This window comes from Moraxella sp. FZLJ2109, from assembly GCF_024296965.1.
Taxonomy (GTDB): Bacteria; Pseudomonadota; Gammaproteobacteria; order Pseudomonadales; family Moraxellaceae; genus Moraxella.
Genome location: NZ_CP101112.1, coordinates 114,742 through 172,412, shown reverse-complemented (window position 1 = coordinate 172,412; position 57,671 = coordinate 114,742). Strand labels below are relative to the sequence as shown.

Annotated in this window: 51 protein-coding genes and 1 tRNA gene (1 of these 52 running past the window's edge); 38 read left to right on the top strand and 14 right to left on the bottom strand. The window is 46.1% G+C overall.

Going from position 1 to position 57,671, the window contains the following annotated elements:
* On the top strand, positions 1-1,431 hold the 3' portion of the coding sequence (locus tag NKU06_RS00860; protein WP_254731629.1) for a translocation/assembly module TamB domain-containing protein. Its footprint begins 3,612 nt before the window's first position; only the last 1,431 of its 5,043 coding nucleotides appear in the window; the start codon falls outside the window, past its left edge; the stop codon is at positions 1,429-1,431.
* 96 nt (positions 1,432-1,527) lie between these two features.
* On the opposite strand, the gene hemP is transcribed toward NKU06_RS00860, so the two are convergent.
* Entirely contained in the window at positions 1,528-1,695 is a 168-nt protein-coding gene (gene hemP / locus NKU06_RS00855) for a hemin uptake protein HemP (RefSeq protein ID WP_253223941.1), read from the bottom strand.
* Positions 1,696-1,925: 230 nt separating this feature from the next.
* On the opposite strand from hemP, the gene NKU06_RS00850 reads away from it, so the two are divergent.
* From NKU06_RS00850 to hemE, 7 genes are all read left to right on the top strand, one after another.
* Entirely contained in the window at positions 1,926-2,957 is a 1,032-nt protein-coding gene (locus NKU06_RS00850; protein WP_254731627.1) for an NUDIX domain-containing protein, read from the top strand.
* A 250-nt stretch (positions 2,958-3,207) separates the two neighbouring features.
* Entirely contained in the window at positions 3,208-4,560 is a 1,353-nt protein-coding gene (locus NKU06_RS00845; RefSeq protein WP_254731625.1) for a glyceraldehyde-3-phosphate dehydrogenase, read from the top strand.
* A 201-nt stretch (positions 4,561-4,761) separates the two neighbouring features.
* Positions 4,762-5,073, top strand: a complete 312-nt coding sequence (locus NKU06_RS00840; RefSeq protein WP_254731623.1) for a type II toxin-antitoxin system RelE/ParE family toxin — start codon at positions 4,762-4,764, stop codon at positions 5,071-5,073.
* 5 nt (positions 5,074-5,078) lie between these two features.
* Positions 5,079-5,411 (top strand): DNA-binding transcriptional regulator, encoded by a 333-nt coding sequence (locus tag NKU06_RS00835; protein WP_254731621.1) that lies wholly within the window; start codon positions 5,079-5,081, stop codon positions 5,409-5,411.
* Positions 5,412-5,633: 222 nt separating this feature from the next.
* Positions 5,634-6,848 (top strand): Obg family GTPase CgtA, encoded by a 1,215-nt coding sequence (gene cgtA, locus NKU06_RS00830; RefSeq protein WP_103033889.1) that lies wholly within the window; start codon positions 5,634-5,636, stop codon positions 6,846-6,848.
* A gap of 9 nt (positions 6,849-6,857) precedes the next feature.
* Positions 6,858-7,988: a glutamate 5-kinase gene (gene proB / locus NKU06_RS00825; RefSeq protein WP_254732092.1), complete on the top strand. Its 1,131-nt coding sequence runs from the start codon at positions 6,858-6,860 to the stop codon at positions 7,986-7,988.
* A 72-nt stretch (positions 7,989-8,060) separates the two neighbouring features.
* Complete coding sequence (gene hemE / locus NKU06_RS00820) at positions 8,061-9,131, top strand: uroporphyrinogen decarboxylase (RefSeq protein WP_254731619.1); 1,071 nt, start codon at positions 8,061-8,063, stop codon at positions 9,129-9,131.
* A gap of 63 nt (positions 9,132-9,194) precedes the next feature.
* On the opposite strand, the gene NKU06_RS00815 is transcribed toward hemE, so the two are convergent.
* On the bottom strand, positions 9,195-10,481 hold the full coding sequence (locus NKU06_RS00815) for an acetyl-CoA C-acetyltransferase (protein WP_254731617.1): 1,287 nt from the start codon (positions 10,479-10,481) through the stop codon (positions 9,195-9,197).
* Positions 10,482-10,757: 276 nt separating this feature from the next.
* On the opposite strand from NKU06_RS00815, the gene NKU06_RS00810 reads away from it, so the two are divergent.
* The 5 genes from NKU06_RS00810 to folD all read left to right on the top strand — a co-directional run bounded on the left by NKU06_RS00810 (position 10,758) and on the right by folD (position 16,004).
* Positions 10,758-12,128, top strand: a complete 1,371-nt coding sequence (locus tag NKU06_RS00810) for a 3-oxoacyl-ACP reductase (RefSeq protein ID WP_254731615.1) — start codon at positions 10,758-10,760, stop codon at positions 12,126-12,128.
* An 82-nt stretch (positions 12,129-12,210) separates the two neighbouring features.
* Positions 12,211-13,104 (top strand): MaoC/PaaZ C-terminal domain-containing protein, encoded by an 894-nt coding sequence (locus tag NKU06_RS00805; protein ID WP_254731613.1) that lies wholly within the window; start codon positions 12,211-12,213, stop codon positions 13,102-13,104.
* 31 nt (positions 13,105-13,135) lie between these two features.
* Positions 13,136-14,398, top strand: coding sequence for a serine hydrolase (locus tag NKU06_RS00800; protein WP_254731611.1), 1,263 nt, complete (start codon positions 13,136-13,138; stop codon positions 14,396-14,398).
* Positions 14,399-14,470: 72 nt separating this feature from the next.
* Complete coding sequence (gene hpt / locus NKU06_RS00795; RefSeq protein ID WP_254731609.1) at positions 14,471-15,007, top strand: hypoxanthine phosphoribosyltransferase; 537 nt, start codon at positions 14,471-14,473, stop codon at positions 15,005-15,007.
* 142 nt (positions 15,008-15,149) lie between these two features.
* On the top strand, positions 15,150-16,004 hold the full coding sequence (gene folD / locus NKU06_RS00790) for a bifunctional methylenetetrahydrofolate dehydrogenase/methenyltetrahydrofolate cyclohydrolase FolD (RefSeq protein WP_254731607.1): 855 nt from the start codon (positions 15,150-15,152) through the stop codon (positions 16,002-16,004).
* 195 nt (positions 16,005-16,199) lie between these two features.
* Here the strand turns inward: folD and NKU06_RS00785 are convergent, their stop codons facing one another.
* The 5 genes from NKU06_RS00785 to NKU06_RS00765 all read right to left on the bottom strand — a co-directional run bounded on the left by NKU06_RS00785 (position 16,200) and on the right by NKU06_RS00765 (position 22,597).
* Entirely contained in the window at positions 16,200-17,972 is a 1,773-nt protein-coding gene (locus tag NKU06_RS00785) for a sodium:solute symporter family protein (RefSeq protein ID WP_254731605.1), read from the bottom strand.
* Between the two features lie 3 nt (positions 17,973-17,975).
* Positions 17,976-18,233: a DUF4212 domain-containing protein gene (locus NKU06_RS00780; RefSeq protein ID WP_254731603.1), complete on the bottom strand. Its 258-nt coding sequence runs from the start codon at positions 18,231-18,233 to the stop codon at positions 17,976-17,978.
* Between the two features lie 545 nt (positions 18,234-18,778).
* Positions 18,779-19,771: an IS110 family transposase gene (locus NKU06_RS00775; RefSeq protein ID WP_254729516.1), complete on the bottom strand. Its 993-nt coding sequence runs from the start codon at positions 19,769-19,771 to the stop codon at positions 18,779-18,781.
* Between the two features lie 387 nt (positions 19,772-20,158).
* The gene (locus tag NKU06_RS00770) at positions 20,159-20,773 is read right to left on the bottom strand and encodes a 3'-5' exonuclease (RefSeq protein WP_253223920.1); all 615 of its coding nucleotides are present in this window, start codon (positions 20,771-20,773) and stop codon (positions 20,159-20,161) included.
* 12 nt (positions 20,774-20,785) lie between these two features.
* Positions 20,786-22,597, bottom strand: coding sequence for a DUF294 nucleotidyltransferase-like domain-containing protein (locus NKU06_RS00765; RefSeq protein ID WP_254731601.1), 1,812 nt, complete (start codon positions 22,595-22,597; stop codon positions 20,786-20,788).
* A gap of 260 nt (positions 22,598-22,857) precedes the next feature.
* On the opposite strand from NKU06_RS00765, the gene dcd reads away from it, so the two are divergent.
* From dcd to NKU06_RS00745, 4 genes are all read left to right on the top strand, one after another.
* Positions 22,858-23,433: a dCTP deaminase gene (gene dcd, locus NKU06_RS00760; RefSeq protein ID WP_253223918.1), complete on the top strand. Its 576-nt coding sequence runs from the start codon at positions 22,858-22,860 to the stop codon at positions 23,431-23,433.
* A gap of 151 nt (positions 23,434-23,584) precedes the next feature.
* Positions 23,585-23,881, top strand: coding sequence for a polyhydroxyalkanoic acid system family protein (locus NKU06_RS00755; protein ID WP_254731598.1), 297 nt, complete (start codon positions 23,585-23,587; stop codon positions 23,879-23,881).
* A 2-nt stretch (positions 23,882-23,883) separates the two neighbouring features.
* Positions 23,884-25,362, top strand: a complete 1,479-nt coding sequence (dacB, locus tag NKU06_RS00750) for a D-alanyl-D-alanine carboxypeptidase/D-alanyl-D-alanine-endopeptidase (protein ID WP_254731596.1) — start codon at positions 23,884-23,886, stop codon at positions 25,360-25,362.
* Positions 25,359-25,928 (top strand): DUF4126 domain-containing protein, encoded by a 570-nt coding sequence (locus NKU06_RS00745; RefSeq protein WP_254731594.1) that lies wholly within the window; start codon positions 25,359-25,361, stop codon positions 25,926-25,928. Before dacB ends, NKU06_RS00745 begins: the two co-directional genes overlap by 4 nt.
* A gap of 60 nt (positions 25,929-25,988) precedes the next feature.
* On the opposite strand, the gene NKU06_RS00740 is transcribed toward NKU06_RS00745, so the two are convergent.
* On the bottom strand, positions 25,989-27,041 hold the full coding sequence (locus NKU06_RS00740) for a sulfate ABC transporter substrate-binding protein (protein WP_254731592.1): 1,053 nt from the start codon (positions 27,039-27,041) through the stop codon (positions 25,989-25,991).
* Positions 27,042-27,223: 182 nt separating this feature from the next.
* Positions 27,224-28,270, bottom strand: coding sequence for a sulfate ABC transporter substrate-binding protein (locus NKU06_RS00735; RefSeq protein WP_254731590.1), 1,047 nt, complete (start codon positions 28,268-28,270; stop codon positions 27,224-27,226).
* A 331-nt stretch (positions 28,271-28,601) separates the two neighbouring features.
* Between NKU06_RS00735 and NKU06_RS00730 the strand changes: the two genes are divergently transcribed.
* Entirely contained in the window at positions 28,602-29,852 is a 1,251-nt protein-coding gene (locus NKU06_RS00730; protein ID WP_254731588.1) for an O-succinylhomoserine sulfhydrylase, read from the top strand.
* A 71-nt stretch (positions 29,853-29,923) separates the two neighbouring features.
* Here NKU06_RS00730 and NKU06_RS00725 read toward each other — a convergent pair whose 3' ends face one another.
* Positions 29,924-30,343 carry an adhesin gene (locus tag NKU06_RS00725; RefSeq protein ID WP_254731586.1) on the bottom strand — a complete coding sequence of 140 codons (420 nt, stop codon included), beginning with the start codon at positions 30,341-30,343 and terminating at the stop codon, positions 29,924-29,926.
* A 249-nt stretch (positions 30,344-30,592) separates the two neighbouring features.
* On the opposite strand from NKU06_RS00725, the gene nrdB reads away from it, so the two are divergent.
* The 10 genes from nrdB to der all read left to right on the top strand — a co-directional run bounded on the left by nrdB (position 30,593) and on the right by der (position 41,091).
* On the top strand, positions 30,593-31,723 hold the full coding sequence (gene nrdB, locus NKU06_RS00720) for a class Ia ribonucleoside-diphosphate reductase subunit beta (protein WP_254731584.1): 1,131 nt from the start codon (positions 30,593-30,595) through the stop codon (positions 31,721-31,723).
* An 84-nt stretch (positions 31,724-31,807) separates the two neighbouring features.
* Positions 31,808-32,134: a 2Fe-2S iron-sulfur cluster-binding protein gene (locus tag NKU06_RS00715; RefSeq protein WP_254731582.1), complete on the top strand. Its 327-nt coding sequence runs from the start codon at positions 31,808-31,810 to the stop codon at positions 32,132-32,134.
* A 2-nt stretch (positions 32,135-32,136) separates the two neighbouring features.
* The gene (locus NKU06_RS00710; protein ID WP_254731580.1) at positions 32,137-32,880 is read left to right on the top strand and encodes a hypothetical protein; all 744 of its coding nucleotides are present in this window, start codon (positions 32,137-32,139) and stop codon (positions 32,878-32,880) included.
* A 266-nt stretch (positions 32,881-33,146) separates the two neighbouring features.
* Positions 33,147-33,233, top strand: a tRNA-Leu gene (locus NKU06_RS00705).
* 428 nt (positions 33,234-33,661) lie between these two features.
* Positions 33,662-34,852, top strand: a complete 1,191-nt coding sequence (rlmN, locus tag NKU06_RS00700; RefSeq protein WP_254731578.1) for a 23S rRNA (adenine(2503)-C(2))-methyltransferase RlmN — start codon at positions 33,662-33,664, stop codon at positions 34,850-34,852.
* Between the two features lie 61 nt (positions 34,853-34,913).
* Positions 34,914-36,032, top strand: a complete 1,119-nt coding sequence (ispG, locus tag NKU06_RS00695) for a flavodoxin-dependent (E)-4-hydroxy-3-methylbut-2-enyl-diphosphate synthase (protein WP_253223889.1) — start codon at positions 34,914-34,916, stop codon at positions 36,030-36,032.
* Positions 36,033-36,093: 61 nt separating this feature from the next.
* Positions 36,094-37,353 (top strand): histidine--tRNA ligase, encoded by a 1,260-nt coding sequence (gene hisS / locus NKU06_RS00690; protein ID WP_254731576.1) that lies wholly within the window; start codon positions 36,094-36,096, stop codon positions 37,351-37,353.
* Between the two features lie 59 nt (positions 37,354-37,412).
* Positions 37,413-38,258 carry a tetratricopeptide repeat protein gene (locus NKU06_RS00685; protein WP_254731574.1) on the top strand — a complete coding sequence of 282 codons (846 nt, stop codon included), beginning with the start codon at positions 37,413-37,415 and terminating at the stop codon, positions 38,256-38,258.
* Between the two features lie 63 nt (positions 38,259-38,321).
* Positions 38,322-39,497: an outer membrane protein assembly factor BamB gene (bamB, locus tag NKU06_RS00680; protein ID WP_254731572.1), complete on the top strand. Its 1,176-nt coding sequence runs from the start codon at positions 38,322-38,324 to the stop codon at positions 39,495-39,497.
* Positions 39,498-39,669: 172 nt separating this feature from the next.
* Complete coding sequence (gene der / locus NKU06_RS00675; RefSeq protein WP_254731570.1) at positions 39,670-41,091, top strand: ribosome biogenesis GTPase Der; 1,422 nt, start codon at positions 39,670-39,672, stop codon at positions 41,089-41,091.
* Between the two features lie 70 nt (positions 41,092-41,161).
* Here the strand turns inward: der and NKU06_RS00670 are convergent, their stop codons facing one another.
* The 3 genes from NKU06_RS00670 to lpxB all read right to left on the bottom strand — a co-directional run bounded on the left by NKU06_RS00670 (position 41,162) and on the right by lpxB (position 43,993).
* Positions 41,162-41,815, bottom strand: a complete 654-nt coding sequence (locus tag NKU06_RS00670) for an IS1595 family transposase (RefSeq protein ID WP_254728721.1) — start codon at positions 41,813-41,815, stop codon at positions 41,162-41,164.
* Positions 41,816-41,889: 74 nt separating this feature from the next.
* A complete protein-coding gene (locus NKU06_RS00665; RefSeq protein ID WP_254731568.1) occupies positions 41,890-42,639 on the bottom strand; it encodes a ribonuclease HII in 750 nt (249 codons plus the stop codon).
* 118 nt (positions 42,640-42,757) lie between these two features.
* Positions 42,758-43,993, bottom strand: a complete 1,236-nt coding sequence (lpxB, locus tag NKU06_RS00660) for a lipid-A-disaccharide synthase (protein WP_254731566.1) — start codon at positions 43,991-43,993, stop codon at positions 42,758-42,760.
* 410 nt (positions 43,994-44,403) lie between these two features.
* On the opposite strand from lpxB, the gene NKU06_RS00655 reads away from it, so the two are divergent.
* From NKU06_RS00655 to NKU06_RS00645, 3 genes are all read left to right on the top strand, one after another.
* Positions 44,404-44,742, top strand: coding sequence for a P-II family nitrogen regulator (locus NKU06_RS00655; RefSeq protein WP_254731564.1), 339 nt, complete (start codon positions 44,404-44,406; stop codon positions 44,740-44,742).
* Positions 44,743-44,799: 57 nt separating this feature from the next.
* Positions 44,800-46,086 (top strand): ammonium transporter, encoded by a 1,287-nt coding sequence (locus NKU06_RS00650; RefSeq protein WP_305884399.1) that lies wholly within the window; start codon positions 44,800-44,802, stop codon positions 46,084-46,086.
* A 415-nt stretch (positions 46,087-46,501) separates the two neighbouring features.
* Positions 46,502-47,818 (top strand): NCS2 family permease, encoded by a 1,317-nt coding sequence (locus NKU06_RS00645; protein ID WP_254731562.1) that lies wholly within the window; start codon positions 46,502-46,504, stop codon positions 47,816-47,818.
* Between the two features lie 98 nt (positions 47,819-47,916).
* Here NKU06_RS00645 and msrB read toward each other — a convergent pair whose 3' ends face one another.
* Complete coding sequence (gene msrB, locus NKU06_RS00640; protein WP_254731560.1) at positions 47,917-48,333, bottom strand: peptide-methionine (R)-S-oxide reductase MsrB; 417 nt, start codon at positions 48,331-48,333, stop codon at positions 47,917-47,919.
* Positions 48,334-48,590: 257 nt separating this feature from the next.
* Between msrB and NKU06_RS00635 the strand changes: the two genes are divergently transcribed.
* The 7 genes from NKU06_RS00635 to clpA all read left to right on the top strand — a co-directional run bounded on the left by NKU06_RS00635 (position 48,591) and on the right by clpA (position 57,564).
* Complete coding sequence (locus NKU06_RS00635; protein WP_254731558.1) at positions 48,591-50,171, top strand: aminotransferase class I/II-fold pyridoxal phosphate-dependent enzyme; 1,581 nt, start codon at positions 48,591-48,593, stop codon at positions 50,169-50,171.
* 216 nt (positions 50,172-50,387) lie between these two features.
* On the top strand, positions 50,388-52,064 hold the full coding sequence (locus NKU06_RS00630) for a nitrite/sulfite reductase (protein ID WP_254731555.1): 1,677 nt from the start codon (positions 50,388-50,390) through the stop codon (positions 52,062-52,064).
* A 29-nt stretch (positions 52,065-52,093) separates the two neighbouring features.
* On the top strand, positions 52,094-52,483 hold the full coding sequence (locus NKU06_RS00625; protein WP_253223877.1) for a DUF934 domain-containing protein: 390 nt from the start codon (positions 52,094-52,096) through the stop codon (positions 52,481-52,483).
* A 37-nt stretch (positions 52,484-52,520) separates the two neighbouring features.
* Positions 52,521-53,870 carry a siroheme synthase CysG gene (gene cysG / locus NKU06_RS00620; protein ID WP_254731553.1) on the top strand — a complete coding sequence of 450 codons (1,350 nt, stop codon included), beginning with the start codon at positions 52,521-52,523 and terminating at the stop codon, positions 53,868-53,870.
* A 217-nt stretch (positions 53,871-54,087) separates the two neighbouring features.
* Positions 54,088-54,846 (top strand): hypothetical protein, encoded by a 759-nt coding sequence (locus NKU06_RS00615; protein WP_253223875.1) that lies wholly within the window; start codon positions 54,088-54,090, stop codon positions 54,844-54,846.
* Between the two features lie 108 nt (positions 54,847-54,954).
* The gene (locus tag NKU06_RS00610) at positions 54,955-55,284 is read left to right on the top strand and encodes an ATP-dependent Clp protease adaptor ClpS (RefSeq protein ID WP_254731551.1); all 330 of its coding nucleotides are present in this window, start codon (positions 54,955-54,957) and stop codon (positions 55,282-55,284) included.
* A gap of 27 nt (positions 55,285-55,311) precedes the next feature.
* Complete coding sequence (gene clpA, locus NKU06_RS00605) at positions 55,312-57,564, top strand: ATP-dependent Clp protease ATP-binding subunit ClpA (RefSeq protein WP_254731549.1); 2,253 nt, start codon at positions 55,312-55,314, stop codon at positions 57,562-57,564.
* Positions 57,565-57,671: the final 107 nt, after the last annotated feature.

Genomic DNA, 57,671 nt, shown 5'->3' with positions numbered 1-57,671 from the left:
TATAAACGCTTCTCGATCATCGCCCAAAGCGTCGCAAAAGGGCTAAAAATCCGCACCGATGTCACAGGCACAGCAGGTAAGGGCTATGCCGATATCGTGATCAATCCTTATCAAGAGAATAAGCCGATCTCTGGCGCACTGGTGATGGATGATTTAAACCTTGCGGTATTGCGACCATTTTTCCCAAGTATTCAGACCTTGACAGGTAAAGTGGCACTCGCTGGCGGTCTGGGCGGTACTTTGTCCAAGCCATTATTCTTTGGTAATGCCAATTTAGACAATGGCGCGCTTAGCATCGCAGGCGTGCCACTGCCACTGACTGACATCAATGCGGTGATGAATATTCGCGGCACTAATGCGACTTTAGAAGGCAGCTTTAAAGGTGGTGATGGCACGGGCAAGCTTGATGGTGCGCTGGATTGGGCGGATGAGGTACAAGCCAAACTGGGCATCTCTGGCGAGAAATTATCCATCGCACAGCCGCCATTGGTGGTGGCACAGATCGATCCTGATCTTGAGATCATCGTCAAGCCATTGTCCAAATATGTCGATGTACAAGGGGTGATCAGTATCCCTGTAGCGACATTGAGACCGCCTGAGACCACAGCCGACATCGTCAGCGAATCGCCTGATGTGACCGTGCTTGACCGTCGTATCACGGGCAATGTCGAGCAGATTTTGTCAGTGGTTGAGCCGTGGAATATTAATGCCAATATCGGTGTCGATCTGGGCAGTCAAGTGGAGTTTCGCGGACTTGGCGCGACGCTACCTTTGGCGGGTGCGCTGCATTTGACGCAGTCAGGACAAGGTGCGATGCAGGCACTGGGCGTGGTGCAAGTGTCCAAGCGAACCAAAATTGATGGCATTGGGCAAAACCTTGAGCTCAACTACGCACAGATTCGCTTTAATGGCGATATGCTCAATCCGTATCTGTCGATCGAAGGTGAAAAAGAAATCGAAGGGCAGACCATTGGTGTGCGTATCCGTGGCACGGCGAATGAGCCTGATATTACGGTGTTTAATGACGCAGGTTTGACCGAACAGCAAGCGATGAATGCACTGGTGACAGGGCGGATTAACGAAACCACCGACTCACAAATCACCGAGCAGGGTTTCCGCTCACAAGTCACCAATCAGCTCGCGGCAGCAGGCTTAAGCTTGGGTCTGTCTGGCACGCGCAATCTAACCAATCAAATCGGTCAAGCGCTTGGCTTACAAAGCCTGACCGTCGATGCATCAGGCAGCGCAAGCGATACCAATGTCAATGTCACAGGCTATATCACGCCTGATCTGTACATCCGCTATGGCGTTGGCGTGTTCAATGCCGAATCCAGTCTATCGATGCGCTACCAGCTGACGCGCCGCGTATATATCGAAGCGACCAGTGCTGCTGAAAATATGGTGGATGTGATTTATCGTTGGAAGTTTTAACCCAAAAATTCATTTCTCCAAAACCCAAAACTTAAAAAGCACCGCCCATGCAAGCAGTGCTTTTTAAGTTGGAGAAAGTTTATATAAATCAAATGGTTATTTGGTCAAGATCAAGCGATTGTTGCGCGTCAAACGCAAGCGATATTCTTCACCCTGATGTTCGATACGCACTTCCTTGGTCATGGCGAACAGATTCTGTGAATATAGCGTCGGCAAATGGCTGTGCGTGCGATTGCTAAAATAACGCGCGATAGAGATAGTCATGGCAAATTTCCTTGTGTACGGGGATTGGGTATTTTCCCAAGCCGAAAAGCTAAACTAAAACTGCTGCTGATTAAGCAGATTCTTGCGATTGTTCATGATAAATCTTATCAAACAATAATAATTATCATTTGTGTTTATGATAGCAGATTTTTGATAAATTGCAAATCCAAATTGCCATTATTGGGAAAATTTATCAAAAAAGTCTATAACTCATTGAATTTAAAGTATTTATGAAATTACAAAATCCCCAAACTAACCCAATCATCCGTGTCGCTGTGGCAGTCATTCGCTATAAGGATGAGTTTTTGCTCGCGATGCGCAAGGCTCATCAGCACCAAGGCGGTAAGCTTGAATTTGTCGGTGGCAAGATAGAGCAGGGCGAATCGGCTGAATCTGCACTGATTCGAGAAGTAGGCGAAGAGATTGGGTTACAGTTACAAACCGACCAGTTGGTTCGTTTTGGTGTGATAGCTCATGACTATACGGATAAGTCAGTTGAGCTGCATATTTATCAATCACATCTTAATAATATTCAGTACCAAGAGTTTCGCCATTGCACACATGGCACAGAAGGGCAAAGTTTGCATTGGCTTGGATTATCAGAATTATTAGCAAGTGCTGATAGGCTGCCTAAGGCAAATGTTCGGATTATAGATTGGTTATCCATACCATCACAGATCATCATTTCACACGCATTATCGCACTTTGCAGGTATTGATGAATTTATTAATTATTATGTAGATAAGCTACCAAATCATACATGGTTTTATCTGCGACCACAGGCTGATCTTGTGACCACCATTCAGATTTATCGCGCGATGAGAAGTAAGCGCGCTGATGTGCAGATGATTGTCGGTGATAGGCTGTACCGCGCTTATCAAGATGAGATGGCAGGTGTGGTGGTGAAAATATCTGCTCAGACTTTGGCGCAATGTGAAGATGTGGCGTTTGGCTTAACACAAGATATGCCACAAGACATACCACAAGATGTGCGATTGCTGCTGGGTGTGCATGATGAAGTAGAAGTGCAGCGCGCCAATCGCTTGGCGGTTCACGCGCGCGTACTGGCTGGCTTAGTCTCGCCTGTGCTGCCGACCTTAAGCCATCCTGATGCGCCTGCACTGAGTTGGGATGGTTTTGAAAAATTGGCAAGTCAATTAAGTATGCCTGCGATCGCCTTAGGTGGGTTATCCTTGTGTGATAATATCACCGCAAAACAGCACGGCGCGATCGCCATCAGCGGTATTCGTGGCTTTTTATAAATTATTTTAAATTCGGCGAAAATATTATCTAAATAAAAGCAGAAATTTTGCATAAATTTCAAGCAAATCAATACTTTATCACATAGTTTATATAAATACTGCCATTTTATAAATAAATTAAAATTGCGAAAACGGTTATTTTGTTTTACAATCATCTAGATTTGGAAATTTCGCGGTCGATTTTTGTATATTTTGGAATTATATAACAAAATCGGTGATTTTAACTATATTTTTACAACAAGGTGGTCGTATGTCTGCTAATCTGTACCAATCTCATTTGGCAACTCGCCAAGCCCAAGAAGCAACCGCAGCCAAGCTTATTGCAGCGTTAAGCTTGTTGGCAGCAAAAGATGTAACCGTATCGTTCTTTGGTGAGCGTGTGGCATTGTCTGTTGCCAAGGTGTTGGCACTGCATGATCAGCACGGCATGGATGTGGCTGCATCATTGGCTCTAGCAGAAAGCTTGGTTGCACAGGGTGCTGCGACTGCTCGTATTGACCTAGGTCAAGCCATCAAAGTAGGCAAATCAGCAGCAGACTTCGCTCAAGGCACAGCGGCAGCGACAGATGTCGTACTGTATGGCTTTGGCCGTATCGGTCGTATCCTAGCACGCCTATTGATGAGCCGTCCTGCATCATCAGCAGGCTTGCAGCTAAAAGCCATCGTCGTGCGTCCAGCGGGTGAGGGTGACCTTGCCAAGCGTGCAAGCCTACTAGAGCGTGACTCAGTACATGGTTGGTTTGATGGTAGCGTGAGCATCGATGAAGCCAATAACGGCATCATCGCCAATGGCCGCTTTATCCAAGTCATCTATGCAGCTGACCCAAGCGAAATCGACTACACCGCTTATGGTATTGATAACGCACTTGTCATCGACAATACAGGTAAATGGAAAGATGAAGCAGGTCTAGGCAAGCACCTAGCATCAAAAGGCGTAGCAAAAGTACTGCTAACCGCACCTGCCAAAGGCGACATCAAAAATGTGGTCTATGGTGTGAACCATGCCACCATCGGCGATGACAAAATCGTCTCAGCAGCCAGCTGCACCACCAACGCCATCACCCCAACACTAAAAGTACTACACGATGCCTTTGGTGTGGTCAATGGTCATATGGAAACGGTTCACGCCTTCACCAATGACCAAAACCTAGTGGACAACCACCACAAAGCTGACCGCCGTGGCCGTGCTGCACCGCTGAACATGGTGATGACTTCTACAGGTGCGGCATCTGCTGTCTCAAAAGCCATCCCAGAGCTAAAAGGCAAGCTATCAGGCAATGCCATCCGTGTACCGACACCAAATGTCTCATTGGCAATCTTGAACCTAAACTTCGAAAAAGAAGTCGGCACCGCTGATGATCTCAATGCCTTTATGAAAGCTGTCGCCCAAAGCGAACAATGGCAAGAGCAAATCAACTACTCAGATTCACCAGAAGCAGTCTCAACGGACTTCGTCGGTTCTGAAAAAGTGGCGATTTTTGATGCCAAAGCAACCATCGCCAATGGCAACCGTGCGACTATGTACATCTGGTACGATAACGAAATGGGCTATAGCACCCAGGTTATCCGTGTCGCCGAAGAAATGGCAGGCGTGCGTTACTAATCGCTTAATTGCTGAGTAATTAAACCACCAAGCAGTGATGTTTGGTGGTTTTTTCATGACTGATAATTAAAATTAATGGCAATCCTTTGCTAATTTATCCAAATATAACCCAATCTTTAAAGACTGGATTATATTTGGATAAATTGACTTGCTTTTTATAATACAATGTATTATAGTACATTGTATTCAATATGAGATTAAATGATGTACACCATTGCTGAGACTGACCAATTTATCCGCCAAGTTGATGACATTTGGACAGATGATGAACGCCTTGAATTTTTTGAGTATTTGGCAAACAATCCCTTAAAAGGTGATGTTATTCCTGCACTGAATGGACTGCGAAAAATTCGTTATGCTGCCAAAGGGCATGGCAAGCGTGGCGGTGCTCGCATCATCTACTATAATATGCTTGATGATGGTTTGATTATTGCTGTTGCTATTTATCCAAAAAATGAACAGGAAAACCTAAGTCAAGCCAAGCTAAAACAACTTGCCAAAGATAAGGAGTAAGCCAAATGAAAACCTTACCTAATTTTGACATTAACGAAGTCATGCAAGCCATCATTGCCGATGAGCCAGATCTTATCGAACATCAAGACAGTTTGCACAGTGCTTTAACACAACTAAAAAATGGTGAATTTGCTCGCACAACCGTCATTAGTCAGCCTGCTCAAATTCGCCACAAGGCAAACCTATCCCAAAGTCAGTTTGCCCGTGCCATTGGCATTTCGGTAAATACGCTCAAATCATGGGAACAAGGGCAGCGCCAGCCGAGTGGATCAGCGCGCGTCTTGCTTGACTTGCTTGCCCGTCGTCCTGAGCTGATTGGTGAGCTTGCCACTATTTAGACGCCCAAAAGCCCAAGCTAATAAACCGCACCCCAAAAGTCAGATATCAAGCTTTGGGGTGTGTTCGCTTGCGTATTCGACGGTTTTTCTTGGCTCAATAATCCCCCAAAACCTGTCAAACTATGCTAAAATACATGACTATGCCCAAATTTTGTGCGGTGGGTGGTCGCATGGGCGAAAGATTTTTTTATTTTAGTCAGAATTTAGTCAGTTGGAAAAGATATGCGTTTTATTGATGAAGCTGTGATCAGCGTCAAAGCAGGTGATGGCGGTAATGGGATTGTGAGTTTTCGCCGTGAGAAATTTGTCCCAAAAGGTGGGCCAGATGGCGGTGATGGTGGCAAAGGCGGTGATGTCTATGCTATCGCTGATGATAATACCAATACTTTGGTGGATTATCGTTATACCCGTAAATTCGAAGCTCGCCGCGGCGAAAATGGCGGTAGCAAAAACTGCTCAGGCAAAGGGGCGGATGATATTTATTTGGCGGTGCCGATTGGTACGACGATTATTGATACCGATTTGGATTTGGTGATTGGTGATTTAACCGAAAAAGGACAAAAAATTCTCATCGCCAAAGGGGGTGATGGCGGATTTGGTAATACCCGCTTTAAATCCAGTACCAACCAAGCACCGCGTAAAGCCACACCAGGCTTCCCAGGTCAAGCCAAAAACATCAAGCTTGAGCTAAAAGTTGTCGCTGATGTTGGCTTGATTGGCCTGCCAAATGCTGGCAAATCAACTTTTATCCGTCAAGTGTCGGCAGCTCGCCCAAAAGTGGCAGATTATCCATTTACCACGCTTGTGCCAAATCTTGGCGTGGTCGATGTTGGCACGCACCAGTCCTTTGTGATGGCGGATATTCCAGGTCTGATTGAAGGTGCGTCTGATGGTGCAGGGCTTGGTATTCGTTTTCTTAAGCACGTAGCGCGTACTCGTCGCCTGCTCCACATCGTCGATGTACAGCCGATTGATGGCTCAGATCCTGTAGCGAACGCTGAGATTATTCTAAATGAACTTGAGAAATTCTCGCATGAGCTGTCACAGCTACCGCAGATTTTGGTATTGAATAAAATTGACCAAATCCCTGAAGAAGAACAAAATGCAGTCTGCACCGACATCGTCGCTCGTCTAGGCTGGACGGGTATGGTGTTTCGCACATCAACCCTGACTGGTGATGGCGTGGATGCAGTGAAGTTTCATCTGATGAACGCCATCGAAGAAGAGCGTGAGCGTGAAATCGAAGACCCAATCTTTGCCGAAGAGCAGGCCGAACGCTTCCGTCGTCTCGAGGAAGAAGTGCGTCACAACACCGAAATCCAAAAAGAAGCCTATCGTGCGATGCGTAAAGCACAGCGTGAAGGCATCAGTGATGATGACGATGATGATTTTAATGAAGATGATTATGATGTCAAAGTCGAGTACGCACCGTACTGATTGGGCTTGATGGATGGCATGATGGATAAGCGCATGAACACCAAACGCATCGTCGTAAAAATCGGCTCATCACTTCTGACCAACAATGGTCGTGGGCTAGATCGCACGGCGATTTATGAATGGGCAAGACAAATCGCCGAGCTACAAAACAGCGGTCATGAAGTGCTGCTGGTCTCAAGTGGTGCGGTGGCCGAAGGGGTGGTGCGGATGAATCTGCCTGAGCGGCCCAAAAAGCTAGAAGCTCTGCAGGCGTGTGCATCCATCGGGCAGATGGGGCTGATTGAGACTTGGTGGCAAGCATTGATCCAAAAAGGTGTGCAGTCGTCACAAGTACTGCTGACCCATGATGATTTATCACATCGTTCTCGTTATCTGAATATCTCACAGACCATCGCTCAGCTGATGGAGTGGCGTGTCGTGCCAGTGATTAACGAAAACGACACCATCAGCTATGATGAGATTAAGTTTGGGGATAATGACAGTCTTGGGGCGATGGCAGCGGCGATGATTCATGCCGATTTGTACATCATTTTGACTGACCAAGATGGCGTATTTACCGACAATCCCCGCACCAATCCTGATGCTAAGCTGATCGAGCAAGAGCGCGCGATGGCAGATTATCTATTCGATGTCGCAGGTGATGGCGGTAAATGGGGTAGTGGCGGTATGCTGACCAAAATCCGTGCCGCACGCCTAGCTGCGATGAGTCAATGCCAAACCGTGATTACCAGTGGCAAGGTGGATGATGTGATTATCCGCTTGGCTCGTGGCGAGCGTATCGGTACGCTACTGACGACTGATAGCACGGATAAGCTGATTGCCAAAAAACAATGGCTGGCTGCACATATCCGTATGGCAGGCACGCTGATTATCGATGATGGGGCAAAAACCGCCATCACGACCAATCACAAGAGCCTGTTGCCAATCGGCGTAATCGAAGTGCAGGGTGATTTTGATGCAGGCAGTGTGGTGCAGATCGTCGATACCAGCAAAACTCGCATTGCTGTCGGTCAAGTCGGCTTTTCATCCGAGGATGCCAAATTAATCATCCAAAAAAACTCCGCCCAAATCAAGGCCATTTTACCGCATATCGATGAAAAATCCGTGATGGTGCATCGAGATGAGATGGCGATTTTATAACGATTGAGTTGCGAAATTTTAAAATTAACACTTGCTAATGATTACCAATTATTTGCTAATTTAGGATAAGCTATGACCGAATTTGCTCCACTAAAAAATGACCGCCTACTGCGTGCCATTCGCTTTGAGTCTGTGGATACGACACCTGTGTGGATGATGCGTCAAGCAGGGCGTTATTTGCCAGAGTACAAAGAAGTCCGCGCGCAGGCTGGGGATTTTTTGAGTCTATGTAAAGACACTGATAAGGCAACCGAAGTGACTTTGCAGCCGCTGCGTCGTTTTGAGTTGGATGCGGCAATTTTATTCAGTGATATTTTGACGATTCCTGATGCCTTTGATTTGGGTCTATATTTTGCCGAAGGTGAAGGCCCTAAGCTTAAAAAGACCGTCCGCACCGAAGCGGACATCGCCGCCTTGCCAAAGATTGATATGAATTCATCGCTGGATTATGTGATGAAAGCAGTAACAAGCATTCGCACAGCATTGAATGGTCAAGTGCCGTTATTTGGTTTCTCGGGCAGTCCGTGGACATTGGCGACTTATATGGTCGAGGGTGGTTCTAGCCGTGAGTTTCGTCATACTAAGCAGATGATGTATGCCACACCTGAGCTACTGCACGCACTGCTAGCCAAGATTGCTGATGCGGTGGTGGATTATCTGGATGCCCAAATCCGTGCAGGAGCGCAGATTGTGCAAATTTTTGATAGCTGGGGTGGAGCGCTTGGTCATCGCCAATTTACCGAATTTAGCCATCGCTACAACAAAGATATCGTCAAGCGTCTAAAAGCCATCCATCCTGAAGTGCCTGTGGTACTATTCACCAAAGGCGGTGGGCTGTGGCTAGATATCCAAGCTGATAGCCAAGCCGATGCACTGGGACTGGACTGGACGATGCCACTGGATAAGGCACGCCATACACTATCAGCACTGAACGCCAAAAAAGCCCTACAAGGCAACCTAGACCCTGCGACCATCTACGGCACACCTGATGCCATCCGAGCTGAAGTCAAGCGTATGCTGGATGATGCTTATGTGCTGGATAAGACAGGTTATGTGGCGAACTTCGGGCATGGCATCACTCAGTGGTCAAATCCTGATCATGCCAAAGCCTTTATCGATGCGGTGCATGACTATCAGATTTAAACAGCGTCGGACTAAAAAAGACTTGGTATGTGCCAAGTCTTTTTTTATTGTGGGTTAAATATCTTAACGCTCCAAAATACAAGTCACGCCTTGACCACCAGCTGCACAGATAGAAATCAATGCACGACCCGAGCCTTTTTGGGCAAGTAGCTTGGCAGCAGTTGCCAAAATGCGACCGCCAGTCGCTGCAAATGGATGTCCTGCAGCTAGGCTTGAGCCATTGACATTCAGCTTACTGCGGTCAATCGCCCCTAGCGGTGCATCCAATCCTAGACGAGTTTTGCAAAAATTCTCATCTTCCCAAGCTTCCAGTGTGGATAGTACTTGTGACGCAAAAGCTTCATGAATTTCATAAAAATCAAAGTCTTGGAGTGTCAGACCCGCCTTGGCAAGCATCTGCGGTACGGCATAGGCAGGTGCCATGAGTAGACCTTCGGTAAGACCATTTTTACCAATAAAATCCACTGCAGCTGTCTGTTGATGGGTGATATATGCCAGTGGTTCATAGCCATGCTCCGCCGCCCATGCTTCGCTAGATAGCAGTACACAAGAGGCACCGTCGGTCAGCGGTGTGGAGTTACCTGCGGTCATGGTTGGATTGGCATTCTTTTTGCCAAAAGCAGGTTTTAGCGTACCAAGCTTTTCTAGCGTGGTATCGGCACGCAAGTTATTGTCTTGAGTCAGTCCTTTATATGGCGTAATCAAATCATCAAAAAACCCTTCTTGATAAGCACGCGCCAAATTTTGATGGCTATTAAAGGCAAGCTTATCTTGATCGGCACGGCTGATATCCCATTCTAGTGCTGTGATGGCTTGGTGCTCACCCATGGATAGCTGTGTGCGAGACTCACCATTTTGTGGAAAGGCAATTAAGTCTTTTGGATTGATACTGGCAAGTGCCGTCAAGCGATCTTTGGCAGTTTTGGCATTGCCAAGGCGGATCAAGGCTTTGCGCAGTCCATCACCGAGTGCAATCGGTGCGTCCGATGTGGTGTCTGTACCGCCTGCGATGCCGCTGTCAATGATGCCAAGCGCGATTTTATTCGCGACAGCAAAGGCAGACTGCAGCCCTGTGCCACAAGCTTGTGAGATGTCATAAGTGGGTGTGGTGGCAGGCAGACGCGTGTTCAGCACCGCTTCACGCGTCAAGTTCAGATCATTGCTATGCTTAAGTACAGTACCTGCAACCACTTCACCGATTGGCTTATCAGCCAAATCAAATCGCTCAATCAAGCCATCCAAGGCAGCGGTGAGCATATCGATATTGCTTGCGTCAGCGTACGCGCCATTACTGCGCGCAAAAGGGATGCGATTACCGCCGATGATGGCGACTTTTTTGATTTGGCTCATGAGATTCTTCCTTAAAAAATGATTGAATATCCTAAGCATACCACCTTTACTGCTTAAATGCGAAAAGTTTTCGCCTATTATAATAAATAGTTATGAAAAATTGAGTTTTATAAACCAAATTTTTATAGGTATGAATTTTGGCTGTACATCGTCAAGATTTTTGTAATAATAGGGCTTAACTGTGATAAAATAAACAGTTATTATTTGTAATTTATCAAGAATAAACATCGATCAGCCTTGGCGGTAAAGGGCGATTTAATAACAAAGGAGCAAAATATGAGCGATCGTTATGGTGAATTGGTACAGTCATCAATCGGCAGAAAAGTAGCCAAAAATCTGGGCTTGCCGATGCCGATTAAGCTTGACCGCTATGAGCTGGGACAGCCTGTGGTGCGCGGCGAAGTGGCGTTGGGATTGTCACTTGGTGATGACAGCAGTGTGCGCGATGAGTTGGCGCGTATTTTGGCAGGGCATGATGCCAAGGTGTCTTGTAATCAGGCTGATATTTTCACCGCTAAGGCAGGTAGTTTAAGCGAGCGATTGACGGATGAGAACGCGCGCTTTAAAGTGGCGATTTTTGATGCGACCAATATCCGCACGGCAGCCGAGCTTAAGCAGGCTTATGAATTTTTCCACGCGATCGCCCGTTCGATCAAATCATCAGGCAGAGTGATTGTCATTGCGCGTCCCGAGTGCTGCACAGGTACAGACATTGGCTTTGCGATGGCTCAGCGCGCACTGCTTGGCTTTGTCAAATCGATCGGCAAAGAGTTCAAAAAAGGCATCACCGCCCAAGTGCTGTATGTCCAAAAAGGCGCGGAATCTGAGCTTGCGCATACGCTGAATTTCTTCATGTCAGCCAAATCTGCCTATGTCTCAGGTCAAGCGGTGGTGATCAAAAAATCTGCCCAAGCCACAAGTGATACTTTGGCAGGCAAAAAGGTGCTAGTCACAGGCGCAAGTCGCGGTATCGGCAAAGCAATCGCCCAAGTGCTGGCGCGTGATGGCGCGAAGGTGTATTGTCTAGATGTGCCACAAGCTTTGGCAGATTTGCAAGCGGTGGCAGGCGAGATTGGCGGTTTTGCATTGCCGCTTGACATCACCGATCCAGATGCAGGTAGCCAAATCATCAGAGCGTGCGGCGTGCTGGATGGCGTCGTGCATAATGCAGGCGTGACGCGCGATAAAACTTTGGCGAAGATGAGTGATGAACAGTGGGATCTGGTGATGAATATCAACCTTGCTGCCATCGCCAATATCAATGCGCATCTGCTTGATGCCAATGGCTTATCTGACGCTGCGCGCATCGTCTGCGTGTCAAGCATCTCAGGCATTGCAGGGAACTTGGGTCAGACCAACTACGCGATGAGTAAGGCTGGGGTGATTGGGCTTGTGGAAGCGACCGCCAAGCTATTTGCTGATTCGGCGCGTACGATTAACGCTATCGCCCCTGGATTTATCGAGACCAAGATGACAGGTCAAATCCCATTTGCCATCCGTGAAGCAGGCCGCCGTATGAACTCAATGAGCCAAGGTGGTGAGCCTGTGGATGTCGCTGAGACCATCGCATGGATGATCGCGCCACAAGCAGGCGGCATCAATGGCAACATCGTCCGCGTCTGTGGTCAGAGCCTATTGGGTGCATAATTTAGTATTTATAAATAAATCGTGCTGATTATGCTAATACACTTAATATAATCAGCACGATCAAAAGCCAAAAGGAAGTGTTATGTCAGATTTGCAATTTACAGAATTGCCAAAAATACACACAACTTATGCCAATGTCATCAAAAGCCTATTGCCGCATGGTGACAGCAAGGCAAGCGAGTTGCCGACGGCGGTGTATAGCGTAGAGAAACTGGTGATCGACCAGGGTAATCTGCGCGAGTATCGCAAGATTTGCAGTTTTATGGATGATGGGCGTGTGCCTGCGACTTATTTTGCGGTGCTGTCGCAGACTTTGCAGATGAATATGATGGCAAAGCCTGATTTTCCTTTTGCGATGCTAGGACTGGTGCATATCCACAACAGCGTCACGCAGCACCGCGTGATTTTCGATACTGAGACAGTATCGATGGCGGTGCGATTGGATAATCTTAAGGCGCATGATAAGGGGCAGCAGTTTGACTTTATCACCACGGTATCGATTGGTGATGAAGTGATTTGGCAAGGCGTATCGACTTATCTGTCGCGCCAAAAAAAGAGCAAGCAAGAACGCGCTGCTAATCCTGCCAAGCCTGAGACAGCCAACCCTAAGCCTGAAGTGATCGAAGGCGGACTGCATACTGTGGTTGATGTACCTGAAGACATCGGTCGCCGTTATGCGTTTGTCTCAGGGGATTTTAACCTAATTCACCTACATCCATTGTCAGCGCGTGCGTTCGGCTTTCCAAAGGCGATCGCGCATGGAATGTGGACCAAAGCCAAATCACTGGCACTGCTATCCAAAGCCTATAAACTGCCTGCTGCTTATACGGTGGAAGTGGCGTTCAAGCAGCCTGTCTTTTTGCCATCGAAAGCTGAGCTGATCAGCGATGTGCCGTGTGATTTGGGCATTGAATTTGGGCTGTATGCCGTCTCTAGCGATAAGCCGCATTTGGTCGGCAGCATCGCTTTTTTGTGATTGATTGTAAATAATAATAAAAGAATAGATTATGTCAAATTGGCAAGATTTTGAAGATATTTTAAAAAAATTACAACTCGACGATGCGCCTGCTGGCGGTGCTTTGGTGATTTATCATCAAGGCAAAAAAGTCGTCGATACCGCTGTGGGTCAAGCGCTGCCTGAGCTGCCGTGGTCATCATCAACTTTATCGGTGAATTTTTCGATCGGTAAAGGCGTGATGGCGACTTTGATTGCGGTTTTGGTCAGTCGTGGGCTCGTGCGCTATGATGTGCCGATTGCGACTTATTGGGCAGACTTTGTCCAAAATGGCAAGCAAGACATCCGCCTGCAAGATGTTTTAACCCATAGCGCAGGCTTATTTGACATCACAAGCGTCACCACCGATGCCAATGATTTGCTTGATTGGCAAGGTATGACAAGTAAAATCGCCGCCATGCCTGTGGGTGTGCCACGCGGACAAGCGGAGCAGCAGTATGCCAGCGCGTACAGTGCTTTGGTCTCAGGCTGGGTCTTGGGCGGTGTGGTCGAGCGCGTGACTGGCATGAGTGTCAATGATGCACTGGATACTTATTTGGCACAGCCTTTGGGCGTATCGGGCGAGCTGTTTTATGGTGTACCTGAGTCGTTGGTGGCACAGATTGCCAAGCCAGAACGCTATTTTTATGAATTGCCAACCGAAAACACACCGCGCCGCAAGCCTGTGCTGAAGCCTGATAGCCCAGAGACGCTTGCGACCCTTGCGCATTTGCCAGCAGCACAGCTTTGGCAGCCTGCACTCGGTGATGCGCCGATCAGCACTGCTGCGGTGAATCGCTTGTACTTTGACACCAGTCGCATGAACCTTGCCAATTATAAAAATGCACTCATGCCAAACAGTCGCGATGGGCTAGAATATCACCGCTCCGATGTGCTGATGGCGTGTATTCCTGCGGCAAACGGCGTCTCTACCGCCAATGCACTTGCCAAAATCTACGCCATGCACGCCAATAATGGTGTGGTGGATGATAAGGTGCTGATCGATGCTGATACTTTATCGCAGATGCGCACGGTGCATACCGACGGCTTTGATGCAGTAATGCCTGCCAATATGCGCTGGAGATTGGGTTTTCATCGTGTATTTAGCCTAAACAATACCAATCAAGCTTATGGGCATATGGGCTATAATGGTTCGGTGGCATTTTGTGATCCAAGCCGTGAATTGTCTTTTGTATTTATTCATAATTTTGATACGACCATGCTTAATGACATTCGCCAATTTGCCTTGTCTGAGATGGCATTGAGCCGTACATAATTGATTAATCATTATTTAGTTTTATTGGTGAATTGATTGATTATTTACCAAAGTTAATTATTAGGAGTAGCCATGAGCGAACCGCGTGAAATGAATGTGATGATTTCTGCTGAGCAGATTGCCGCACGAGTCAAAGAATTGGGCGAGCAAATCAATGCTCATTATGCAGGCAGCGATAACGAGTTGATTTTGATTGGTTTATTGCGCGGTTCGGTGATTTTTATGGCGGATTTGTGCCGTGAAGTGACCAAGCCACATGAAATTGATTTTATGACTGTATCAAGTTATATTAATAAAAGCACTGTATCAAGTGGTGATGTCAAAATCATCAAAGACCTAGACAGCGAAATCAAAGGCAAAGATGTGCTGATCGTCGAAGACATCATCGACTCTGGCCGCACCTTGTCAAAAGTCGTGGAAATCCTACAAACTCGTGAACCAAATTCAATTGAGCTATGCACTTTGGTGAGCAAGCCATCGCGCCGTGAGATTGAGATGCCTGTGAAATTCATGGGTTTTGAAGTTGAAGACCGCTTTATCGTGGGCTACGGTCTGGATTATGACCAAAAATATCGCCATCTACCATTCATCGGTGAAATTGGACTGTAATCAAGATTGAGCCATCGCATAATTTAATTTGCGGTGGTTTTTTATATTTACGAATATTTGCAACTGGTAAATTTTGTACAAATTGACTATAATTGACTAGATTTGCAACTTTCTTTTTTGACCCAACAACAAAAGGTGAATTATGGCATTGGTATTAGATGGCAAAGCATTGGCGGCACAGATTGAGAATGAACTCAAAGAGCGTGTGGCGGCCTATAAAGCCAAAACAAACCGCACTCCGATTCTAGCAACCATCTTGGTTGGCGATGATCCTGCATCAGCGACCTATGTACGCATGAAGGGCAATGCCTGTAAGCGTGTCGGCATGGATAGTATCCGTGTAGAGATGCCTGAGAGTACCACCACCGAAGAGCTGCTTGCCAAGATTGATGAGCTCAATGCCAACCGTGATGTGCATGGGATTTTGTTACAGCATCCAGTGCCTGCACAGATTGATGAGCGTGCGTGCTTTGACCGTATTAGCTTGGACAAAGATGTCGATGGCGTGACCTGTCTAGGTTTTGGTAATATGTCGATGGGTGAGCCTGCTTATGGTTCTTGCACACCGCAGGGCATCATGCACTTGTTGAATCACTACAAGGTTGAGTTGGCTGGTAAGCACGCTGTCGTTGTCGGTCGTAGTGCCATTCTTGGTAAGCCAATGGCAATGATGCTACTGAATGCCAACTGCACCGTTACCATTTGCCACTCTAAGACCAAAGATTTGCCAAGTCACATCGCCAATGCTGACATCGTCGTCGGTGCGGTCGGCGTGCCTGAGCTGATCAAAAAAGACTGGATCAAGCCTGGTGCTGTGGTGGTGGATGCAGGTTTTCACCCGACGGATACAGGCGGCTGCGGTGATATCGAGCTGGGTGGTATCGAAGCGGTGGCATCGGCATACACGCCAGTACCAGGTGGTGTCGGTCCAATGACGATTAATACACTAATCCGCCAAACAGTCGAAGCTGCCGAAAAAGAAGCAGGATTGGCTTAATCATCATTTTGTTGTGATGATCAATGCACTCATTCAGTTGGGTGCATTTTTTTTGCAATGTATCTGGCCGTTGACTTTTTGGCTAGATTAGTTTTTGTTCATGCTTTTGGGTGATGTGACAGCAATTATTAGGATTTGGACGCCAAAAACAAAAGCCATCCAAGTGGACGACTTTTGAGAAGGCGGGTGGGCTGATTAGTGATCAACAGCAGCACCAGCACCTTTTGGATAACGGACGCTTTCGACTAGGTCTTGTACTTCTTTTGGTGGCGGTGGTGTCATCGATGACACGATGAACGCAACCACGAAGTTGATCAAGGCTCCGATAGCACCAAATGATAGCGGTGAGATACCCATGATCCATTCTGCTTCGACGTTTTCGAAGGTGTTGGTACCAGGGATGAAGAACCAGCCCATGTACAAGAATACATAGATACAAGTAATCGCACCACCAACAATCATACCTGCTGTTGCGCCTGCAGAGTTGATGCGTTTTGAGAAAATACCCATCATCAAGGCAGGGAATAGGGTAGAGCCTGCGATACCAAAGGCAACAGCAACAACCTGAGCGGCAAATCCTGGTGGGTTGATACCTAGGTAAGTCGCAACAGCGATCGCTACAGTCATTGAGATACGAGCCGCCATCAATTCACCTTTATCAGTAATATCAGGCTTGATGGTCTTCTTGATCAAGTCATGCGAGATCGCAGATGAGATCGCAAGTAGCAGACCTGCAGCGGTAGATAGTGCAGCAGCTAAGCCACCAGCAGCAATCAGACCAATCACCCAGCTTGGAAGGTTGGCGATTTCAGGGTTTGCCAATACCAAGATGTCGTTGTTCACGGTTAGCTCGTTACCTGCCCAGCCTTTTTCGGCAGCGACAGTGGTGTTGAACTCTTCGTTCTTGTCATTATAGTACTGGATACGACCGTCGCCGTTTTTGTCTTCAAACTTCAATAGACCAGTATTTTCCCAGTTGGTCATCCACTCAGGACGCTCAGCATGGACAAGCGTAGGGGCATCGCGACCTTCTGGATAGACGGTGTTGATGATGTTTAGGCGCGCCATAGAGCCGACCGCAGGGGCTGTGGTATACAGTAGGGCGATGAAGAACAGTGTCCAGCCCGCCGAAGTACGCGCATCAGAGACCTTTGGTACAGTAAAGAAGCGGATGATAACATGTGGCAAACCAGCAGTACCCACCATCAATGACATGGTCAGTAGGAACATATTAAGCTTATTTGGCACATCAGCGGTGTATTGATCAAAGCCAAGATCGGTGACCAGCATATCAAGCTTTTGTAGCAGCGGTACACCACTTGCGACATCTGTGCCGAACATACCGATTTGTGGGATTGGGTTGCCAGTTAAGTTCAGCGAGATGAAAATCGCAGGCACCATATAAGCAATCATCAAAACGATGTACTGCGCCACCTGAGTATAGGTGATGCCTTTCATACCACCAAGTACAGCATAGAAAAGTACAACGACAGCCGCGATCAATAGACCTGTGGTGCTATCAACTTCTAAGAAGCGCGAGAACGCAACGCCTGCACCAGTCATCTGACCGATAACATAAGTGGTACACGCTAGGATCAAGCACACGACAGCGACAAGGCGCGCGGTCTTAGAATAAAAGCGATCACCGATGAAATCAGGTACGGTGAACTTACCGAATTTACGCAGATACGGCGCAAGTAGTAGCGCAAGTAGTACGAAACCACCTGTCCAACCCATCAAATATGCCGATGCGGCATAGCCACCCATGGCAAGCATACCTGCCATCGAAATGAACGAAGCCGCACTCATCCAGTCAGCGCCTGTTGCCATACCATTGACCACAGGGTGTACGCCACCACCAGCGACATAGAACTCTTTGGTAGAGCCAGCGCGCGCCCAAATCGCGATACCGAAGTACAGCGCGAACGACGCACCAACAAATAGAATATTAATCCAAAACTGACTCATGGCTTAGTCCTCCGTCACGCCAAATTCTTTATCGATTTTGCCCATGCGCCATGCATAGAAGAAAATCAATAAAATAAAGACAATCATAGAGCCTTGCTGACCAAACCAAAAGCCCAAATCAGAACCGCCTACTTGGATACCGGCAAGCATTGGGCGTAGCCAAATGGCAAAGCCGTGCGAGCAAAGTAGCCAAAGAACGAGACAAAGGACAATTAAGCGAACATTGGCTTTCCAATATCCTTGTGCATCATGTTGTGACATAAAAATCACTCCTTATGAAAGCGCAGGGATTTGGAACCAAAACGGTGAAGTGAATTGCAAATCCCTGCAAATTATTCCATTGTTGTCGATCCGCTTTTAATCATTCAATAACAACAACACACTCAAGAACATCATATTCCATCATTGTGGTGAAAAAATTGATCAACAATCAGTCAGTCTGAACCAGCACTTGATAACTCATTCATAAAGATTGATTATACAAAAACGGATGTTTATAGCATAACACAACTTGTGGCAATTGCAATACATTTGTATCGAAAAATTGTTAAAACTTGCCAATTTGTAACGGGTTGTAATGAGAAAATTTATAAAAATATTCTTATTTATCAATGAGTTAATATTTTAGGAAGTTATAACATCAATACTTGAATTATGCAGAAATTTTTTAAGTTATGTAGATTGTGCAAGACACAGGGGTGGGGTAATGATGGGTTTTAGCAATTTTTAAGATGAATTTTTAATGAAGTAATTTAATAAAATTAAAAAAATGCGTAGATACCATCTCCCAACCCCAAAGTCAAACCCTAAATTGCCTGAATTTGTGGTTGGTAGGGTTTTTGGTGTTTAATGACACCAAAACAGATTTGTACAAGCTTACGCATGGCAGCACATAAAGCCTGCATCTTGCATTTGCCATTTTGTTGTAAGCGTTCGTACTGGTCTTTAATATCAGGATTGTATTGAGTAGCCACCACTGCTGCCATATACAATTTGGCACGAATGCTTGAATTGCCGGTTTTAGCCAGCCTTGACCTGCCCCTAAATAAGCCTGATTCTTGCTGCTTGGGAATCAGTCCTAAAAAGGCGGATACTTGCTTAGCATTATTAAATTGTTTGGTATTAAACAAAGCAAGCATTTGTCTTGAGATGACTTGTCCTACGCCTTTGATGCTTTGTAGTAACGCTTGATCGGCTTTGAGTTTGGGGTGGCGTTTGATGTGATTATCTATATCGTCATTTAATGCTTTGATGGCTTGTTTCAGATGGGCAATGACCGCATCAATGGAGTCTTTGACTGCCTTTGGTGTGTCAGTTGCCTCTGCTTTTTCTTTACGATTTTCTTCTCGTTGTAAGTCTTCATGTAACGCATCAAGACGAGACAGCAGAGATTTTAAATGACGAGCTTCATGACTTGGGGCAATCCAGATGTCGGGCTGTGTGGTTGCACCGTATTTGGCAAGGATGATACTGTCTTTTTTATCGGTCTTTTGTCTAACACCCAAGCTGTCAGCATAGTGTTTGACAAAAGCAGGATTAATAATACTCACCTGAAAGCCTAAGTCATATAAGTAATAGGCTAGGTTTTCATGATACACTCCTGTGGCTTCTAGGACGATGTGAATGTCGTTAAAACTGACATCAGAACCCAAATTGTCTGCTAGCCAGTCGCTAAGCCGTATAAAGTCTTCAAGTGTGTTGTCAAAGATTTTGGTTTTGACTTTCATGCTTGATAAGTCTTTGAGCCAAGCCACATCCAGTTTATGTTTACTGACATCAACACCGATGTAATAAGTCATTGCATCTATCCTTGTTCATTCAGCATCATTGATTGTATGACAATCAAGTGCTTGGATACCATTCAGATTTACGATGAAAAGGAAGTTACTTGGGTTTAATCTACAAAACAGCATCAAAGTACTTAGGGTGCGTAAAAACTCACAAGTAACTTAGGTTGATGGTATAATCTACCATGCTACCACCAAGATAGCTAGTCTTAGGTGGTAAGATACAAGGGTGCGTTGTACGCACCATTTTGTCGCAAAAAGCAAGGTGCGTCCCACATGGTAATTCATCAAAAGTGTCTGATTTTAAATTAAGTAGTTTTGTAAATTGACACTAAGTTGCTTGTTGGTGCGTTGAACGCACCCTACAGCCAGAGTGGGATTTTTAAAAAAAGCAACAAACTACACACGCCGATGCTTGAGCGCAAGATACATCATTGCCACATTGATGGCATCATTGAGTGCATCATGGCGTGGCAAATCAGGAATACCAAGGGTTTTCACCATATTTGCCATGGTCAAATCCACTTCTGCATCATAATATTTGTGCTTGGTTTCTTGGGCGTGGAACAGCCGCGAGACTTCGATTTGCTCTTGGGGCAGGATGATGCCAAGCATCGGTTTTAAGAATTTATTCACCATCGCCACATCATATTCCAAAAAATACCCAACGAGCGGACGACCACCGACGAAGTGCAGAAATTCTTCTAATGCCGCTTCAATCGTCACGCCACTGCTCAGATCCTTGGGGCGAAGTCCATGAATGGTGACATTGGTCGCTTCCATCATGCCTTCAGGCTTGATCAGAATCTCAAAAGCTTCACTGGTCAAAATGCGATTACCGCGAATTTTTACCGCGCCGATGGAGATGATTTGTGCTTCGGCGACATTTAGACTTGTGGTTTCACAATCAAAACTCACGAGCTCATCAGGATGGCTTTGGTACAAAAAATCATAATCAGGATTTTTAAGCTGTTTGCGATAATAGCTGTGGCGCAATTTGTCAAAAAACTTCATCACATCGCCCCTTTAGTTGCTCAAATGAAAATGCGCATTGACCATGTGTTTGAAGCGTTTGACTACTTGCAGGGCGTCTTTGAGTAGGTCGCGCTCAAGCGTGGAGAGGTTTTCGGTGGCGACTTGGTTGGGCTGCACTTCTAAGCCATGCTTAATAGAAAATAAGCCATTTTTTAGTCGCGTGTGCATCAGATAAGCAAGTGCTTCGGCGACATCTTGGCTCAGCTGCTTTTCGATAATTCCCATCTCAGCAAGCTTATTGATGCGCTCAAAAGTGTTGGTCTCAGTGATACGAGCCTGTAAACTCAAGGAGCGCACGCCATGCACGATGGGGAAAGTACCCATTTTTTTGATGTCCATTTTACGCTTTTCTTGACCCAGAATCTGCGCAAAAAACCCTTGCCCGTCTTCATTAAATTGATTCACCACGCGCGCAAAGCCCATCAGCATACCGACATCATTTTGTAGATAAAATTGTAAATGATTCTTAACTTCATAGAAAAGCTCTTGCTTGCCTGTGATGGGTTTGGCATCGATAAAAATCGCAAGATTCATCATGTTCTCACCGCTTGCTGTACGACACCATGAGCCGACCATTTGTTTAAATTCACTAATAGGCTTACACCAAGTGGGGTTATTGACCATGATTTTGCCTTGGCAAGGTGGATAGCCAAAATCATCAAGCACCGCCGAAAATGCCTGCGTATAAGGCATTACTTCTTCAAGGGTCAAATCATCATCAAAAATCAGCGCATTGTCCTGATCGGTTTTTAGCACTTGTTCGCCACGACCTTCAGAACCCATGACAATCAAGCAAGACTTATCAATGATATGTTCAGGCGCGATCAATCGCCAAGCTTTTTCAAATAGGCGCGCGTTCAGTACTTGCATCAGCTGAGCCAGCTGCTTAGCCTGCATGCCATTGCTAAATAAAGCAGCGATGGTGGCATTCATCTGTGTGGCGACGCGGGTAAGCTCGCCAAGACTTGTCGCAACTTCCAGTTTCTCCGCGATAAGATGACTGTGATTGGATAGAAATGCTAAAATATCAATCTGCTCAAGCATACCGATGGGATCGCCATTTTTGGTGACGACGACGCGCTGAATGCGATGATTCATCATCTTAAGCAGCGCGGTGAACATAAAATCATCGACATCAGCACTGATCAGCTCAAAGCACGCCCACTGATGAATGGGCGCGTGCGGATCGAGCGTATCACCACTTTGGATCATCACATCGCGAAACAGCGATTCTGCCACCAGACCGATTTTGCCATTATGATGAATCAGCAGCGATTTGCTCTTATTTTCTTGCATGATTTTGCCTGCTTGGATCAGGCTTATTTCACCTGAATGCAGCTCATCGTAAGGGCGATAGGCGTCTTTGATCTTGGCGGTGAATAGTCCAGCCAGTTCATTTTCGCGCTTATTGCCGGTTTGTGCTTTGAGTTTATCGGCGATATTGGCGAAAAAATACGCGCCAAATTCGCTGTTTTTCTCGATCAATTCACGAATCACGGCTTTTGGAATGGCATACAGCAGGCTTTGTTCGGCGGCGATGAAGCTGTGGCGATACGACTGCTCAAACAGCGCGCGCGTATCGAAGCTGTCCGATGGGTGATAAATGGCAAGCACTTCGCCATCGGCATCGACTTCTTGGACGATGCCTTTGATGATGATGTAGAGCGTTTCGACGGCGTCTTGGGGGCTGATGACTGTGGCATGATCGTCAAAAAAGACGATGTCGGTGGCTTTTTCAAGCTTGGTGCGCTGCCTGGTGGTGAGTGCATTATAAGGCGCGGTGCTAAAGTCAAAACGATTCATCGAAACATCCTTTTTTACAACAATTTTTGTAGCAAATGAATAAGTCTTATGTTAGCAAATTATCAAGATGAAGCCAAGTGGTATAAGCAATTTTCCAAGAGTTTGAATCAAGGATAAAAAATTTTGGCGGTGATAAATTTAAAAGATCCATTGATAATTCAGCGTTAAATTTTGCCAAATTTCAAATGCAATTGCTACTACTCAAATGCTGATAAATGCCTTATAATAGCCATCAAGAAAACTATCCAAAGAGTACAACCATGTCTATCAAATCCGATCGCTGGATCCGAAAAATGGCTGAAGAACACGGCATGATCGCGCCATTTGAGCCAAATCAAGTGCGCTATAATGAAAAGGGCGATAAGCTGGTCAGCTATGGCACATCTAGCTATGGCTATGATGTCCGATGCGCCAATGAATTTAAGGTCTTTACCAATGTACATTCAGCGATCGTTGATCCGAAGAATTTCGACGAAAAAAGCTTTATTGACATCGTCGGTGATGAATGTATCATTCCACCGAACTCATTTGCACTGGCACGCACGGTTGAGTATTTCAAAATCCCGCGCGATGTCTTGACCATCTGCCTTGGCAAATCGACCTACGCACGCTGCGGCATCATCGTCAATGTCACGCCGCTTGAACCTGAATGGGAAGGTCATGTGACTTTGGAATTTAGTAATACCACCAATTTGCCTGCGCGCATTTATGCTGGTGAAGGCGTGGCACAGATGCTGTTTTTCCAATCGGATGCCGATGATGTCTGCGAGACTTCTTACAAGGATCGCGGCGGAAAATATCAAGGGCAGACGGGTGTGACTTTGCCAAAGACTTAATCTGCGGCTTGATGACAAATAGCACTTGCTAAAGCTCTGTTTTTACAGGGCTTTTTATTTGTAATATTGTAACAGTTACAAAATGCCACGGAAAATTTACCATTGATGCTATAAAATAGGGCAAATTTTATTTACATACAAAAGAGTAATTATGAGTGATATTCGCATTGAACAAGCCCACAGTTTTGATTTTGCCACCGCACGCGCACAAGCCAAAAAATGGCTGAGCGAAGCTGAGTCGCAATTTGGGCTAAAGGCTGATTATATCGAAGGTGAGACAGCTGATACCGCGAGCATTTCAAAGGCGGGTGTTGATGCTAAGGCAACTTTGACTGCTGATAAGATTGTTTTTGAAGCGTCATTGGGCTTTTTTGCCAAGCCATTAAAATCTGCCATTAGCTCAGGCATTGGTGAAGGTTTGCAGAAGTATTTTGTTAGTGCAGCATGAAAATGATTCATAAATTGCGCTGCCGTATTGCCATGCTGCCACTGATCATGGCGATGGTGGTTGGTACGAGTGCACAGGCAGAATTACCTGCCAATATTAGCGCACGGCTAAAAGCGGCAGGCGTGGATGATGCCGCCATGAGCTTGGTGGTTGAGCCGCTTGGTAAGGGTGAGCTGCGCATTCGTCATCGGGACTCGGCACTGATGGTGCCGGCATCGACTCAGAAACTGGTGACGACATTTGCCGCGCTAGATACATTGGGTGCGGACTATCGTTGGCAGACGCGCGTGTATCAGCATGGGGCGGTGATGGGCGGTACTTTGTATGGTGATTTGATCATCGTTGGCGCAGGTGATCCTGCATTGACTTATGATGCTTTGACAAGCCTATTTGAAAAAATCAAGCAGCGCGGTATTAAGCACATTCATGGCAATATCATCATTGATAATCTTGCTTTTAAAGGTGCGTCATTTGATACTGCATCGTTCGATCGGCAAGCACTGCGCGCGTATAATGCACAGCCCAATGCCTTGCTTGTGAATTTTGGCACGATCGAAGTCTCTGTCACACCAAAGAGCAACACCCAAGCCAGCATCACTGTTAAGCCAAGCTTAGCAAATTTCACTGCACCTGAGCAGATGCCGATGGTATCTGCGACTTGTACTAAGGCAAATTCACCCAATTTTGATCTGACTACCCAAGCACTCAGCGTGCGCGGTGTGATGTCCAATCAATGTGCCGCCAGTCAGTTTTGGCTTGCCTTTGCTGATACCAATGCACTTGCCGTTAAAGCGGTGCAGGGCGAGTGGCAAATAATTGATCCAACTTTCACAGGTCAAGTCATTATCGCACAGCAAGCTTGGGATATCAAGGCGCAGGGCGGTGCGCATTTACCGATTGTCACTTGGTATTCTAAATCGCTAAAAAGCTTAATTGCAGACATTAATCTGTATTCTAATAATGTCATGACCGAGCAGATGGCACTGAGTTTGCCATTGACTCAAGGAGCTAAGCAGTCGGATTATCCACAAGCGTTTGCCTTTTTGACATCGTGGTGGAAAAGCAAATTATCAACCACACCACCTGAGATGACGCGCGCATCAGGCTTGTGCCGCGACTGTAAAGTCAGTGCGAGTTCGATGGTCAGTTTGTTAATTTTTGCTTATCATTCACCGAATTTTGAGCCGTTTTTGGCATCCTTGCCTGTGGTCGGTCAGACAGGCACGATGGCAGAGTTTGCCAAACGCCAACCCCAAAGCCTAGCCATCGGGCGCGCGTGGATGAAAACAGGTACTTTAGATGGCGTGCATACGATCGCAGGCTTTGCCAAAGATGCCAATGACGAATGGTATGCGGTGAGTGCGATGATCAATGCGCCGAGTTCGCAGATGACATATGATGTGATTTTGGCGCTTGATGAAGTGCTGAACGGCATCGCCAATTATCCAAATCAATCAACAACACACAAGGAATCACCATGACCATAGAAATGCTGATTAGTATCTGCTTGGGCGTAGGACTTGCGGCGAGTACAGGTTTTCGCGTATTTGTACCATTGTTCGGAGTGTCTTTGGCGGCGTATTTTGGCATCATTCCGCTGAATGAAGATTGGATGTGGGTGGGCAGCTTGTCGGCATTGGTGATTTTGGGCGTGGCAAGTGTCATCGAAGCCTTGGGCTACCTTGTGCCTGTGGTGGATAATTTACTTGATACCATTGCTGTGCCATTGGCAGGCGTGGCGGGGACTTTGGTGATGGCAAGCACATTGACAGACATGAGTCCTGCGATGACTTGGGCGCTGGCTATCGTCGCAGGCGGTGGGGCGGCTGCGACCATCAAGACCACTTCGGCAGCGACACGGGCGGTATCGACGGTGACCACAGCAGGCGTGGCAAATCCAGCATTCGGCGCGGCTGAAACTACTGCGGCGATTGGACTGTCGGCACTATCGATCTTTGTGCCTGTGCTGGGCTTTATTGCGGTACTGATTGCGTTTTTTGGCTTGATCTGGCTTGGAATGCGCATTAAAAAGAAAATGGCACAATAATTTATACCAACTAAAAAAACCGCATCATTCAATGGTGCGGTTTTTGTTTGCTTTGATAATTTACTTCTGCAACGCCAGCTGATCAAACTTAGCGCCATCGGCAAAATAGGTCGTCATCACATGATCCCAGCCACCAAAGACATCATTGACCAAGAAAGTGGTGATGGCAGGAAAGCGATCTTGATATTTGGCAAGGATATTTGGATTGCTTGGGCGTAAATAAAGCTGTGCAGCAAGCTCTTGTCCTGCGTCACTATACAGATAAGCTAAATAATCATGCGCAACTTTTTCACTGCCTTTTTTGGCAGTGACACGATCGACGACGGCGACTGGATTTTCGGTAGCGACAGTATAGCTTGGATATACGACTTCGAATTCACCTTGATTAAGCTGATGGGCGATGTGATTGGCTTCGTTTTCTGGTGTGATCAGCACATCGCCAATACCGCGCTGCGTGAAAGTCGTTGTCGCAGCACGCGCACCACCATCAAAGATCGCGACATTACCAAGCAGCGTTTTGATAAAAGCATCTGTCTGTGCGGTGTCATTATTAAATGTGTGCAAGCCATAGCCATAGGCTGCCAAAAATGCATAGCGACCATTGCCCGAAGTCTTAGGACTAGGTAGGATAATCTGCACATCTTGGCGCGTCAAATCTGCCCAGTCCTTGATGGCTTTAGGATTGCCTTTGCGCACCAAAAAGACGGTGCTGCTGGTAAAAGGCACGGCTTTATTATCCAGTTTATCTTGCCAATTGTTCTCAATAAGTCCTTTAGTAACCAAGAGCTCAATATCTGAATTTTGGTTCATGGTAACGACATCGGCAGCCAAGCCATTTGCTACGGATAGCGCTTGTTTGCTTGAGCCGCCGTGTGACTGTTTGATACTAACCGTGATATTTGGATTGCTCGTTTTATAATGTTCGATGAATAACTCATTGAATTGTTTATAAAAATCTCGTGAAACACCATAAGAGACATTTAATAGTTCAATGCGATCAGCGACAGTTGAGCCTGCACTAGCTGTCTTGCTGTCGGCATTTGAGCAGGCAGAGATGCTAAATAAGCTTGCAAGGCTCAGCGCGGCAATGGTGAAACTTTTGGCAAATTTCATACGGGTTTCCTTAAAAATCATCACTAAGATTAGCGGTCATTTGATGTGCTTAATTTAGCGAAAATTTATAGATTTTCAAAACGCAGAAACTTGCAATGATTATTCAAAATAAGAATAACGAGATTTGCGCAAGCAAAAAAATCAGCCAGATTTTCACCTGACTGATTCTAAAGATTTGCTACTTATTTATTTTGTGATGCGACAGCAAGTTGATCATAAATACCGCCTTCGCTGAAGTAGGTGCTCATGATGCTTGCCCAATCACCAAAGACATCATTTGGGAAGAAAGTAGTCATCTCTGGGAATTTGTCTTTGTGCTTGGCTAGGATATCAGGATTGCTTGGGCGCAAGTAGAATTTGGTCGCAAGCTCTTGCGCTTCGTCGCTGTATAGGTAGTTGAGATATTCGGTCGCTGCTTCGGTCGTGCCTTTGCTGTCAGTGACTGATTTTACCACCGCGACAGGGTTCTCAGCATTGACTGTGTAGCTAGGATAAATAATCTCAACATTACCAAATTTACCTTTGATGACATTGGCTTCGTTTTCAAAGGTGATCAGCACATCGCCGATGCCACGCTGAGCAAAAGTCGTCGTCGCTGCGCGTCCACCATTTTCAAATACCTTGACATTGCCCAATAACTGTTTGGCAAATTCTTTGGTCTTATTTTCGTCTTTATTGAAAGTGTGCAAGCCATAGCCATACGCACCAAGGAAAGCATAGCGACCGTTGCCTGTGGTTTTTGGGTTGGCGATGACGATTTCTGTGCCTTGATTGGCAAGGTCGCTCCAGTCTTTTACACCTTTTGGATTGCCTTCACGCACCAAAAATACGATGGTACTCGTAAATGGAATGGCGTTATTTGGGAAGGCTTGACGCCAGTTGGCATCGACCAATTTGGCATCGGCAAGCAGTTCGATGTCAGAGCCTTGGTTCATGGTTGCGACATCGGCTTGTAAGCCATTCTTAACAGATAGAGCCTGTTTGCTTGAGCCGCCATGCGATTGTTTGATTTCGATTTTGGCGTCAGGATGGGTGGTGGTGTAGTGCTTTTTGAAGATTTCGTTATAATCTTTATAAAAATCACGCGCCACATCATAAGATACATTTAATAGCTCAATACCGCCTGTGCTGCTGGTTTCGGTTTTTTGTTCGGTTTTTGAGCAGGCAGCTAGGGCAAGGCTTGCACCCAATGCGACGGCTAGAATTTTACCATTTTTTAAAGTTGTCATTGTAGTTCTCCTAAAATATTGAATAGGAAATATTGAGCTGAGTACTGATAAATAAACATTAATAAAGCACTGGCACAACAAACAAGCATACTGTACAAAAAATCAATATGAAATTCTAACAACAAAATTGACTTTATATTTTCCATTCAGGAATTTATGGATGAATGAATCAGTGATGGAAATTTTGTATAAATGCTTTAAGCGGACAGTGATTGGATTTATTGGCTTAAAAGTGGCTGTTGTGGTTTTTTGTCTGGCTACTTATTTTGCCAAAAATATGATATGCTAGGGGCGATTTTATCACCGATTCTTGACAAAATAAGGATAATAAATGACACAGCTAGACCCAAATTGGCAATCTGATGCGCTTGACCCAAGCCTTGGTTTTTTTGAGCAGACTTTGGCGGTGCGTGGTGGCTACCATCGCACGGATGAAGGCGAGCATGGCGAAGCGATTTTCACCACCAGTAGCTATGTGTATAAATCTGCCGCCGATGCTGCCGATCATTTTAATGGCAATAAAAAAGGCAATGTCTATAGCCGCCATACCAATCCAACCGTGCGCGCTTTTGAGCGTCGTTTAGCATTGCTTGAAAATGGTGAACGCTGTGTGGCGACTGCAAGCGGCATGGGGGCGATTTTGACTATGTGTCTTGCTTATCTAAAAGCAGGCGATCATTTACTGTGTGCCAAGCAGTTATTTGGCTCATCGGTGGCGTTGTTTGATACTTATTTTAAGGCTTTTGGCGTTGAAGTCAGCTATGTGGATTGCTTTGATAACGATGCATGGGCAGCGGCAATTCAGCCAAATACGCGCGTGCTGTATTGTGAAAGTCCATCGAACCCATTGGCGCAAATTGCTGATTTATCATTTTTAAGTAATCTTGCACATTCTCATGATGCACTGTTGATCGTCGATAACTGCTTTGCCACCCCTGCGATCCAAAAGCCAATGGATTTGGGTGCGGATGTGGTCATTCATTCGGCGAGCAAATATATCGATGGGCAAGGGCGTGTATTGGGCGGTGCGTTGGTTGGCTCAGATGAGTTGATGGAAAAAGCCTTTGGCGTGGTGCGTACAGGTGGTATTAGCTTATCGCCATTTAATGCGTGGGTGCTATTAAAGGGTTTGGAAACACTATCGCTTCGCATGAAAGCACACTGCGAAAATGCCAATCGTGTGGCAGAATTTTTGGTCAATCATCCAAAGGTTAAAGCCGTGCATTTTTCAGGTTTGCCGACGCATCCTAGCCATGAAGTCGCTAAGCGTCAGCACACCGCGCTGAATCATGTCAGTGGTGGCGCGATTACAGGCGCATTCGGTGCGATTATTGGCTTTGAAGTTGCTGATCAAACGGCGGCTTGGCAGGTGATCGACAGCACACGAGTGATTAGTATTACTAATAATTTGGGTGATGCAAAATCAACCATAACGCACCCTGCGACGACCACGCATTTTCGTATGACGCCTGAAGCCAGACAAGAAGCAGGGGTGAATGATGGCTTGATTCGCCTATCTGTGGGGCTTGAAGCAGCTGAAGATATTATCAAAGATTTGGCGCGTGGATTGGATACGCTTTAAGCTTTAGTTATGTAAAAAGGTTTGAAATTACCTTTCAAACCTTTTTTGCTGATTTATTGATATGTAGGCGATTATCTCTTAACCGCATGGCATCCTTTATGAATGATTTCTGAAGCTGGGCTTAAAACATTAATGCTTGATTTACGGATATTTTTGTAGGTTAGGGCATTGGCATCAACGCCGCCGCTCAGACTGAAATTGTCTTCATCTCCGAATACAGTGCCGACATCATCGGTGTGATATGGGTTGATTGGCATGAAGCGAGTTTTGCCATTTAATGAAGCTTGTGCGTAAGTCGGTAGGTTTTGTTTGTTAAAGCCATATTTTACCGACACTTTTTCGCCATTTTGGCAAGTGTAATTGACTGTGCGAGTTTTAACTGCACTTTTGCACGCTTGATCGGCATCAGAGTGTGGTGCGGTGTTTGATAGAGCGTCTGTGCTGCCAAGCATAAGCGCGATTACAGGGATGAATTTAATAACGCTTTTCATGGTTAATCACCTATTTAATTGAGAAAATTCACCAAACAAGAATAATAATCATATTTGGTGAAGAATATTTGGCTCTTTAGTGGCATAAATGTAAACGAATGTTGCAAGTTTATCCGCTAATTTGACACACAAGAAAAATCTGTCAAAGGTTGGAAAAAATACACCATTTTGTGGTAAGATTATCGGTTTAAAAAGTCATAAATCGCCATTATTTGGCATTAGGAATTTAATTATATTTGGATTTTTGCCATGCATTATTCTATTTTTTGCCAAAATAAAAACGATGCGCTCAAAGAGCCGATGTTTTTTGGTCAGCCTGTCAATGTCTCACGCTACGACCAACAAAAGCACCCGATTTTTGAACAATTGATCGAAAAGCAGCTGTCATTTTTTTGGCGACCTGAAGAGATTGATGTCTCAAAAGACCGCATTGATTTTGCGGAATTATCAGCGCATGAGCAGCATATTTTTTTAAGTAATCTAAAATATCAAACGCTGCTTGATAGCATCCAAGGTCGCAGCCCGAATGTCGTGCTATTGCCATTGGTATCTATTCCTGAGCTTGAAACTTGGATTGAGACTTGGTCGTTCTCTGAGACCATTCACTCGCGCAGCTACACGCATATTATCCGCAATGTTGTCAATGACCCAAGCAAGATTTTTGATGATATTATTGATAATAAATATATCCTAGAGCGCGCCACTGACATCGCCAAATATTATGATGATTTGCACACTTGTGCCAAATTGTACGATTTGCACGGCGAAGGCAGTTATACTGTCGATGGCGTCACTTATGAAGTCAATCTAAAAAATCTGAAAAAGCAATTGTACCTGTGCATCGTCGCGGTGAATGTGCTAGAAGCTATCCGTTTTTATGTATCTTTCGCTTGTAGCTTTGCCTTTGCTGAGCGTAAATTGATGGAAGGCAATGCCAAGATTATCAAGATGATCGCACGCGATGAAGCTTTGCATTTAAATGGTACGCAGCATATCATCAATTTCATGCGTCAAGGCAAAGATGACCCTGAGATGGTTGAGATCGCGGCGGCTTGTCAAGATGAAGCGATTGAGATTTTTAAAAGTGCTGCCGAGCAAGAAAAAGCATGGGCGGATTATTTGTTTAAAGATGGGTCGATGATTGGCTTAAACCGCGATATTTTGTGTCAATATATTGAGTTTATCACCAATGCGCGTATGGCGGCGATTGGCTTGCCTGCGATTTTTGAGACTAAGAGCAATCCGATTCCATGGATTAATGCGTGGCTGTCATCGGACAATGTGCAGGTTGCGCCTCAAGAAACCGAAATCACCACTTATTTGGTCGGTCAGATTGATGCCGATTTGGACGATGTGGATTTGGATGATTTTGAATTATAATTAAATTTTACTAAAAAATTAATTTTCTTGGGCGTGCTAAATGTGTGACATTCGCGATAGGATGTTGTGATTTGGTGCGCCTTGATGTTAATAGGCATGGGCATGGGCTGGGTATTTACAGACGAGATGCGATTTTATCTGCATGAGAACGAAACCTTGCTGGACGGCATGATTCGCACCGAGCATAAGCAGGTGCGCTATGAATGTCGGCAGGGCTATTGCGGCGCGTGTCGGATGCGAGTGACTGCCAAGACGGGTGGATTTCATCATCGACTACCGCCTTTGGTGCAGCTGGCTGATGATGAAGTGTTGGCGTGCTGCTGTGTGGTATCGGGCAGTTTGCAGGTCAGTTACCTGCCGCCGACCGAGCAATTATCGCTGTTTGCCAAGCCTTCGCCGATGGATGACTGAGCATGAAATTACTTCCCAAAACTGATATCGTCCCAAAGGTCAGTAATAAAAAACTTGCCATCGCGCTTGGCGTGGCGGTCGCGGTGGTCGGTGTCTCTGGCGTGGTATTTTGGCGCGGGGGTAAGGCGGACAATGCGCCGCTCGTGGTTGAGCCTGTGGTGACAAGCTTGCAAACAGCACCTGAAAGCACCGAGCCTGTGTATGTGCATTATGTGGCTTTGGCAAATGCGGCGCAAAATTATGCCATCACTGCCGATGACATCAAGAGATTACATGCTGTAGGCAGTCTAAAAGGTGTGCTGACTACACAGTTTAAACAAGCCACTCATGCCAAGATGACTTATCGCTTTGGCAGACGGCAAAAATTGGCTTTTGAGCCTGTGCGACCTGCAATATTGGCAAGTCAGGGTTTTGTGCTTACAGGGCGAGAATATGAAGGTAATCTTAATAATGGTGCATATCAAAGCCTGTACCGATTGTTCGAAAATCCTATAAGTAAAGCGCGCATTGAGATTTTTGAAACACGAATCACGGCAGATCAGCCTGTGGAGATGATTGCTGAGACGCTGAATGAATCAGTGCTTGGTGTGCCTGTCAGTCTTGAACGATTTACCGATAAAAAGGGTGTGGTGTACCATAGTGCAACTTTAGTTGCCAAAGATCGCTATTATGTGATCAATACTAAGGCTGTGGATCGCCAGCTTTTGATAGATGTGCTGCAGCAGATCGTGGAAGGGGTGGTATAGTGGGGTTTATTCTGCCAGTCACTTTTTTATCAATGATGATGAAGGTTCGTGCAGTGGGATGATTTTGAAAGTGGTTAAATACTTGAATGGTTGATAAAGTAAAAAAAGAATTGGGCTTAATTTATTGAAAATAAAGAGATTTTAGAATGGACAAGGCAAATTTTTCCAATATGAAAATCTTGAATAAAAAATTCAAAAATATGCTTGACACCCCAAAATCTTCGTGTATAATACGCACTCATAAGCCAATGAGCTTAACCATGCATGCCAGTGTGGTGAAATTGGTAGACACGACGGATTCAAAATCCGTTGCCCTTAAAAGCGTGTCGGTTCGAGTCCGACCACTGGTACCAATAAAATCAAAGACTTACAGCGAAAGTTGTAAGTCTTTTATTTTGTGTTTTAATAACCAAAATAAAATAATAACCACATAATAACCAGTGTTAAGACTTTTGCGTGGATAAAAAATACCCTGTATGTTGTCATACAGGGTAAAATTCATTCTCCGAGCAGTTGTCTGATATCTTTGACCGACCAAAATGGCTTACCGTTAATCATTTTTGACTGTATCGGCCCGCTAGATTGGCTATGCCAATTTCTGACAGTGGCAACCTTAAATCCAAGCATACTAGCACATCGGATATGAGCAATGGCACACAGTTCATTTTGCCTTTTTATAACTCACACGAGCAAACACACAACCACCACCAAAAATCTATCAATCCTACCAAAAATTTAGTATAATAGAGCATTTAATTGCAAAGTGAAGCTTGAGTTTGCCGTGAATAAAATCCCAGTCATTCATACCCCTGATACCGCCGAAGATGCCAAAGAAAGCAAGATCAATCTTTTGGGCATGTCCAAAGATGAGCTGTCGGCGTTTTTTATCAGCCTTGGCGAAAAGCCATTTCGTGCGACGCAGGTGATGAAGTGGATTTATCAATTTGGCGTGACTGACTTTTTTGAGATGACTAATATTTCAAAAAAACTACAACAACGCCTACATGAGACGGCGTGCGTCATCCCGCCAAAAGTCAAGTACAAAGAATTTAGTAATGACGGTACGCGTAAGTGGGTCTTTGAAGTGGCAGGGGGTTCGCTGGTCGAGACTGTGCTGATTCCTGCTGATGATAATAAGCAATTTGGGCGCAAGACCTTGTGTATCTCAAGCCAAGTGGGCTGTGCATTGGATTGTTCATTTTGCAGTACAGGTAAACAGGGCTTTGAGCGTGATCTGACCCCAAGCGAGATCATCGGTCAGCTGTGGGTTGCCAATCAGTCCTATATGGAAGATGTTGCACCGACTGAGCGTGAGAACCGCGTGACCAATGTGGTGATGATGGGCATGGGTGAACCGCTGCTCAATTACGGGCCTGTCGTAGCATCGATGTCTTTGATGCTGGATGATCATGCCTTTGGTCTTTCTAAGCGTCGCGTCACGCTATCGACATCGGGCGTCGTGCCGAAGATGTATGATCTTGCTAAAGATATTGATGTTGCGCTTGCCATCAGCTTGCACGCGCCTAATGACACACTGCGCGATGAGCTTGTACCGATTAACAAAAAATATCCATTATCTGAGCTGATCAAAGCTGCCAAAGCTTATGTCTATGATGAAAATCCACGCCACAAAAAACATGTCACCATCGAATATGTCATGCTCGCCGGCGTCAATGATAGCGATGAGCACGCACGCCAATTGGTCGCGCTATTAAAAGATTTGCCAAGTAAGATCAACTTAATTCCATTCAACCCATTTCCGCACGCACCATACGATCGCTCAAGTAACAACCGCATTCATGCCTTTAGCAATATTTTAAATAACGCAGGCTTTGTTTGCACCATTCGCCAAACACGCGGCGATGATATTGATGCGGCGTGTGGGCAACTTGTGGGACAAGTGGCGGATCGCACACGCCGTGCCAAAAAATGGCAAGAAAGCATCGAAAAACGCCAACAGTCAGCTGAATGATTTTTTATAAAAAGTTATGAAAAATCGAATTTTTATTAAGAATAAATAATAAGTGATAACCATGTCAGCATACAATCCTATCAAACGCCGTCCTACCAAAAAAATCCATGTCGGTAATGTCGCCATCGGTGGTGATGCGCCGATCAGCGTGCAGAGTATGACCAATACCAATACTTGTGATGTCGCAGCGACGGTCGCGCAGATCCAGCGCTGTGTCGATGCAGGTGCTGATTTGATGCGTGTTTCGACACCGACAATGGAAAGTGTGGCTGCATTTGCTGAGATCAAAAAACAGGTTTCAGTACCATTGATTGCTGATATTCACTTTGATCATAAAATCGCCATCGCTGTGGCAGATGCAGGTGCTGACTGCCTGCGCATTAACCCAGGTAATATCGGCAACGATGCCAAAGTGCGTGAAGTGGTCGCTGCGGCGCGTCATCATAATGTGCCAATTCGCATCGGCGTCAATGCTGGCTCACTAGAAAAAGATTTACAAAAAAAATACGGCGAACCGACTGGTGAAGCGATGCTAGAATCAGCACTTCGTCATATTGATATTTTGGAAAAACTGGATTTTCAAAATTATAAAATCTCAGTTAAAGCATCGAATGTATTTTTAACTTTAGATGCCTATCGTTTGATTTCAGCCCAGATTGACAATCCGCTACACCTAGGTGTGACCGAAGCGGGCGTGTATCGTACCGGTACGGTGAAATCAGCAATCGCTTTGGGTGGTCTTTTGCTTGATGGCATTGGCGATACCATGCGCATTTCGCTGGCGGCTGAACCTGAAGAAGAGATTAAAATCGGCTTTGATATTCTAAAATCATTAGGCATTCGCTCAAATGGGGTGAATTTTATTGCTTGCCCAAGCTGCAGTCGCCAAGAATTTGATGTCATTAAAGTGATGAATGAGCTAGAAGCGCGCCTAGAAGATGTGCGTGAGCCGCTGGATTTGTCGGTGATTGGCTGTAAAGTGAATGGGCCAGGCGAAGCCAAAGAAGCGACCATTGGCGTGGTCGGCGCAAGCCCAAATAGCCTTGTATATCGCAATGGTCAAAAAAGCCATTTGATTGATACCACCAAGCTAGTCGATGAAATCGAAGCCATGGTGCGTGCGCAGGTCAAAGAAATTCAGGATAATCGCGCCAATGAGATTTTGCGCGTGCAGGGCTAAAATCTAGCTGTGCTTTGTCAAATTTTATGTAGAATTTTTAAAAAATTATAAGGAAAAAAACATGAGTAAGATTACCGCGATCAAGGGCTTTAATGATGTTTTGCCAAGCGATAGCCCAAATTGGCGTCGCCTAGAATCTAAGCTAATCAGCGTGCTGGATGGCTACGGTTTTAGCCAAATTCGCTTGCCGATCGTCGAAGAGACACAGCTGTTCGCGCGCGGTGTTGGTGAAGCGACAGACATCGTCGAAAAAGAAATGTACAGCTTTTTTGACAAGGGCGAACCACCGACTGCATTGACTTTGCGACCAGAAGGTACAGCAGGTGCGGTGCGTGCGGTGATCGAGCATAATTTGACGCGTGGCGATACGCCGAAGCTTTGGTATATCGGCCCGATGTTTCGCTATGAGCGTCCGCAAAAAGGTCGCTATCGCCAGTTCCATCAATTGGGTGTGGAATGTTTTGGCAGTGAGCTGCCTGATGCTGATGCTGAGCTGATTGCCATGACGCATCGTATGTGGCAGGTGCTGGGCATTGATCATGAAGTAAAACTACAATTAAATACTTTGGGTGAATCAGATGAGCGTCAAGCGTACAAAGCGGCTTTGGTGGCGTATTTGACCGTGCACAAGGCGGATCTGGACGAAGATTCACAGCGTCGTCTTAGCACCAATCCACTGCGAATCTTGGACAGTAAAGATGAAAAAACCCAAGCGATTTTACAAAATGCACCAAAATTAAGCGAATTTTTGGGTGATGATACCAAAGCGCATTTTGCCAAAGTGCAAGAATATTTGACCGCTTTGGGCATTGGCTTTGAGATTAATGAAAAGCTTGTGCGCGGCTTGGATTATTATAATAAGACTGTCTTTGAATGGGTCACAGATAAGCTTGGCTCGCAGGCAACGGTCTGCGGTGGTGGTCGCTATGATGGCTTGGTTGGTATCATTAAGGGTAAGCCTGAGCAATCTGAGCCTGGTGTGGGCTTTGCGATGGGGCTTGAGCGCTTGCTTTTGTTGATTGAAGCGGTGAATCCATTTGATGAACAAGCGCAATGCGATATCTTTGTCACCGCATTGTCTGAATGCTATGTGCAAGGCATGAAATACGCCAGTGAGCTGCGTCATCGTCAGCCAAACTTGCGTGTAAAAATGGCAAGTGCTACAAGCCTAAAAGCACAGATGAAAAAGGCGGATAAATCAGGCGCATCGCATACCGTAATCATCGCCGAAGATGAAGTGGCAGCGGGCGAAATCACCGTCAAGACCATGGCGACGGGTGAGCAGGCGCGTGTGGCGGCAAGTCATCATTTTGATGTGTGATTGACTGCTACCTTGTCGTTTGTGTTATAATGCGTTTAAAATTTATTTAGAGTACACTCATGTCTGAAACGAAAAATAACGGCTTTGCGGACAGCCAATCAATCAACGCCCTAAAAATGCATGGCGAAAAAATCATCTATGCGGTGCTGTTGGTGTTGGCAGCGTTTTTTGGTTGGCAATATTACCAAAAGCATTATGCCAAGGTCGATACTGTGGCAGCGGACAAATACACCGTCATCAGTGATCGCAATGACCAAATCGTGCTGGCAGCTGCCAATGGTGCGCAAGATGAAGCGACCAAAAAACTGATCGCTGAAGAAGAAACCAAGCTGTTCGCTGACATCGATGCGTTGGTCGCGGAACATGGTGATACCGCTTATGCATGGCAAGCGCTGATGATCAAGGCGCGCCATCAGACAGATAATGATGATCTGGCAGGGGCGGTGACGACACTGAGTCAGGCTACAGCTATCGATACGGGTGATGAAGGCTTGGCAGCGATTACCAAAATTCGCTATGCACGCGCCATGCTAGCTAATAATGACATCGATGGTGCGACAGCAGTTGCCAATGAAACGATGCCTGAAGCATTCGAGCCATCACGCCAAGAACTGTTGGGCGACATCGCTGTGGCAAAAAATGACACAGAATCTGCCAAAAAAGCTTATCTTGCTGCTTGGGATCTGCTAAAAGCACGCCAAGAAAATCGTGCAGTGCTGAGTCTAAAACTACAAGCATTGGGCGTGATTGCTGATCCGATCGAAGTGCCAACGCCGATTGTCAATCAGCCGACACAGCAAGCAGCAGAAGTGCAAGGTGAACAAGCTGTCGCTGAGCCTGCACAAGATGCACAAGCAGTAGCTGATGCGTCAGCAGAAACACAAACTACACAAACTGGCAATTAGTGCTTAGCAACAAAACGCTATAATAAAATCGTTTTGCATTTTATTTCATTCAAAGGATACGATATGTCTCAAGCTTTTATCAAAACAGCTTTGGTTGCTACACTGGCGGTCGCGATGGTCGGCTGTAGTGCAGGTAAGCGCATTTTTCAAGAAGATCCAAGAAAGCCGACCAAACTGGTTAAGCTTGAGCAATCTGTTGCGGTATTAAGCCAAGTTGCCAGTACCAAGCTTGAGCAGGGCACATCGACTTTTAAGCGCAACAAAGCCAAAGATAAAGATGTGGTGGATCTAAAAATCGCTCAAACTGAAACAGGCTATATCGCTGCCAGCCGTGGTGGCGTAGTCAGTGCCTTTGATGGTGGTCAGCTAGCTTGGGCAGCCAATGTCAATGATGCCATCACCAGTGGTGTGGCGGTGTCAGGTGATACGGTGGTCGTGGGTACGCGTCAAGGTGCTGTCGTGGCACTGGATCGCGCGACAGGTCAAACACGCTGGACGGTACAGCTGCCATCAGCAAGCCTTGCACCTGCACTGATTAATAATGGCAAAGTCATCGTATCAACCAATGGCAGCGTGGTCTATGGTCTAAATCTTGCCACAGGTGCGATCGATTGGCAGTACAGCAGCCAAGCACCAAGCCTGAGCATTCGTGGTATGGCAGCACCGATCATGGTTGATGTCAAGACGGCATTGATCGGTGCGGCAGATGGTCGTATCCACGCGATCGATGTTGCAAGCGGTTCACCTGTGTGGGTGCGCCGTGTCGGTCTGGCGGCAGGCTCGGGCGATATCGCCAAGCTGCGTGATGTTGATGGCACACCGATCGTCGCAGGTCAGCATCTATATGCAGCAAGCTACAGTGGTCAGTTGGTTGGCTTTGATATGGCGACAGGTCGCACCATGTTTGTCAGTGAGCTTGCCACCATCCAAGGCGTGAGTGTGCTTGGCAGTGCAGTAATCGGTGCTAGCGTCGATGGCGAAGTGATCGCCTTTGATCGCATCACTGGTGATGTGCTGTGGCGTAACAGCGATTTGAAATTCCGTGGTCTGACCAATCCTGTCACCATCGGTCAATATATCGCTGTCGGTGACAAAGATGGCATCATCCATGTGTTTGACACCATGGGTAAAATCATCAGCCGTGTCGATAGCAAGCATGAATTGACCAGCTTACAAGTCTATGGCAATCGCCTATACACCCAAAGTGCCAATGGCGTGGTCAGCATTTATCAGTTCTAAGTCATTTTATAGCCATAAAAGCTAAAGCGAATTAGGCTTTTGTGGCTATTATTAGCATTCCTTTGTTGTCATTGGCAACAAAGGTTTTGCCGTTTTTATATTTTGTTTAAAAAATAATCATCAATCTCATTTTGATTGTATGATTCATTGATAAAAAGTTAAGAGTTTTTATATGAGCATAAAACCTGTCGTTGCCTTGATTGGTCGTCCCAATGTCGGCAAATCCACATTATTCAATCAGCTGACCAAAAGCCGTCAAGCATTGGTGGCTGACCTTGCAGGTCTGACCCGCGACCGTCAATATGGCGACGCTCATTATGAAAACAAATCATTCATCGTCGTTGATACAGGCGGTATCGGTGAGATGGATGACGGCACGGGCAATATCGATGATTATATGGCGACGCAGTCATATACCGCGATCCATGAAGCGGACATCGTGGTGTTCGTCGTTGATGCGCGCGTGGGTATGATTGGTGCTGATAGTGAGATTGCGCGCTTTTTGCACAGCCTTGGCAAGCCTGTGTATCTGGTCGCGAACAAGATGGATGGCGTGCATGAAGCAAGCTCAGCTGAATTTTTCGCCTTGGGCTTTGGCGAGCCATTTCCGATGGCGGCAAGTCACGGCAAGGGCGTAAATAACCTGCTTGAAGCCTTGACCGCTGATATGCCTGAAGATGAAGAGAGTGATGAGCTTGATGAGCAAGCCCTGAAGCTTGCCATTATTGGTCGTCCGAATGTCGGTAAATCAACACTGGTGAACCGCTTACTTGGCGAAGAGCGCGTGGTGGTCTTTGATATGCCGGGGACGACGCGCGACAGTATTTATATTCCGTTTGAACGCGAAGGGCGCAATTATGTCTTGATCGATACAGCGGGTGTGCGTCGCCGTGGTCGCATTGATGAGAAAGTGGAGAAATTCTCGGTCGTCAAGACCTTGCAAGCCATCAAAGATGCCAATGTCGTCGTGGTGGTGATCGATGCCAAAGAAGGGATTGTTGATCAAGATTTGCATATGCTGGGCTATGCGCTCGATGCAGGGCGTGCGATTGTCGTTGCGATCAATAAATGGGATGGCTTAACCCAAGAACAAAAAGACATTGTGAAAATTGAGATTGATCGCCGTTTCAATTTCGTGCCGTGGGTGAAAATCCATCTGATCTCAGCCCTGTATGGCAATGGTGTGGGCAATCTGTACCCATCAATCCACAAGGCATATGACGCATCGATGTTTAAGGTATCAACCAATCAGCTGACGCGTATCCTAGAAGATGCTGTGGCAAATCATCCACCGCCGATGGTCTCTGGACGCCGCATCAAGCTTCGCTATGCACACCTTGGCGGACACAATCCACCGGTAATCGTTATTCATGGCAACCAAACTTCTGCCTTACCAAAGAGCTATCAGCGTTATCTTGAGAATGTCTATCGCAATGTATTTAAGCTTGAAGGTACGCCTTTGCATGTGGAATTCAAACAAAATGCCAACCCATATGAAGGCAAGAAAAACCCTGTGGTGAAAAATAAAGCCAAGCTTATGCGTGAGAAAAAGCGTATTCAGAAGTTTAAGCGCGCGGAGAAAAAACGCGGTTAAGTGATGGCAAAAAAATAACGACAGTGATGTGCTGCCGTTATTTTTTTAAAGGGGCTGTAGTAGATAAGGTCTAAATCCCACACCATTTTCTCAATATTTTAAGCTGATTAGATGGTGTACTGTAGTTAAATCTAAACTCACATTCTTTGATAAAAAGATGGAAGTTTTTCTTGTCAATGCCATTGTATTTTCTAAGTACTCGTTTAGCTTGAGACCAGAAATTTTCAATGCCGTTGATGTGGTTGTGGTCTTTGACAAACTCTTTGGAATGATTGATGCGAAAGTGTTTAAACTCACTCACATCAAGAGCATTATAGCTTCTGTAACTATCTGTGTAAACGATGCTATCTGGCTTGATTTTGCTTGAGATGATAGGCATTAAGGTGCTTTGCTTGGTATCTTTTACCACAACAGTATAAACCTTGCCATTACGCTTCAAAAGACCAAATACAGCTGTTTTACCACCAGCGCCACGACCTCGCTTACCTTTGCGAATGCCACCGAAGTAGCTTTCATCAAGCTCTACTTCACCATCAAACAAAGTGTGAGCTTCAAGGTTGAGATTATATTCTATCACAAGTCTGATTTTGCGGTAAAATAAAGCTGCTGAATTGTGCTGAATGCCAAGCAAATCACTTGCTGTTCTAGCAGTAACTTGTGCAACAAAAAATTCAAGCAGTTTTATTTGAACTTTTTTACTTAATTTACAACGAGTTATCTTCATGTTTGTAGTATAGCATAAGTGCTAATCTACTACAGCCCCTTTTTAAATTAATAAGTAAAACCAACCAGTCGGTTTTACACACCCTGCCAATAAGTGCGATTGATAAAGCCATCGTGATACAGCTCTTTGATCGGTGAATAGCTGCGGCGATGCTCAGGCAAGATGCCGTGTTCAAGAATGGCAGCTTTATGCATTGCGGTCAGATAGCCTTTGTGTCCTTCGATACGATATTCTGGAAAGGCTTTACCGTATTCGACCATCGCACGATCGCGATGCACTTTGGCAAGAATACTGGCACAAGCAATGGTTGAATGCGTGCCATCGCCTTTGATTAGTGTGTGATTGTCATAAAATGCCGCCGCCACGCCATTTTGTAGATTAGGAAACTGTATGCCATCGACAAGAATGCTCGTACTGCTCGGCGTCAGCTGATGGCGCGACAACAATGATTCGATGGCAAGACGCATCCCAAACATCGTGGCATTGGCGATGTTAATCTCATCAATCACGGTGCGCGGCACATCGACGATGGCATAATCATAAGCAAGTGATTTTATCGGTTCAAACAAGCTTTCTCGGCGTTTTTCAGTGAGTTTCTTGCTGTCATTTAATAGCTTGATCGGTGTATCGCCAAGATCAATTTCACCAAAATTTCCCGTCAAATCACTCGGCAAAATCGCAGCCGCTACCGTCATATGCCCAAACAACGCACCGCGGCCGACTTCATCGACGCCGATCACCACGCGCGGCGGTAGTGGTGTATTGATGGCGGGTTTTTGGGTGATGGTGCATAATGATGCAAGCTGAGATAAATTGATGGTCATTGTTTTTCCGAATTTATTTTCAATAGTTTAAAAAAACACTCACGAGCGTGTGCGATACGCCCTTACAAATCTCTTTTAAAATCAAATGGTTAAGAATCAAATAAGCTAATCACGCTTTTTAGATCTGATTGCCAAAATACCCATCCAACACCGCCTGTGCTGCATTGGCATGGCTGTCTGCGCGTAGGGTGCGTGCAGTCTGGGTAAGTTTCTGCGTCTGCTCGCTTGGATTGTGCAAAATTACCAAGGCGTGCTGACTGACCGCATCACTATTGGCATCAGCTTGGATCAGCTCTGGGACGATGGCAGTGCCAATTTGCTGATTTGATAAGATATTTGGCAGGCTGACATAAGGGATTTTTACCAATCGCTTGGCGATGGCATAAGTAATGCGGCTCACCTTATACACCACCACCATCGGACGCTCAAGCAGCAGACACTCAAGTGTTGCCGTACCTGATGCGAGCAGTACGACATCACTGGAATTCATGCAAGCTTGGCTCAAACCCAAGCCATCGGTGTATGAAAATTGCCCATCATTATGCACAATATGCATACTATCGGACAAATTAGCGGCGTGCGATTGGCAAAAATCCTGCACCAGCTGCGCGTGTTCGCGACTGACCACAGGCAGGATGAATTGGCAATTTGGCACAGTTTGGCTGATTTTTTGCGCGCTTTCGATGAGCAGTGGCAAGATGGCGGTGATCTCAGAAGTGCGAGAGCCTGCCATCAGACAAATCAGCGGCTGATTATTATGGATATTATTTAGGGCAAACTGCGGTAGGGCGGCGATCAGCTCTTGGCGGCGATTAACAAGCGTGCGGCTGTCTGTGGTCAGCTTGCCAAGTAGCGGATGACCGACGCAGGCGGCAGGGTGCTTGTGCTTGGCATAGACCCCAAGTTCGAACGGAAATAAGCACAGCACAAGATTGGTCGCTGCCATGATGCCATGAATGCGATTTTCGCGCCACGCCCATACCGACGGGCTGACATATTGCACACAGTACACACCTTGTGGCTTAAGCGCTTTGCCCAGTCGCAGATTAAAATCAGGCGCGTCAATGCCAATGAACATATCGATCTTAGCATCGGCAAATGCTGCCAAAACCTCTTTTTTTGCTGATAATAAATCAGGCAAATGCTTGATGACTTCAACCAATCCCATCACTGATAAGCGGCTCATTTTGATCACTGATGCCAAGCCCTGCGCCGCCATCTGCGTGCCGCCCACACCCACCCAGCGGATATGTGGATGAATGGCGTTCATCTGCTGCATGAAATCCGCGCCCAGTGCATCGCCTGAGATCTCGCCTGCGACGATGCCGATGGTAAGCTGTTTGGTGTCTGTCATATGTCGTCCAAAGTGTGCAAATTGAGAAGTTGTGCTTATTGTAAGGCTTTGGCGGTTGGCTTGCAATGCAATCATGGTAAATTCATGGATTAATAACCATAAGTTTCCCACAGCCAAACAATTTTTCAAGCAATATCTGAAGCGCAGAAATTTGATTAAGCAAATTTAATCAAATTATATCAAATTCAGCCAAAATCCATTTAATAATAAATACTTATGATAAATTCATAAAAACAATTGAATATTTAAAATAATGATATCATAAGAAAAAATGATAAATAAAAGATTTTTTATAAAAATAAACCGTTTTTCATTTTTATCAAAGTTTTGCATACTATGTTCACGATATAAAGTTGCAACAATCACTTGCAAACTTTTACAGCATTCAGCGACAAATCAAGGAGTAAAACATGAAGTTAATCAGTGCCATCATCAAGCCATTCAAGCTTGACGAAGTGCGTGAAGGCTTATCCGAAATCGGCGTGCAGGGCATCACCGCCACCGAAGTCAAGGGCTTTGGTCGTCAGCAAGGACATACCGAGATGTACCGCGGTGCAGAATATGTGGTGGATTTTTTGCCAAAAGTGAAGATCGAAATCGCCACCACCGATGAGATGGTCGAGCAAATCATCGAAGTGATTATTCAATGTACGAATACTGGTCGTATCGGTGATGGTAAGATTTTCATATCGCCACTGGAGCAAGTGATCCGCATTCGCACAGGCGAGATGGATGAATCGGCACTGTAAGTGGCATAATGCATTGATTTGATAAAAATAGGTGAAAAGAGTGATAAGGGGTAATCAATGAAAGTGGTAAAAGGTTGGCAATCGGCGTTGTTAGGCTTAGGATTGCTGGGATTATCAAATATGGCGTTCGCTGAAGATGTGCTTGATACTGGTGATACTTCGTGGGTGCTGGTCTCGACTGCACTTGTGCTGATGATGACTTTACCAGGGCTTGCGCTGTTTTATGCAGGGATGGTGCGTAAGAAAAATATCCTATCAACCATGATGCACAGCTACGGCGCGGCGGCGGTGGTGTCGGTGCTGTGGGTGGTGCTGGGCTATTCGCTGGCGTTCTCTGAAGGCAGCATGAATGCTTTTGTTGGTGGTTTTGCCAATGCGATGCTTGCAGGGATTGGGCTTGATGACTTAAGTGGTAGCATTCCGACCATTTTGTTTGTGATTTTCCAATTGACCTTTGCGGTGATTACTGTTGCGATTTTGGCGGGTTCGTTGGCTGAGCGTATCAAATTCGGCTCATTCCTATGGTTCTCAGCGGCGTGGGTACTGCTGGTCTATGCACCGATCTGCCACTGGGTATGGGGCGGCGGCTGGCTGACTGGCGATGCGCTGGATTTCGCGGGCGGTACTGTGGTGCATATCAATGCAGGCGTGGCAGGCTTGGTACTGGCGGCACTGCTTGGCAAGCGTAAAGACTACGGCAAAGGCAATCTTGCCCCTGCAAACCTATCATTGACCTTGATCGGTGCAGGCTTGGTGTGGGTCGGCTGGTTCGGCTTCAATGGCGGCTCGGCATTGGGTGCAAATGGCAGCGCGGCGATGGCACTCGTGGTCTCGCAAGTGGCAGCAGCAATCGGTGCATTGGCTTGGATGGTGTGTGAATACTTCGTGCGTAACAAAGCTTCAGCCCTTGGCGGTGCATCAGGTGCGATCGCGGGTCTTGTGGGTATCACTCCTGCGGCAGGCTTCGTGGATGTGACTGGTGCTTTGGCAATCGGTGCTTTGACTGCGGTGGCGTGCTTTGTGATGATCCATTATGGCAAACGCCGCCTGGGTATCGATGATAGTCTAGATGCGTTCGGTCTGCATGGTGTCGGTGGTATCGTCGGTGCGGTCTTGACTGGGGTGTTCGTCAGTACTACCATCTATCCAGATGCTGCCAATGTCAGCATGGCTGAGCAGCTGTGGCTACAAATCGAAGGCGTCCTTGCGACCATCGCCTATTCTGCGGTGATGACAGCGGTGATCGGTCTTGTGATCAAATATACCATGGGCTTGCGTGTCGATGCCGAAGATGAATATCAAGGTCTTGACCTAGCCATCCACGGTGAGAAAATCGCGGATTGATTAAAAAAGGCGTTAAAAAACCAGCTTGTAAGGGCTGGTTTTTTTGTGGGTGGGGTTTAGTGACAAAAGAGAAAATTAAATTGATGATTGGTGTTAATTAAAATAATGAACCGTAGGGTGCGGCATCCGCACCAATACACCACAAATACTTGATTTTTATGATAAATTTGGCAAATCTTTTTGGTAAATTGACATATTAGGTATCTTAATGGTGCGTACAACGCACCCTATAGGTGTCGGTTCTTATATTCCTATTATCTTGGCTATTTATACAGATACAATAAATAGGATTGCTACACAAATTGTGCTATACTATTATTGTTTGTAATCATTCAAATCATCATCAATAAAATCAAGGAGCTGTATTGGGCTGTGTGTGCCTGATGACGGCTTTTTTTACTTTTAAGGTTGGCTTATGTCAAGTTCTCATTCTCAAGGTTTATTTGAAAGCCTATTTAAATTATCCGAAAACGGTACAACGATCAAAACCGAAACCATCGCGGGTATCACCACCTTTTTGACCATGTGCTATATCATGATCATCAATCCGATCATTCTATCGGAGACGGGTATGGATTATGGCGCGATCTTTGTGGCGACTTGCTTGGCGGCGGCGATTGGCTGCCTTGTAATGGGTATTTTTGCTAACTATCCGATCGCACTTGCACCGGGTATGGGGCTCAATGCCTATTTCGCTTCGGTGTGTCTTGGGGCGATGGCTGTGCCGTGGCAGACGGCATTGGCGGCTGTTTTTGTCTCTGGGATTGTGTTTTTTATCATCAGTTTATTAAGCATCCGTGAACAAATCGTCAATGCCATTCCGATGTCATTGAAGCTTGCTATCGGTGGTGGTATCGGCTTGTTTTTGGCGTTCATCGCGTTCCAAAAATCAGGCATTGTCGTCGCCAATCAGTTCACGCTCGTCCAGCTTGGCGATCTGAAATCCCCACAAGTGCTATATGCGTTTTTGGGCTTTTTGATGATGATTGTGCTGCATCATTTTCGCGTTACGGGAGCGATTATCATCAGTATTTTGGCGGTGACGGTGCTATCGACTTTGACAGGACATAATGAGTTTCAGGGCATCGTCGGTGAAGTGCCATCACTTGCGCCGACCTTTATGCAGATGGACTTTGACGGCTTATTTACCGCAAGTCTGATCGGTGTGATTTTTGTGTTTTTCTTGGTGGATTTGTTCGATTCGACAGGGACTTTGGTGGGTGTGTCGTACCGTGCAGGCTTGCTTGTTGATGGTAAATTACCCCGTCTAAAACGCGCGCTGTTCGCTGACTCGGCTGCCATCGTCGCAGGTGCAGCACTAGGGACATCATCGACCACGCCATATATCGAGTCGGCATCGGGCGTGGCAGCAGGTGGTCGCACGGGTCTGACGGCTGTGGTTGTGGCGCTATTGTTCTTGGGTTGCTTGTTCCTTGCACCATTGGCTCAGTCGATTCCGGGTTTTGCGGTTGCGCCAGCATTGCTGTTCATCGCGATTTTGATGATTCAAGGCATCCTTGACATCGACTGGACGGACATCACCGAAGCTGCGCCTGCGTTTTTGACCATTGTCTTTATGCCGCTGACTTATTCGATCGCGGATGGCATCGCCATGGGCTTTATCAGCTATGCGCTGATCAAGCTGTTCACTGGTAAGGCAAAATCTGTGCCGTATATGGTGTGGATCATCGCAGCTTTATGGGTGTTCAAATTCGCAGTGTTCGGTGGCTAAGTCGCTTAGTTTGATTGAAACTATCCAATCTAAGAAACCCAAGATGCTTGGTGTCTTGGGTTTTTCTATAAAAATAGTTAAATAGCAGTTTATGATAATTACTTGTCTGCATCTAATACAATCGCTGCAGAATTAATACAGTATCTCAGACCAGTATCGGTGACATAATTATCATTAAACACATGACCCAGATGGCCGCCGCAGTGATGGCAAGTCACTTCAATACGGCGCATACCGTGCGACAGATCCAGCGTTTCATCGACAGCATCGGCGCTGATGACTTGATCAAAGCTTGGCCAGCCACAGCCAGAATGAAATTTCGCCGTGCTACTAAATAATGGCGCATGACAGCCCTTGCAGTGATAAGTGCCTGCCGTCTCGGTATCGGTATAAATCCCTGTAAATGCCCGCTCCGTACCTTTTTGGCGTAATACATAGTAAGAGAGTTCATCAAGTCGCTCTCGCCAATCGTTATCTGTCATGGTGCGTAAGGTGTCTTGGTCGATGGTTTTCATGGATATCCTTGAGTATTTGGTGAGAAATTAGGGTTGTGATGAGATGATTGTAACACAAGATGGGCGGATAATTTGAATGATTGGCTAAAAATAAGTACAAAATCAGTGCATATCCCAGATATTTGCAAGTAAAACTTGCAAAATTAGCATTACTATCTGATTTACCTTGCAAAGTGTGCGAATTTTGTAAAGCACAACTTGCAAAATGGTCAATATAGGCGTAAAATACTGCCATTCATTCATCAGCGATGGTTGCCATGAGCCAAATTTTGCAAGACAATGACAGTCACGACACATTAACCAGTACCCAAGCCCAAGGACTTCGCCTAAAACAGCGTCGCAAGGCACTCGGTATGTCTGCTGAAAGCTTAGCGATCAAGATGGGGGAGTATGGCTCGCCTATCAGTCGTGGTGCGATTGCCAATTGGGAATGTGGCAAAAATGGCATTGCCAGTGCTAAATTACCGATTCTTGCCCAAGTGCTTGGCGTGAGCGAAAGTTATTTGCTGCGGGGCGATGATGCCGTCACGCCAATGGGTATGCCGATGATGACTCCAATTTTACAAACGACACAACCTGTGGAAACTGCTATGCTTACCGACACCCCAAAACCCCTAAAAAAATCCAGTAAACTTGCTAATGTCTGCTACGATATTCGTGGCGAACTGCTTCAGACTGCTGTACGCATGGAAGCTGAAGGTCAGCGTATCATCAAGCTGAATATCGGCAATCCAGCACCATTTGGGCTATTGCCACCAGATGAGATTGTCCGTGATGTGGCGATGAATTTGAATGATGCGTCGGGTTATTCGGATTCACAAGGGATTTTTGCAGCGCGTAAGGCGATTTTGCAATATTATCAAGCCAAAGGGTTGTTGACGGCGACCGATGTGGCGGATGTCTATATCGGCAATGGTGTGAGTGAGCTGATTGTGATGACCATGCAGGCATTGCTTGATGACGGTGATGAAGTGCTGATCCCGATGCCTGATTATCCACTATGGACGGCGGCAGCAAATCTGGCAGGTGGTACGGCAGTGCATTATCGCTGTAATGAAGATGATAACTGGCAGCCTGATTTGGCGGATATTGAAAGTAAAATCACGCCACGCACCAAAGGCATCGTCATCATCAATCCAAACAACCCAACCGGCGCGCTGTACTCTGATGAGATGCTACACAGCATCGCAAGCCTTGCCAAAAAATATGGCTTAGTCATCATGGCAGATGAGATTTATGATCGCATCTTGTACGATGGTGCGGTGCATACGCCGATGTGTACCATCACTGATGAATGCTTGGTGCTGACTTTCAACGGCTTATCCAAGTCGCATCGTATCGCAGGCTATCGCTCGGGCTGGCTGATGCTGTCGGGCAAAAAAGATCACGCCACCGATTTTATTGAGGGCTTGACCATGCTCGCTAGTATGCGTCTGTGTGCCAATGTGCCAGCACAATATGCCATCCAGACAGCGATGGGTGGCTATCAGTCCATGCAGGCTTTGACCGCACCGACAGGCAGACTGTGCAAACAGCGTGATTTGGCGGTACAGCGTCTAAACGCCATCAAAGGCATCAGTTGCACCACACCACAAGGGGCGTTTTATTGCTTTGCTAAGATTGATCGTGATGTCTATCCGATTGATAATGATATGAAATTTATGATGGAGCTATTGATCGAAGAAAAGGTGCTGATTGTTCAAGGTACAGGCTTTAACTGGGATCAGCCAGATCATTTCCGTGTGGTATTTTTGCCAAATCTGATTGATCTTGAAGATGCGATGGATCGACTGGATCGGTTCTTTGCCAAAAAACGCCGTGAATTTGGCACAGAATAAATTGGCGGTAAGAGTAAAAAAGGTGAGCGATGGCTTGCCTTTTTTTGTTATCAATTTATTTGCAAATGACGCGATAAAAAACCTTTATAATTTCCCAAACCATCTACCGATATTCCATTTTTGAATTTTAAATTTGTGCCTGTAAGCTATAACATGATGCAATAAAAATATTCCATAAGTTATTCAACCAATTAGCGACAAGCCAAAGGAAAAATCATGTATCAATACAGCTATGCTGACCAAAAACTGGTCGATGAACGCGTCGCCCAATTCCGCGATCAAACCAAGCGTTTTTTGGCGGGCGAATTGCCTGAAGAGCAGTTTTTGCCACTCAGACTACAAAACGGTCTGTATATTCAGCGTCACGCGCCGATGTTGCGTATTGCCATTCCTTATGGCTTGATGTCAAGCAATCAGCTGCGCACACTTGCTGAGATTGCGCGCGATTATGACCGCGGTTATGGACATTTTACCACGCGCACCAATATGCAGCTCAACTGGGTGAAGCTTGAAGAAGTGCCTGATATTCTTGCCAAGCTTGCCGCCAATCAAATGCACGCGATCCAAACATCGGGCAACTGTATTCGTAACACCACGACCGACCCTTATGCAGGCATTCATGCCGATGAGATCGCCGATCCGCGTCCGTATTGCGAGATCATCCGCCAGTGGAGTACTTTCCATCCTGAATTTGCGTTTTTGCCGCGTAAATTTAAGATTGCCGTGATTGGCACTAAGGCCGACCGCGCAGCCACTCAGGTGCATGATATCGGCTTGCATTTGGTTGAGCGTGATGGCGAGATTGGCTTTGAAGTGCTGGTTGGTGGCGGTCTTGGCCGTACGCCAATCATTGGCAAGGTGATTAATGAATTTTTGCCACGCCGTCATCTGCTGTCGTATCTGGATGCGATTTTGCGTGTGTATAATCTAGAAGGTCGCCGTGATAATAAATACAAGGCGCGTATCAAGATTTTGGTAGAAAGTTTGGGTAAAGATGTGTTTGCCCAAAAGGTCGAAGAAGAATGGCAATTTAGCAAAGATGGCGAGCTGACTTTGACCGACGCGCATTTTGCTAAGGCGCAAAGCTACTTTACTGAGCCAAATTATGAGCAAATCGACCCATTGGCAGCGCAAGAATCATTGAACGAATTTTTTAAAGATACTGATTTTAAAAACTGGTATGAGCATAATACGGTCGCGCATAAGGTGAACGGCTATCGTGCAGCGGTCATCTCGCTAAAAGCAGGCGTGGTGGGCGATGCCTATGTGCCAGCAGGCGATATCACCGATGCGCAGATGTTTGCTCTGGCTGATCTTGCTGATGAATACAGCCTTGGCGAGATTCGCGGTACACATCATCAAAACCTTGTATTGACTGATGTCAAAATCAGTGATCTATATGCCTTGTGGCAAAAATTGGTTGCGCTAAAACTTGCACGCGCGAACATCGGCACACTGACAGATATGATCGTCTGCCCTGGTTTTGATTATTGTGCTTTGGCAAATGCCACGACGCATAACATCGCAGAATCGATCGAGAAGCAGTTCAATGATTTAGATTATCTTTATGATCTGGGTGAAATCCGCCTAAATATGTCAGGCTGTATGAATGCGTGTGCGCACCATCATGTCGGTGATATCGGCATCTTGGGCGTGGACAAAAAAGGCGAGCATTGGTATCAAATCAGCCTAGGTGGCAACTCAGGTGAGAATGCTAAGCTTGGTGATATCCTAGGCCGTGCGGTCGCTGCTGATGAAGTTGCCAAGACCATCGCCACCATCGTGGATGTCTATAAAACCAACCGCATCGAAAGCGATGAGCATATCGAGACATTTGCCCAAGCGGTAGAGCGACTGGGTATTGCACCATTCAAAGCGGCAGTCTATAGCTGATCATTGATAAGAAATAGTAAGGAATCATCATGAGCATAACGAAAGTATATAGCGATGCGCGCACCGAAGCTGTGGCGATCAGTGAAGAAGAATTGGTGGCAGCTTTGAGCGCAGACACCACACCAGATGAGATCGAATCGGCAGTACAAGCTGCGCCTGCGTCACTGCTGTTTAATTTAGCGGATTTTAAAGATGGTCGCGTGTTTAGCCTAATCCGCCACGCACGACACAAGGGTTTTGCAGGCGAGATCATCGTCGCTGGTGATTTTGCATTGGATCAGGCGAATTATTTTGTCAAATCAGGTGCAACGGCGTTTTTGGTCGAAGAAGCAAAGCTTGCGACCTTGACCAAAACCTTACAAGATCTTGCCACAGGTTATGATGGTGAAACGATCAGCCGTTTGCCATTATTTAGCTAATGATAAATATAATTTAATAATAAAAAAAGATATTACCATGAAGACTTTGCCCTTATTTTTTGACCTAGCAAATAAAACCGTGCTGATCGTCGGCGGCGGCGATGTCGCACATCGTAAAGCGATGCTGATGGCAAAGGCAGGGGCAAAGCTTGTGGTAATCGCGAAAAATTTCGATGATGAATTTGTTAAATTTCTAAATAATCATCAAGCTATCATCCATCAAAAAAGCTACGATGCCACTGATTTGGATGCCCATCAGCCAAGCATCGTCATCGCTGCGACCGATGATCATGCGGTGAATGTCTTGGTGCATGGTGACTGTCAAGCGCGCCGTATCGCGATTAATGTTGTCGATACGCCTGCGCTGTGTGATTTTATTTTCCCTGCCATCGTCGATCGCGATCCTGTGGTCATCGGCGTGTCCAGCAATGGCAAAGCGCCTGTGCTTGCGCGACTGATTCGCGCCAAGATTGAGAGTGTATTGCCAAGTGGCTTAGGTAAGCTTGCTGCCAAAGCAGGCGAGTTTCGCGCGACGGTAAAAGAAAAACTGCCGACCATCACCGAGCGCCGCTATTTTTGGGAATCGGTATTTGGTCGTGCGATGGTGGATCAATCCGTCGGTGAGCTTGATACTGAATTAAGTGATTTTATCGAAAATAACGACAAGCAGGGCGAAGTATATATCGTCGGCGCAGGTGCAGGCGACCCAGATTTATTGACTTTCAAGGCATTGCGACTCATGCAGCAGGCGGATGTCGTGCTGTACGATGCTTTGGTATCGCCTGAGATTTTGGATCTGTGCCGCCGTGATAGCCAAAAAATCTTCGTCGGTAAAAAACGCCAAGACCACGCCAAAACCCAAGATGAAATTAATGCCTTATTGGTCAAATATGCCAAAGCAGGGCATCGCGTACTGCGTCTAAAAGGTGGCGATCCTTTTGTCTTTGGGCGTGGCGGTGAAGAGATGCTCGCGTGCCGACAAGCAGGCGTGCCATACCAAGTGGTCAGCGGCATTACGGCGGCATTGGCAGCAAGCAGCAGTACAGGCATTCCGCTTACCCATCGTGGTGTGGCGACTTCGGTGCGATTTTTGACAGGGTGCTACAAGACCAATGAAGCCTTTGATGGGCTAAAAAGTGCGTACCAAGCCGATGAGACTTTGGTGTTTTATATGGGGTTACACGCCTTGCCGAAGATTGTCGAGAACTTAAGCGCGCAAGGCTTGCCAAGCGATCTGCCTGTCGCCATCGTATCGAACGCAAGCTTACCCAATCAAGCGGTGCTGACTGGGACTTTGGCAAATATTGTTGCCAAGCAAGAAGAAAGCGGCGTATCTGCACCCGCGATTATTATCGTTGGTAAAGTGGTGGATTTGTATCAAGGCTGATGATGGGTTTTTTAAAAGCGAACATTTAATGACCTAAATTTTTAAACCACTTGACCCATCTTATTCTAAATATTTAGCCATTTTTCCCATGCCAACCATTCGCCAAATGAGAATGAATTGTAAAATTTCGTATATCATCGCAAAACAAGCGTATGCAATCGCGCAAATTTTGCTATAATAAGTGGCATTTTTCTAGACACAATGGTTTGGGTAACTCATGCCAAATAATTTTTCATTTTCTAAGGCTCGTCATGAGCGTGGGGCGACAGGGCAGATTTTGGCTCTGTTCATGTTGGCGTTGATTTTCGCATCGTTGGTGGTGGCGGTGATTGGCTTTAAATTCGGCTTTCGCCAAGGTGTGGCGGACGCTGCCGAGAACATTCCACAAGTCGCTGCAGCCACTGCAGACAGCCAAGTTTTGAGCAAAGAAAACGCACAGCTGAAGCAAGATGCTGCCACGGCACGCCAAGAGCGCGACATCAGCATGGCGAATCTTGAGCGACTGCGCGGCGAATATGAAGAGTTAAAAACCACCAATCTACAGCTAGAGCAGGTCAATGAACTGCTCAAAGCATCGGTGGCAGAGCAAGGCGGCGTGGCGCTGAATATCATGGCGTCTGAGATCATTTCATTGCCACAAAATACCTATGAATATCGTTTTGATGTCTCGATGATCGATGTCTCGGGCAAAGCGGTGAAAATGATTCCTAAATTGACACTGCTGAATGCTACCAGTATGGTTGAGATTCCACTTGATCCATCAAGCTATGATATCAATGGCGTGGCGAATATCCGCGGCCGCTTTATCATGCCTGAAGGCTTTGAGCCTAAGCAGATGAAGATCGAGCTGATGGCAGGCACACAAAAAGTGCAGCAGCTGTACAACTGGCAAATTGGCAAAATCATCAGCGATGCACCGACTTCATTAGCTGAAATGCCGAACGCCAGCAATCGCCCAATTGTCAAACAAGACTAATCAATTAATTTAAAATAATGCCATAAGCGTGTTGGGTGATGTGCCGCGTGCTTATGGCTTTTTTATTGCTCAAAAACTTTAAAAAACTGATAAGGGATGATGTCAATCATGAGCGCACCTAATGATTATGATGTACAAACCGACAGCCAAAGTGATGTGCTGACCGTGAGTCAAACCAAGCGCAAGCATCCGCAGATGTATGCGGTGGTGATGCACAATGATAATTATACAACGATGGAATTTGTGGTGTATGTACTGGTTGAGATTTTTCATCATGACATGGATGAAGCGTATCGCTTGATGATGAAAATCCACGAAACAGGGCGTGTGGTGGTGGCGTTATTGCCTTTTGACATCGCTGAGATGAAAGTCGATGAAGTGACCATGCTTGCCGAACAAGAGCAATATCCGCTTTTGACCACCATCGAAAAAGCCTAAAAAAGTATTTAAAAATCAAGGATTTATATGTTTGACCAAAATTTTTTGGCGATTCAAGAATTCATGTATGAATATGCCAAACGCCAGTCTCATCAGTTCGTCACCGTTGAGCATTTGTTACTAGGCTTATTAAAAGACAAAAACTGTGTGCAGATTTTAGAAGCGTGTGATGCGGATACCAAGGCGATCTTGGGCAGTTTAAAAGAGTATTTGGCAGACTATATCCCCAAGCGCGACGGCGAGCCGATGCCGACCAAGAGCCTTGAGCGTGTGATTCAGCGCGCCATTTGGCAGGTGCAATCATCACAAAGCGGTGAAGAAGTTGCGCCGACGGATTTATTGGTGGCGATTTTTAAGGAAGAAGAAAGCTTTGCCAATGAGCTGCTTCAGTCATCTGGCGTGGATATTTTGAGCGTGATGCGTGAGATTTCGGTGATTAATCGTAGTAAATTGGTCGATTATGCGCTGCATGGCGATGCTGATCGTGATGAGAAAAGTGGTAAAAACAAGCAAGATCCGCTGCAGGCATATACGCTCAATCTCAATGAACAAGCCAAACTTGGCAAAACCGATCCGCTGGTGGGGCGCGGTGATGAGATTGAGCGTACGGCGCAGATTCTGTGCCGCAGACGCAAGAATAATCCGCTATTGGTCGGTGATCCGGGTGTGGGTAAGACTGCTATCGCTGAAGGCTTGGCGTGGCTGATTGTCCATGATAAAGCCCCAAAACCGCTTGCTGATGCGACGATTTATAGCCTTGATATGGGTGCGCTGATCGCAGGTACGAAGTTTCGCGGTGAGTTTGAAGCGCGGATGAAATCCTTATTGGATGCGCTGAAAAACTTGCCTGATGCCATTTTATTCATTGATGAAATTCACATGGTCATCGGTGCAGGCAGCTCGCAGGATGGCAGCATGGATGTGTCCAATCTGATTAAGCCTGCACTTGCCAAGGGAGAAATCCGCTGTATCGGTTCAACGACGGTGGTCGAGTATCGACAGATTTTTGAAAAAGATCATGCGTTGTCTCGCCGTTTCCAAAAAATCGACATTCAAGAGCCATCCATCGCTGATAGCATTGCGATTTTACAAGGGCTAAAAGGTTATTATGAAAGCCATCATCAGGTCAGCTATACCGATGATGCAATCGATGCGGCGGTGCGCTTGGCAGATAAGCACATTCATGAGCGCTTCTTGCCTGATAAGGCCATCGATGTCATCGATGAAGCAGGCGCATATCTCAAACTACAAGCACAAACCGATAATGCGACCGCCGTCGTCGATGTGTCTGTGATTGAGACCATTGTTGCCAAGATTGCGCGTATTCCTGCCAAGACCGTGAGCCGTGATGATAAATCGGCGCTAAAAAACCTTGAGAAAAATCTCAAGCAAGTGGTCTTTGGGCAAGATGCAGCCGTCACCGCATTGAGCGATGCGATCATCATGGCGCGCTCAGGGCTGAATCATCCTGATAAGCCGATCGGGTCGTTTTTATTCGCAGGACCGACAGGTGTGGGCAAGACTGAGATCAGCCGTCAGTTAAGCTTTTTGCTTGGCGTGGAGTTGGTGCGCTTTGATATGAGTGAATACATGGAAGCGCATACGGCATCGCGACTGATTGGTGCGCCACCAGGTTATGTCGGCTATGATCAAGGTGGGCTATTGACCGAGAAAATCCATCAGCATCCGCATTGTGTGCTACTGCTCGATGAACTCGAAAAAGCGCACAGCGATGTGTTCAACCTGCTGCTACAAGTGATGGATCATGGCACGCTGACGGATAATAATGGGCGATCGGTGTCGTTTCGCCAAGTGATTCTCATCATGACTACCAATGTCGGCGCAGATCAGATCAGCAAAAATTCGATGGGCTTTACTGAGCAAAATTATCAGTCGGATAATACCGAAGCGATCAAGCGTACATTCAGCCCAGAGTTTCGCAACCGCTTAGATGCCATCATTAATTTTGCACCGCTAGATCCATCGGTGATCGGTTCGGTGGTGGATAAATTCATCACAGAACTGCAAACACAGCTGCTTGATAAAAATGTCGTCTTGAGCGTGTCGGATGCGGTGCGTGCTTATCTTGCTGATAAGGGATATGATCGACTGATGGGTGCGCGCCCAATGGCACGACTGATTCAAACTGAACTGAAAAAACCATTATCACAGATGATACTGTTTGGTGATTTGGTTGATGGTGGTAAAGTTGATGTAGTGATGGATGGGGATAAGCTTAAGTTTGAAGTGGTGAAACATAGTCTGCCAACTTTGAAATAATACTGCGTCAAACTCGCTTGTGGTACTACTTGTAAAATTTCGCTCGTTTTCCTTGCCCTATTTCAAATTTGTTTGACTATGGTTTAAGCTGCTGAAAAATAGCACAA

What these genes read in the sequence shown, in the direction of transcription:
- hemP (WP_253223941.1), bottom strand. Translation starts at nt 1,695, where the DNA reads ATGACTATCTCTATCGCGCGTTATTTTAGCAATCGCACGCACAGCCAT.
- NKU06_RS00850 (WP_254731627.1), top strand. Translation starts at nt 1,926, where the DNA reads ATGAAATTACAAAATCCCCAAACTAACCCAATCATCCGTGTCGCTGTG.
- NKU06_RS00845 (WP_254731625.1), top strand. Translation starts at nt 3,208, where the DNA reads ATGTCTGCTAATCTGTACCAATCTCATTTGGCAACTCGCCAAGCCCAA.
- NKU06_RS00840 (WP_254731623.1), top strand. Translation starts at nt 4,762, where the DNA reads ATGATGTACACCATTGCTGAGACTGACCAATTTATCCGCCAAGTTGAT.
- NKU06_RS00835 (WP_254731621.1), top strand. Translation starts at nt 5,079, where the DNA reads ATGAAAACCTTACCTAATTTTGACATTAACGAAGTCATGCAAGCCATC.
- cgtA (WP_103033889.1), top strand. Translation starts at nt 5,634, where the DNA reads ATGCGTTTTATTGATGAAGCTGTGATCAGCGTCAAAGCAGGTGATGGC.
- proB (WP_254732092.1), top strand. Translation starts at nt 6,858, where the DNA reads ATGGATGGCATGATGGATAAGCGCATGAACACCAAACGCATCGTCGTA.
- hemE (WP_254731619.1), top strand. Translation starts at nt 8,061, where the DNA reads ATGACCGAATTTGCTCCACTAAAAAATGACCGCCTACTGCGTGCCATT.
- NKU06_RS00815 (WP_254731617.1), bottom strand. Translation starts at nt 10,481, where the DNA reads ATGAGCCAAATCAAAAAAGTCGCCATCATCGGCGGTAATCGCATCCCT.
- NKU06_RS00810 (WP_254731615.1), top strand. Translation starts at nt 10,758, where the DNA reads ATGAGCGATCGTTATGGTGAATTGGTACAGTCATCAATCGGCAGAAAA.
- NKU06_RS00805 (WP_254731613.1), top strand. Translation starts at nt 12,211, where the DNA reads ATGTCAGATTTGCAATTTACAGAATTGCCAAAAATACACACAACTTAT.
- NKU06_RS00800 (WP_254731611.1), top strand. Translation starts at nt 13,136, where the DNA reads ATGTCAAATTGGCAAGATTTTGAAGATATTTTAAAAAAATTACAACTC.
- hpt (WP_254731609.1), top strand. Translation starts at nt 14,471, where the DNA reads ATGAGCGAACCGCGTGAAATGAATGTGATGATTTCTGCTGAGCAGATT.
- folD (WP_254731607.1), top strand. Translation starts at nt 15,150, where the DNA reads ATGGCATTGGTATTAGATGGCAAAGCATTGGCGGCACAGATTGAGAAT.
- NKU06_RS00785 (WP_254731605.1), bottom strand. Translation starts at nt 17,972, where the DNA reads ATGAGTCAGTTTTGGATTAATATTCTATTTGTTGGTGCGTCGTTCGCG.
- NKU06_RS00780 (WP_254731603.1), bottom strand. Translation starts at nt 18,233, where the DNA reads ATGTCACAACATGATGCACAAGGATATTGGAAAGCCAATGTTCGCTTA.
- NKU06_RS00775 (WP_254729516.1), bottom strand. Translation starts at nt 19,771, where the DNA reads ATGACTTATTACATCGGTGTTGATGTCAGTAAACATAAACTGGATGTG.
- NKU06_RS00770 (WP_253223920.1), bottom strand. Translation starts at nt 20,773, where the DNA reads ATGAAGTTTTTTGACAAATTGCGCCACAGCTATTATCGCAAACAGCTT.
- NKU06_RS00765 (WP_254731601.1), bottom strand. Translation starts at nt 22,597, where the DNA reads ATGAATCGTTTTGACTTTAGCACCGCGCCTTATAATGCACTCACCACC.
- dcd (WP_253223918.1), top strand. Translation starts at nt 22,858, where the DNA reads ATGTCTATCAAATCCGATCGCTGGATCCGAAAAATGGCTGAAGAACAC.
- NKU06_RS00755 (WP_254731598.1), top strand. Translation starts at nt 23,585, where the DNA reads ATGAGTGATATTCGCATTGAACAAGCCCACAGTTTTGATTTTGCCACC.
- dacB (WP_254731596.1), top strand. Translation starts at nt 23,884, where the DNA reads ATGATTCATAAATTGCGCTGCCGTATTGCCATGCTGCCACTGATCATG.
- NKU06_RS00745 (WP_254731594.1), top strand. Translation starts at nt 25,359, where the DNA reads ATGACCATAGAAATGCTGATTAGTATCTGCTTGGGCGTAGGACTTGCG.
- NKU06_RS00740 (WP_254731592.1), bottom strand. Translation starts at nt 27,041, where the DNA reads ATGAAATTTGCCAAAAGTTTCACCATTGCCGCGCTGAGCCTTGCAAGC.
- NKU06_RS00735 (WP_254731590.1), bottom strand. Translation starts at nt 28,270, where the DNA reads ATGACAACTTTAAAAAATGGTAAAATTCTAGCCGTCGCATTGGGTGCA.
- NKU06_RS00730 (WP_254731588.1), top strand. Translation starts at nt 28,602, where the DNA reads ATGACACAGCTAGACCCAAATTGGCAATCTGATGCGCTTGACCCAAGC.
- NKU06_RS00725 (WP_254731586.1), bottom strand. Translation starts at nt 30,343, where the DNA reads ATGAAAAGCGTTATTAAATTCATCCCTGTAATCGCGCTTATGCTTGGC.
- nrdB (WP_254731584.1), top strand. Translation starts at nt 30,593, where the DNA reads ATGCATTATTCTATTTTTTGCCAAAATAAAAACGATGCGCTCAAAGAG.
- NKU06_RS00715 (WP_254731582.1), top strand. Translation starts at nt 31,808, where the DNA reads ATGTTAATAGGCATGGGCATGGGCTGGGTATTTACAGACGAGATGCGA.
- NKU06_RS00710 (WP_254731580.1), top strand. Translation starts at nt 32,137, where the DNA reads ATGAAATTACTTCCCAAAACTGATATCGTCCCAAAGGTCAGTAATAAA.
- ispG (WP_253223889.1), top strand. Translation starts at nt 34,914, where the DNA reads ATGTCAGCATACAATCCTATCAAACGCCGTCCTACCAAAAAAATCCAT.
- hisS (WP_254731576.1), top strand. Translation starts at nt 36,094, where the DNA reads ATGAGTAAGATTACCGCGATCAAGGGCTTTAATGATGTTTTGCCAAGC.
- NKU06_RS00685 (WP_254731574.1), top strand. Translation starts at nt 37,413, where the DNA reads ATGTCTGAAACGAAAAATAACGGCTTTGCGGACAGCCAATCAATCAAC.
- bamB (WP_254731572.1), top strand. Translation starts at nt 38,322, where the DNA reads ATGTCTCAAGCTTTTATCAAAACAGCTTTGGTTGCTACACTGGCGGTC.
- der (WP_254731570.1), top strand. Translation starts at nt 39,670, where the DNA reads ATGAGCATAAAACCTGTCGTTGCCTTGATTGGTCGTCCCAATGTCGGC.
- NKU06_RS00670 (WP_254728721.1), bottom strand. Translation starts at nt 41,815, where the DNA reads ATGAAGATAACTCGTTGTAAATTAAGTAAAAAAGTTCAAATAAAACTG.
- NKU06_RS00665 (WP_254731568.1), bottom strand. Translation starts at nt 42,639, where the DNA reads ATGACCATCAATTTATCTCAGCTTGCATCATTATGCACCATCACCCAA.
- lpxB (WP_254731566.1), bottom strand. Translation starts at nt 43,993, where the DNA reads ATGACAGACACCAAACAGCTTACCATCGGCATCGTCGCAGGCGAGATC.
- NKU06_RS00655 (WP_254731564.1), top strand. Translation starts at nt 44,404, where the DNA reads ATGAAGTTAATCAGTGCCATCATCAAGCCATTCAAGCTTGACGAAGTG.
- NKU06_RS00650 (WP_305884399.1), top strand. Translation starts at nt 44,800, where the DNA reads ATGAAAGTGGTAAAAGGTTGGCAATCGGCGTTGTTAGGCTTAGGATTG.
- NKU06_RS00645 (WP_254731562.1), top strand. Translation starts at nt 46,502, where the DNA reads ATGTCAAGTTCTCATTCTCAAGGTTTATTTGAAAGCCTATTTAAATTA.
- msrB (WP_254731560.1), bottom strand. Translation starts at nt 48,333, where the DNA reads ATGAAAACCATCGACCAAGACACCTTACGCACCATGACAGATAACGAT.
- NKU06_RS00635 (WP_254731558.1), top strand. Translation starts at nt 48,591, where the DNA reads ATGAGCCAAATTTTGCAAGACAATGACAGTCACGACACATTAACCAGT.
- NKU06_RS00630 (WP_254731555.1), top strand. Translation starts at nt 50,388, where the DNA reads ATGTATCAATACAGCTATGCTGACCAAAAACTGGTCGATGAACGCGTC.
- NKU06_RS00625 (WP_253223877.1), top strand. Translation starts at nt 52,094, where the DNA reads ATGAGCATAACGAAAGTATATAGCGATGCGCGCACCGAAGCTGTGGCG.
- cysG (WP_254731553.1), top strand. Translation starts at nt 52,521, where the DNA reads ATGAAGACTTTGCCCTTATTTTTTGACCTAGCAAATAAAACCGTGCTG.
- NKU06_RS00615 (WP_253223875.1), top strand. Translation starts at nt 54,088, where the DNA reads ATGCCAAATAATTTTTCATTTTCTAAGGCTCGTCATGAGCGTGGGGCG.
- NKU06_RS00610 (WP_254731551.1), top strand. Translation starts at nt 54,955, where the DNA reads ATGAGCGCACCTAATGATTATGATGTACAAACCGACAGCCAAAGTGAT.
- clpA (WP_254731549.1), top strand. Translation starts at nt 55,312, where the DNA reads ATGTTTGACCAAAATTTTTTGGCGATTCAAGAATTCATGTATGAATAT.